General features: G+C 32.5%; 51 protein-coding genes and 2 rRNA genes (1 of these 53 only partly in view). 48 read left to right on the forward strand and 5 right to left on the reverse strand.

Translation table 4 applies throughout. The features are described from left to right. On the reverse strand, positions 1-364 hold the beginning of the coding sequence (gene nrdF, locus D2833_RS00230; protein WP_011113274.1) for a class 1b ribonucleoside-diphosphate reductase subunit beta. 656 nt of this gene lie to the left of the window's left edge; only the first 364 of its 1,020 coding nucleotides appear in the window; its start codon is at positions 362-364; the stop codon falls past the left edge of the window. A 545-nt stretch (positions 365-909) separates the two neighbouring features. On the opposite strand from nrdF, the gene D2833_RS00235 reads away from it, so the two are divergent. Continuing rightward, positions 910-1,779 carry a thymidylate synthase gene (locus D2833_RS00235; RefSeq protein WP_011113275.1) on the forward strand — a complete coding sequence of 290 codons (870 nt, stop codon included), beginning with the start codon at positions 910-912 and terminating at the stop codon, positions 1,777-1,779. Beyond that, the gene (locus tag D2833_RS04315) at positions 1,779-2,732 is read left to right on the forward strand and encodes a dihydrofolate reductase (RefSeq protein ID WP_027333162.1); all 954 of its coding nucleotides are present in this window, start codon (positions 1,779-1,781) and stop codon (positions 2,730-2,732) included. The genes D2833_RS00235 and D2833_RS04315 overlap by 1 nt, the downstream gene beginning before the upstream one ends. 790 nt (positions 2,733-3,522) lie before the next feature. On the opposite strand, the gene D2833_RS04040 is transcribed toward D2833_RS04315, so the two are convergent. Together D2833_RS04040 and D2833_RS00255 are read right to left on the reverse strand one after the other, a co-directional pair. Further along, positions 3,523-3,729: a hypothetical protein gene (locus D2833_RS04040; RefSeq protein ID WP_135811409.1), complete on the reverse strand. Its 207-nt coding sequence runs from the start codon at positions 3,727-3,729 to the stop codon at positions 3,523-3,525. Positions 3,730-4,351: 622 nt separating this feature from the next. Beyond that, a complete protein-coding gene (locus tag D2833_RS00255; RefSeq protein ID WP_117273913.1) occupies positions 4,352-5,233 on the reverse strand; it encodes a DUF5378 domain-containing protein in 882 nt (293 codons plus the stop codon). A gap of 252 nt (positions 5,234-5,485) precedes the next feature. Here D2833_RS00255 and rpsJ point away from each other — a divergent pair, with 252 nt between their 5' ends. The 26 genes from rpsJ (at position 5,486) to rrf (ending at position 22,737) form a co-directional block, all read left to right on the forward strand. After that, positions 5,486-5,851 carry a 30S ribosomal protein S10 gene (rpsJ, locus tag D2833_RS00260; protein WP_011113279.1) on the forward strand — a complete coding sequence of 122 codons (366 nt, stop codon included), beginning with the start codon at positions 5,486-5,488 and terminating at the stop codon, positions 5,849-5,851. Between the two features lie 31 nt (positions 5,852-5,882). Beyond that, entirely contained in the window at positions 5,883-6,593 is a 711-nt protein-coding gene (gene rplC, locus D2833_RS00265; protein WP_011113280.1) for a 50S ribosomal protein L3, read from the forward strand. 26 nt (positions 6,594-6,619) lie between these two features. Then, positions 6,620-7,249, forward strand: a complete 630-nt coding sequence (gene rplD / locus D2833_RS00270) for a 50S ribosomal protein L4 (RefSeq protein ID WP_011113281.1) — start codon at positions 6,620-6,622, stop codon at positions 7,247-7,249. 2 nt (positions 7,250-7,251) lie between these two features. After that, on the forward strand, positions 7,252-7,578 hold the full coding sequence (locus tag D2833_RS00275; RefSeq protein WP_027333164.1) for a 50S ribosomal protein L23: 327 nt from the start codon (positions 7,252-7,254) through the stop codon (positions 7,576-7,578). Between the two features lie 46 nt (positions 7,579-7,624). Beyond that, the gene (gene rplB, locus D2833_RS00280; RefSeq protein ID WP_011113283.1) at positions 7,625-8,476 is read left to right on the forward strand and encodes a 50S ribosomal protein L2; all 852 of its coding nucleotides are present in this window, start codon (positions 7,625-7,627) and stop codon (positions 8,474-8,476) included. A 20-nt stretch (positions 8,477-8,496) separates the two neighbouring features. Then, on the forward strand, positions 8,497-8,760 hold the full coding sequence (gene rpsS / locus D2833_RS00285) for a 30S ribosomal protein S19 (RefSeq protein WP_011113284.1): 264 nt from the start codon (positions 8,497-8,499) through the stop codon (positions 8,758-8,760). 10 nt (positions 8,761-8,770) lie between these two features. Next, positions 8,771-9,205, forward strand: coding sequence for a 50S ribosomal protein L22 (gene rplV, locus D2833_RS00290; protein WP_011113285.1), 435 nt, complete (start codon positions 8,771-8,773; stop codon positions 9,203-9,205). 2 nt (positions 9,206-9,207) lie between these two features. Beyond that, positions 9,208-9,999, forward strand: coding sequence for a 30S ribosomal protein S3 (rpsC, locus tag D2833_RS00295; RefSeq protein ID WP_011113286.1), 792 nt, complete (start codon positions 9,208-9,210; stop codon positions 9,997-9,999). 5 nt (positions 10,000-10,004) lie between these two features. After that, a complete protein-coding gene (gene rplP, locus D2833_RS00300) occupies positions 10,005-10,421 on the forward strand; it encodes a 50S ribosomal protein L16 (protein ID WP_011113287.1) in 417 nt (138 codons plus the stop codon). Beyond that, on the forward strand, positions 10,421-10,882 hold the full coding sequence (rpmC, locus tag D2833_RS00305) for a 50S ribosomal protein L29 (protein WP_011113288.1): 462 nt from the start codon (positions 10,421-10,423) through the stop codon (positions 10,880-10,882). Before rplP ends, rpmC begins: the two co-directional genes overlap by 1 nt. A 5-nt stretch (positions 10,883-10,887) precedes the next feature. Next, a complete protein-coding gene (gene rpsQ, locus D2833_RS00310) occupies positions 10,888-11,145 on the forward strand; it encodes a 30S ribosomal protein S17 (protein WP_011113289.1) in 258 nt (85 codons plus the stop codon). Positions 11,146-11,172: 27 nt separating this feature from the next. Beyond that, entirely contained in the window at positions 11,173-11,547 is a 375-nt protein-coding gene (gene rplN, locus D2833_RS00315) for a 50S ribosomal protein L14 (protein ID WP_011113290.1), read from the forward strand. 10 nt (positions 11,548-11,557) lie between these two features. Beyond that, positions 11,558-11,887 carry a 50S ribosomal protein L24 gene (gene rplX / locus D2833_RS00320; RefSeq protein WP_011113291.1) on the forward strand — a complete coding sequence of 110 codons (330 nt, stop codon included), beginning with the start codon at positions 11,558-11,560 and terminating at the stop codon, positions 11,885-11,887. Then, positions 11,887-12,444, forward strand: coding sequence for a 50S ribosomal protein L5 (rplE, locus tag D2833_RS00325; RefSeq protein ID WP_011113292.1), 558 nt, complete (start codon positions 11,887-11,889; stop codon positions 12,442-12,444). Before rplX ends, rplE begins: the two co-directional genes overlap by 1 nt. Continuing rightward, positions 12,437-12,622, forward strand: a complete 186-nt coding sequence (locus D2833_RS00330) for a type Z 30S ribosomal protein S14 (RefSeq protein WP_011113293.1) — start codon at positions 12,437-12,439, stop codon at positions 12,620-12,622. The genes rplE and D2833_RS00330 overlap by 8 nt, the downstream gene beginning before the upstream one ends. A gap of 23 nt (positions 12,623-12,645) precedes the next feature. Continuing rightward, the gene (rpsH, locus tag D2833_RS00335) at positions 12,646-13,047 is read left to right on the forward strand and encodes a 30S ribosomal protein S8 (RefSeq protein WP_011113294.1); all 402 of its coding nucleotides are present in this window, start codon (positions 12,646-12,648) and stop codon (positions 13,045-13,047) included. An 18-nt stretch (positions 13,048-13,065) separates the two neighbouring features. Continuing rightward, positions 13,066-13,617, forward strand: a complete 552-nt coding sequence (rplF, locus tag D2833_RS00340) for a 50S ribosomal protein L6 (protein WP_011113295.1) — start codon at positions 13,066-13,068, stop codon at positions 13,615-13,617. A 6-nt stretch (positions 13,618-13,623) separates the two neighbouring features. Next, positions 13,624-13,983, forward strand: coding sequence for a 50S ribosomal protein L18 (gene rplR / locus D2833_RS00345; protein ID WP_011113296.1), 360 nt, complete (start codon positions 13,624-13,626; stop codon positions 13,981-13,983). 13 nt (positions 13,984-13,996) lie between these two features. Beyond that, entirely contained in the window at positions 13,997-14,677 is a 681-nt protein-coding gene (gene rpsE / locus D2833_RS00350; RefSeq protein ID WP_011113297.1) for a 30S ribosomal protein S5, read from the forward strand. 15 nt (positions 14,678-14,692) lie between these two features. Beyond that, positions 14,693-15,136: a 50S ribosomal protein L15 gene (rplO, locus tag D2833_RS00355; RefSeq protein ID WP_011113298.1), complete on the forward strand. Its 444-nt coding sequence runs from the start codon at positions 14,693-14,695 to the stop codon at positions 15,134-15,136. 12 nt (positions 15,137-15,148) lie between these two features. Then, positions 15,149-16,645 carry a preprotein translocase subunit SecY gene (gene secY / locus D2833_RS00360; RefSeq protein ID WP_011113299.1) on the forward strand — a complete coding sequence of 499 codons (1,497 nt, stop codon included), beginning with the start codon at positions 15,149-15,151 and terminating at the stop codon, positions 16,643-16,645. After that, complete coding sequence (locus D2833_RS00365; RefSeq protein ID WP_011113300.1) at positions 16,639-17,283, forward strand: nucleoside monophosphate kinase; 645 nt, start codon at positions 16,639-16,641, stop codon at positions 17,281-17,283. The genes secY and D2833_RS00365 overlap by 7 nt, the downstream gene beginning before the upstream one ends. Positions 17,284-17,293: 10 nt before the next feature. Then, a complete protein-coding gene (gene map, locus D2833_RS00370; protein ID WP_027333165.1) occupies positions 17,294-18,046 on the forward strand; it encodes a type I methionyl aminopeptidase in 753 nt (250 codons plus the stop codon). Between the two features lie 180 nt (positions 18,047-18,226). Continuing rightward, positions 18,227-19,198 carry an L-lactate dehydrogenase gene (locus D2833_RS00375; protein ID WP_011113302.1) on the forward strand — a complete coding sequence of 324 codons (972 nt, stop codon included), beginning with the start codon at positions 18,227-18,229 and terminating at the stop codon, positions 19,196-19,198. 454 nt (positions 19,199-19,652) lie between these two features. Further along, positions 19,653-22,563 (forward strand): 23S ribosomal RNA (locus D2833_RS00380). Positions 22,564-22,632: 69 nt separating this feature from the next. Next, positions 22,633-22,737 (forward strand): 5S ribosomal RNA (gene rrf / locus D2833_RS00385). 397 nt (positions 22,738-23,134) lie between these two features. On the opposite strand, the gene D2833_RS00390 is transcribed toward rrf, so the two are convergent. Beyond that, positions 23,135-26,128 (reverse strand): hypothetical protein, encoded by a 2,994-nt coding sequence (locus D2833_RS00390; protein WP_231992462.1) that lies wholly within the window; start codon positions 26,126-26,128, stop codon positions 23,135-23,137. 92 nt (positions 26,129-26,220) lie between these two features. Between D2833_RS00390 and lysS the strand changes: the two genes are divergently transcribed. From lysS to D2833_RS00410, 4 genes are all read left to right on the forward strand, one after another. Next, complete coding sequence (gene lysS, locus D2833_RS00395) at positions 26,221-27,699, forward strand: lysine--tRNA ligase (RefSeq protein WP_011113304.1); 1,479 nt, start codon at positions 26,221-26,223, stop codon at positions 27,697-27,699. A 36-nt stretch (positions 27,700-27,735) separates the two neighbouring features. Further along, positions 27,736-28,866, forward strand: coding sequence for a DnaJ domain-containing protein (locus D2833_RS00400; RefSeq protein ID WP_011113305.1), 1,131 nt, complete (start codon positions 27,736-27,738; stop codon positions 28,864-28,866). 20 nt (positions 28,867-28,886) lie between these two features. Beyond that, positions 28,887-29,636: a DUF2470 domain-containing protein gene (locus tag D2833_RS00405; protein WP_011113306.1), complete on the forward strand. Its 750-nt coding sequence runs from the start codon at positions 28,887-28,889 to the stop codon at positions 29,634-29,636. Positions 29,637-29,794: 158 nt separating this feature from the next. Next, the gene (locus tag D2833_RS00410) at positions 29,795-30,853 is read left to right on the forward strand and encodes a ZIP family transporter (protein ID WP_011113307.1); all 1,059 of its coding nucleotides are present in this window, start codon (positions 29,795-29,797) and stop codon (positions 30,851-30,853) included. Here the strand turns inward: D2833_RS00410 and D2833_RS00415 are convergent. Further along, positions 30,830-31,645, reverse strand: a complete 816-nt coding sequence (locus D2833_RS00415; RefSeq protein ID WP_011113308.1) for a hypothetical protein — start codon at positions 31,643-31,645, stop codon at positions 30,830-30,832. The genes D2833_RS00410 and D2833_RS00415 overlap by 24 nt on opposite strands. Positions 31,646-31,731: 86 nt before the next feature. Here D2833_RS00415 and ptsP point away from each other — a divergent pair, with 86 nt between their 5' ends. From ptsP to D2833_RS00495, 16 genes are all read left to right on the forward strand, one after another. Further along, a complete protein-coding gene (ptsP, locus tag D2833_RS00420; protein WP_011113309.1) occupies positions 31,732-33,468 on the forward strand; it encodes a phosphoenolpyruvate--protein phosphotransferase in 1,737 nt (578 codons plus the stop codon). 80 nt (positions 33,469-33,548) lie between these two features. Continuing rightward, positions 33,549-34,094: a sigma-70 family RNA polymerase sigma factor gene (locus tag D2833_RS00425; protein ID WP_011113310.1), complete on the forward strand. Its 546-nt coding sequence runs from the start codon at positions 33,549-33,551 to the stop codon at positions 34,092-34,094. Positions 34,095-34,528: 434 nt separating this feature from the next. Continuing rightward, on the forward strand, positions 34,529-34,801 hold the full coding sequence (gene rpsO, locus D2833_RS00430; RefSeq protein WP_011113311.1) for a 30S ribosomal protein S15: 273 nt from the start codon (positions 34,529-34,531) through the stop codon (positions 34,799-34,801). A 30-nt stretch (positions 34,802-34,831) separates the two neighbouring features. Next, a complete protein-coding gene (locus D2833_RS00435; protein WP_011113312.1) occupies positions 34,832-36,613 on the forward strand; it encodes a ribonuclease J in 1,782 nt (593 codons plus the stop codon). Between the two features lie 19 nt (positions 36,614-36,632). Then, the gene (locus D2833_RS00440) at positions 36,633-38,588 is read left to right on the forward strand and encodes an FtsK/SpoIIIE domain-containing protein (RefSeq protein WP_011113313.1); all 1,956 of its coding nucleotides are present in this window, start codon (positions 36,633-36,635) and stop codon (positions 38,586-38,588) included. Positions 38,589-38,591: 3 nt separating this feature from the next. Further along, positions 38,592-38,921, forward strand: a complete 330-nt coding sequence (locus D2833_RS00445) for a thioredoxin family protein (RefSeq protein WP_011113314.1) — start codon at positions 38,592-38,594, stop codon at positions 38,919-38,921. Between the two features lie 8 nt (positions 38,922-38,929). Beyond that, positions 38,930-41,545, forward strand: coding sequence for a hypothetical protein (locus D2833_RS00450; RefSeq protein ID WP_011113315.1), 2,616 nt, complete (start codon positions 38,930-38,932; stop codon positions 41,543-41,545). Beyond that, positions 41,545-44,403 carry an excinuclease ABC subunit UvrA gene (gene uvrA, locus D2833_RS00455; RefSeq protein ID WP_011113316.1) on the forward strand — a complete coding sequence of 953 codons (2,859 nt, stop codon included), beginning with the start codon at positions 41,545-41,547 and terminating at the stop codon, positions 44,401-44,403. The genes D2833_RS00450 and uvrA overlap by 1 nt, the downstream gene beginning before the upstream one ends. A gap of 38 nt (positions 44,404-44,441) precedes the next feature. Further along, the gene (tsf, locus tag D2833_RS00460; RefSeq protein WP_011113317.1) at positions 44,442-45,329 is read left to right on the forward strand and encodes a translation elongation factor Ts; all 888 of its coding nucleotides are present in this window, start codon (positions 44,442-44,444) and stop codon (positions 45,327-45,329) included. Positions 45,330-45,352: 23 nt separating this feature from the next. Further along, positions 45,353-46,063 carry a UMP kinase gene (gene pyrH / locus D2833_RS00465; RefSeq protein WP_011113318.1) on the forward strand — a complete coding sequence of 237 codons (711 nt, stop codon included), beginning with the start codon at positions 45,353-45,355 and terminating at the stop codon, positions 46,061-46,063. Positions 46,064-46,075: 12 nt separating this feature from the next. Beyond that, positions 46,076-46,627: a ribosome recycling factor gene (gene frr, locus D2833_RS00470; RefSeq protein ID WP_011113319.1), complete on the forward strand. Its 552-nt coding sequence runs from the start codon at positions 46,076-46,078 to the stop codon at positions 46,625-46,627. Beyond that, positions 46,627-47,745, forward strand: coding sequence for a phosphatidate cytidylyltransferase (locus D2833_RS00475; RefSeq protein WP_011113320.1), 1,119 nt, complete (start codon positions 46,627-46,629; stop codon positions 47,743-47,745). The genes frr and D2833_RS00475 overlap by 1 nt, the downstream gene beginning before the upstream one ends. Before the next feature lie 4 nt (positions 47,746-47,749). Further along, positions 47,750-48,856 (forward strand): 1-deoxy-D-xylulose-5-phosphate reductoisomerase, encoded by a 1,107-nt coding sequence (locus D2833_RS00480; RefSeq protein ID WP_011113321.1) that lies wholly within the window; start codon positions 47,750-47,752, stop codon positions 48,854-48,856. A 2-nt stretch (positions 48,857-48,858) separates the two neighbouring features. Next, positions 48,859-49,674 (forward strand): site-2 protease family protein, encoded by an 816-nt coding sequence (locus D2833_RS00485; protein ID WP_011113322.1) that lies wholly within the window; start codon positions 48,859-48,861, stop codon positions 49,672-49,674. 22 nt (positions 49,675-49,696) lie between these two features. Then, on the forward strand, positions 49,697-54,181 hold the full coding sequence (locus tag D2833_RS00490) for a PolC-type DNA polymerase III (RefSeq protein ID WP_011113323.1): 4,485 nt from the start codon (positions 49,697-49,699) through the stop codon (positions 54,179-54,181). Between the two features lie 21 nt (positions 54,182-54,202). Further along, entirely contained in the window at positions 54,203-57,583 is a 3,381-nt protein-coding gene (locus tag D2833_RS00495; protein WP_117273917.1) for an AAA domain-containing protein, read from the forward strand. Positions 57,584-57,671: the final 88 nt, after the last annotated feature.

The raw sequence follows: 57,671 nt of genomic DNA on the forward strand, positions 1-57,671 counted from the left end.
CATGAACTCCCACCATGAAAGAGAAATTCGCATAAACAAACTGTTCATGGTCAGTTAGTGAGTTAGGGATTTGAGCAATATCACCTAGAGTACATTGAATTGTGTCCAAAAGTGTTAACCCTGTAAATGTTCTAGTTACTAATTGTTTTCATTCAGGAGTTAATTCATTTCAAGACTTCAAGTCATTTGAAACAGGTATTTTTTCTGGTAATCAGAAGTTTTGAGTAACTCTTGTTCAAACTTCTAAATCCTTTGGGTCATTAATTACGTTCCAATTGATTGAACGCATAACACCTTTTTGTCCGTTAGCAACATAGCCTAGAGGACTAAATGATTTGTCATAATATTTGTTGTTATTTGACATACAAAAGAACCTTTTCTAAATAATTTAAAACAAGTGTAGTCTAAAAAAGAAATATTATTTTTATAAAAATTAGGGCTTAATGTTTATAAAAATAATATTTGCCTAGTTGCGAATTGCTACTAAACCCCTTTTAGCCTCTTAACAATTGTAAAAGAAAAATAAGCCATAATAATACAAATTATATTTATATTTATATTTGTATTATTAAAGAATCTTGCCATTCTCCTTTATTTTAGTGACTTTACGTGCATAATAAAAGGATAAAAAAATTTGACATTTTAAAAAAACAACCCAAAAAAATTTTTCTAAACTCCTCACTAAAGCTATGTCAAAATTGTTAATTTGGATGAATTTTTCAGGTCGAAAATCTATAAAAAATCAGATAAGCTAAACCCAAAAAGTTCAAAACCCTTTATTTTAAAAGGTTTTGAACAAATATCTACTTACCTGAGCTTAATTTTTTCAGATCATTATTTTTAAGATAATTTTTTAATTATAACTATATTAATAGTTAACTAGTTGATTTTTTTTAAAAGGGGTAGGTTATGAAAACATATTTAGATTTGTTAGAAAAAGTTATGACCAAAGGTGAGGTTAAAAAAGATCGAACTAACACAGGTACGATCTCTTATTTTGGCACTCAAAGTCGATATGATTTACGTGAAGGATTTCCATTATTAACAACTAAGAAAATGGCTTGAAAAGCAATTTGCCATGAATTATTATGATTTCTTAAAGGTGATACGAATATCAAGTACTTGGTTGATCATAATGTGAACATTTGGAACGAATGACCTTATGAAGCTTTTAAGAAATCAAATGACTTTAAAGGAGAGAGCTTACAAGACTTCGTTGAGAAAATTAAAACTGATAACCAATTTGCTCAACAATACGGAAAACTAGGCCCTGTGTATGGAAAACAATGACGTGACTTTAATGGCGTTGATCAAATTGAGTGAGTTATCAACGAAATTAAAACTAACCCGTTTTCACGTCGTTTAATAGTAAGTGCGTGAAATCCTGGTGAAATAAAAGAGATGGCCCTACCACCTTGTCATAGTTTTTTCCAGTTCTTTGTTAATGAAAAATATGAAATTTCACTGCAACTATACCAAAGAAGTGGGGACCTATTCTTAGGCGTGCCTTTTAATATTGCTTCTTATAGTTTGTTACTTTTAATGGTTGCTCAAGTAACTGGGTTAAAACCTGCTGAATTTATCCATACAATTGGGGATACCCACATCTATTCAAACCACCTTGAACAAGTAAAAATTCAACTACAAAGAGAACCTAAAAAACTTCCTAAAGTAACCCTAAACCCTGATATTAAAAATATCTTTGATTTTAGATTCGAAGATATCAGTTTAGAAAACTATGAACACCATGACCCAATCAAAGGAAAGGTAGCTGTTTAATGATTAAATTGATAGTAGCAATGGATGAAGCCAATCTAATTGGTAAAAAAGATAAAATGCCATGACACATCAAAGAAGAGTTTGAGCATTTTAGAAAAACCACGATTGGCCATGCTTTATTATTTGGTAAAACAACTTTTTTAGGTTTACCTGGAAAATTAGAGAATCGTAAGCATTATGTTTTCAGCAGAAAAGATCAGATTTCAAATGCTGATGAAACAATTCGTAGCGAAAAAGAGTTACTAGAGTTATTTAAAGCATATAAGGATAGTCAAGATATCTTGTTTATAGCTGGAGGCAAATACATTTATGAACATTATTATCAGTATGCTGATGAACTCATTATTTCACGAATTAAAAACAAGTATGAAGGTGATGTTTATCTTAATCTAGATCTTTCTAATTATTTTTTAATGAATGTAGAAGAAAATAGCAAATTTACTGTAGAATTTTGATTAAAAAAATCTGATAACAATAAAACAAATGCCAACGTAATAAGTTGGGATGAATACTTTATGATGTTAGCTAACGTATCAGCTATGAGATCTAAAGATCCATCAACTCAAGTTGGCGCTTGTATTGTCAATAAGAAGAAATACGTGATTGGCTTAGGATACAACGGAATGCATAAAGGTCTTGATAATATCTTTCCATGAGATAGAACTAATCAAGATAGTGCTAAAACTAAATATCCTTATGTAGTTCACGCTGAAATCAACGCAATTCTTAATACAAGTACAGTTATTGAAGACTGCACACTTTATACCAACTTATTCCCTTGTTCAAATTGCGCTAAAACCATAGTGCAAAGTGGAATAGTTGAAGTTGTTTATGAAGATAATAAATATGAACATCTTCCAGATAATAAAATATCTACCCATATTCTAAAGAGTTCAAATATCAAACTTAGACAACATAAAACAAGACACAAGATTACTGAGAAAGATAAATAGTTATAAAAAAAATAATAATGCGCTCGCATTATTATTTTTTATTGACATTACTTAAGTTTAAAACGCCGATTAAGCAAATTATATTTTTGCTATTTTTCTTCAATTTTGCGCCATAAAATGATTTTTTTTTGAATTTTGATTTGTTTAAATAAGTCTTAGTTGTCCCTAATAAATGTACGTTCTTAAAGCTAATATCATTATTAAAGGTTGCACCGTATAAAACCATTCAAGGGATGTATTAGCTTAGCTTTAGTTCATTGATTTATCTTAGTTAGTAAACTTTTACATTCTTAGATGTTTTATTAAACTTTTAGCTCAAAGAGAAATGACTTATTTTTAAGTCAACTAGTAGACAATAACGATATCTACTATTACTTTAGAAGACTGAGGTAAAAACATAAATATCATCAACGAAAATTAGTGTTAATGATTTTAAAGGCAAAGAAATCTCTTATTTATTACAAGATAAAGCACGGAGAAAACCACTCAGATTTAAAATAAGAACAAAAAAACCTCAAAAGAACTTTTGAGGTTTTAAAGTAATGTTTTTGTCTTAAAAATAACTACTTATTTAGACGTTTTTGTTGTTCTTCGTATTTTTGAACAACTTTGTGTAGCTTTTCAAGGTTTGCCTTATCGATGATTTTCCTATCAAAATTGTAAGCACCTTTTTCATTAAGAATCTGAATTACTTCTTTAGCTTTTAAATACTCTTCTTGAGTTACTGAATAAACTTAATCAATTCATTCAAGGTGTTTAGGGTGAATTGATGTTTTATACGTAATGACGTTTATTTTATTGTGAAAACTTTTTGTTGGTTGTTAATATCGAATTCAGGCGCGTCGATAAAGTTAATATTTAAGTATTTAGCATACAATGCTAAATCTAATTTGATTTTATTAACTATTTCAGATTCAATTTCGCAATTTAAATCAGAAGAAAGATCATTTGTTCCGACAAATAGACCAAAGATATGATTTAAATGTTCTTTTTCCAAATTTAATTCTAGTAATCTGATAATAACCTAAAGCAGATTCAATGATTAAAATCAGTTTTTGTGTAGCTCTTTTAGTTCTTAAGAAGTTAATTGCTTCTTTCAAAACGGCTGAGCTTTCAACTTTTGGTAAAACGATATAATCAAATTTAACTTTTTTATCTAACAAATAAGTTAATTCATGAATGTAGTTATCAGAATTTAAACGGATGGCAACTTAACGTTTTGTAACTTATTTGTTAGCAAGAACTCAGCAAGCTGTTTTAAAGCTTCTTCTTTGTCTTTAGCTAAGACACTATCTTCCAGATCATAAATGAAACAAAAAGGATCAAGAGTTAAACTTTTTGTTAAGAATTTTTGACTGCTAGATGGAATAAATAGAAAAGTATTTGAATACTTCGTATTGATATGTTATTATTGTTATTTAGGTGTAATTTTTGTAAAAAGAAATTGATAAATCATTCTTAAATTTAGTTACACTATTTGATTATAATTCTAGATATTATTTTCTCTTGTTTTTGCGATCACTAGATCGATTTATTATTAAGGTATTTTATTAGAAAATAGACTAATAAAAAGGCAAAAAAACATGAAGTTTGAATCTCTCAACTTCACGTTTTTTTATCTATCTACTCTTATTTCTTCGCTTTAAGTAGTTATACTTAAGATTTTTTCACATGTATTTAAGATCGAATTTAGTTTGCTTCTTAGCTAATGATGGATAAATGATTCTTGCATTTAATTCTTGAACACCATATCTCATTGCTCAGATTAGGGTGATTGAAACCATCGTAATCACAACCCCAACAGGGATCACAGTTGGGAAAGGTACTCTTAAGATTTTTGATACAGATTGGTATTCACCACCAATGTATCAGTCAGCAATTAAGATTCCGTTTGCATTGTTGGTAATTTTGCGATCTAATTGGATAGAGCTTAATACATAACAAGCATATATCGCAATAAATAGGTATTGATTAAGAATATCTCTTGGAGTTCATTTAGTCGTTCAACATATTAGCATTAATGCTACAGTTGTTGTCATCACGTGAAGAATGAAATAAAGTTGGTCATTACCAATTCCAATGAAGATAAAACGGTAAGCTTCTAATTTACCAGTATATTGTTTGGCTAATCTAAATAATTCCCCATAAAGGTTAATTAACCCACCAAATAAAGCAATTGGTGCTGCAGATCTGATTATTAATTTATTTTTAGTTACCATCAATCCAAAACCAGCAAAGATCGCAAAGAACGGACAGATATCTAATAATAATAATCTTGAGTGTCTGATTGAGACCGCAAAAGGGCTATTATCATCAGCAGCATTCCAACCTGGAATCAAGAATTGGATCTGTCTACCAATTATCATGTAAAAGAACATGAAGCCACCGATGAAAAATCAAAATCAGTAATTGTTTTCAAATCGAATAAAGAATTTAGAGGTTGCAATGATCAGTAGTAATCAAAGCGAGACTATGATCATTAAAATCGTTCCTAATTGCATCTGTTACCTATATTAAGATCTATTTTATTGAATTTTTAAAGGGTTTAACTGGGAATCTAACCAGTTATTACCTAAATATTATATAAGATAAAAGCAAAAAACCAATTAAAGCAGCATATTCTTCTTTAAGAAATAATTAATCTGGTATAATTTACAAGTTGGCGTTTTGAAAAGATTGCTGATACACCAAAAACCGTTGTCAAGTATCAGGTAACTTTTTAAAAGCATTAATAATAAATAATAGGACAACACATGACAGAACAAAAAGCTAAATCTAGCAAAACATCAAGCGAAGAAGCAAAAAAGCAAAAAGAATTAACTGAGATCAAAATCAAGTTGAAATCATACGATAGCAGATTATTAGATCAATCTGTTAAAAAGATTTTTGAGATCGTTAAAGAAACTGGATCAAAATTTTGTGGTCCAATTCCATTACCAACTAAAAAGGAAGTTTTTACAATCATTCGTTCACCACACGTTGATAAGGCTTCAAGAGAACAATTCGAAAGAAGAACACACAAACGTTTAATCATTATTAAAAACTTAAAGAACGAAACAATTCAAAAACTTAAACGTTTTGTAATTCCTTCTGGTGTTGAATTACGCATTTACTTATAAAAACATAGATTAATAAGGAGATTTTCAATATATGAAAGGAATATTTGGAACAAAGGTTGGAATGACTCAAGTTTTCGAAGAAAACGGTCGTTTGATTCCTGTGACTTTAGTGAGAGTAGAACCTAATCAAGTGGTTAGTGTTAAAACCAAAGAAAAAGATGGTTATGACGCAGTTCAGTTAGGCTTTAACCAAACTGATGAAAAAAACTTAAACAAGCCGCAATTAGGTCATTTTAAAAAAGCTAATACTAACAACTACAAGTACTTAGAAGAAGTACGTGGAATGGTAGGTTACAAAATAGGTGACCTATTAAAAGTTGAAGAGCTATTCCAAGAAGGTCAAGTTGTCGATGTTCAAGCTAGAACCAAAGGTCGTGGTTTTACTGGAGCAATCAAACGTTGAAACTTTAAAATTGGTTCAAAAGGTCATGGTGCTGGATATCCTCACAGATTCCAAGGTTCAGTGCAAGCTGGTCGTGGAGGGTCTCAAGCTCAAAGAGTTATGAAGGGTAAGAAGATGTCAGGTCATTATGGTAATGAACTTGTTACAATTCAAAACTTGTCAATCGTTGGATTCTTACCAGAAGTAAGTTCAGTAATGATTTCAGGAGCTATCCCTGGAGCAAATAATTCTAAAGTAAGAATTACAACTTCTAAAAAGAATCCAAACACAGTTCTTACTTACAAATTAATTATTAATAAAAAGGCTAGCAAACCAGCTGGTGAACAAGCACAAGAATAATTGAAATTTAAGGAAATTTACAAATCATGTCTAAAATAAAATTATTCGATTTATCTGGAAAAGTTCAAGAAGAAATCGAACTAAATCAAAAACTGCTTGTTAGTGAAGTACATAAACAAGCAATCTTCGATGCAATTCTTGCTGAAAACCTATCACAAATTCAAGGGACTCACTCAACCCTTAAAAAAGGTGAAGTGAGCGGTGGTGGTAAGAAACCTTACCAACAAAAACACACAGGTCGTGCAAGACAAGGTTCGATTCGTAACCCTCATTACGTAGGTGGTGGTATCGCTTTTGGTCCTAAACCAAATCGTAATTACAAAATTAAGGTAAATAAAAAAGTAAGTTCATTAGCTTTCAAATCAGCAATTACTTCTAAAGTTAATAACAACGAATTCTTAGGATTAGTTGATTCGATTAAACAAGATAAACCAAGTACAAAAGCAATTGCTAAATTACTAAAAGAACTTAAGGTTAATAAAAAAGTATTAATCGTAGCTTTTGAAAAAAACGAAAACCTAGAAAAATCTAGTGCTAACTTACCTAACGTTTCATACAAACTATGAAACCAAGTATCAGTAAAAGACTTAATTGATGCTAACTGTGTCTTAGCGCAAAAAAGTGCAATTAATAACTGAGTTGAAAGGTTGAACTAATCATGCAAATTACTGACGTACTTATTAAACCAATACTTACTGAAAAAACTTATGGCATCATGATATCAGAACCAAGAAAGTACACTTTCTTAGTTAATGCCAAAGCCAATAAGAATTACATTAAGCAAGCTTTCAAAGCAATTTATGGAGTGACTCCAATAGCTGTTAATACAAAGATTAAAAAACCAGCTAGAGTTCGCACAGGAACACAAAACCCAGGTTATTCAAGACTGGAAAAGATTGCAATCATCACTGTTCCATTCGGAGTGGAAGTAGCAATCACTGGAGAAAAACCAGAACCAAAAGAAGAATCATCTTCTAAAAAATAATTAGATATCAGGCGCAAAGCAAAAGGAATATAAATAATAAGCAGTTATGCCGGTTAAGAAAATCGTAAATCGATCAAACAGTGGGATTCATCACAAGATCTCAATAGATTACAGCAAAGTGTTAACTACTAACACTCCGCAAAAATCTTTATTAGCTAAGAAAAAGAAAAATTCTGGTCGTAATAACCAAGGAAAAATCACAGTAAGACACCGTGGTGGCGGTTCAAAAAGAAAATATCGGATCATTGATTTCAAAAGAAATCTACATGATGACAAGATTGCCTTAGTTAAATCAATTGAGTATGATCCAAACAGAAGTGCGTTTATCTCATTAATCGCTTATGAAAATGGTTACCGATCATACATCCTAACTCCACAAGGAATTAAAGTAGGTGATAAGGTAGTTTCATCTTCTCAAGCAATCGATATTAAAGTAGGTAACTGTATGCCACTTGAATTCATCCCTGAAGGGACAATGGTTCACAATATCGAAATGACTCCTGGTAAAGGTGCTCAGATCGCTAGAAGTGCTGGAGCTTATGCTCAGATCTTAGGTAAAGATGATACAGGTAAATACATCAACCTAAAATTAGGTTCAAAAGAAGTTAGAAAATTCTTAAAGAACTGTCGTGCTGTTGTTGGGATTGCTTCAAACGTTGATCACAACTTAGTTCTATTAGGTAAAGCGGGGACAACTAGACACAAAGGGATTCGTCCAACTGTTCGTGGTTCTGCCATGAACCCTAATGACCACCCACACGGGGGTGGTGAAGGTCGCAGCCCGGTAGGTCGTGACGCTCCAAGAACACCATGAGGAAAAAGACACATGGGTGTTAAAACAAGAAATAATAAAAAATCATCTACGCAATTAATTATCCGTAGACGTAACTCTAAATAGGAAATTGGAAGGTCAAATAAATGTCAAGAAGTTCTAAGAAAGGTGCATTCGTAGAAGCTAGTTTATACAAAAAAGTATTAGACATGAATGCACAACAAAAAAAGAAAATAATCAAGACTTGATCTAGAAGAAGTACTATTTTTCCAGATTTTGTTGGTCACACTTTTGCTGTTCATAATGGTAAGAAATTCATTAACGTTTATGTAACTGAAGATATGATCGGTCACAAACTAGGTGAATTTTCTCCTACAAGAACATTTAAAGGACACAGTTCTAACAGATAGGAGATAAACAATGATCGCAATTGCAAGACAAAATAGAGTTAGAATCTCACCTCAAAAAGCACGATTAGTTTGTCAACTAATTAAGAACAAATCAGTAATAGAAGCACAAAATATCTTAGTTAATACTGATAAAAAAGGTGCTCGCATTATCTTAAAATTACTTAATTCAGTAATTGCTAATGCCACAAATAACCACGCAATGTTAGCTGAAAAACTTTATGTTTATGAAGTTGTTGCCAACCAAGGTCCAACTTTAAAACGTAACTTACCAAGAGCAAAAGGTTCAGCTGATATGATCAGAAAAAGATCAACTAATTTCGTGATCAAATTATCAGATGATAAAAACGAAAGAAAACACGAAGTAGAAGCAATCAAAACTAGACTTAAAAAACGTGTTCTTGGACAAAACAAGAGAAAACAATCAGTTAGCGGAGAAAAGAAATAAATATGGGTCAAAAAGTAAACTCTAACGGTTTAAGATTTGGAATTAATAAGAACTGACAATCTCGTTGGGTAGCTAAAACTAATCAACAAACTGGTGACTGAATTGTTCAGGACGAAAAGATTAGAAACTACTTATTCAAGAAGTTCCACAGCGCTTTCATTTCAAACGTTGATATCGAAAGAACACAAACTTCAATCCGTGTTTTCATCTACGCTTCTCAACCAGGGATTATCTTAGGTAAAGAAGCCGCCAACATCAAAGTTATCTTATTAGCAATTAACAAGATCGTTGGTCGTCATATCAAAGTTGATGTTGACGTTCTTGAAGTGGGTAACCCTTCATTAAGTGCTAAGATCGTGGCTAGAGAATTAGCTGATGCGATTGAAAATCGTACACCATTAAGAACAGCGATGCGTCAAGCACTTAAACGCGTATTAAAAGCTGGTGCTAAAGGGATTAAAGTTTTAGTTTCAGGTCGTTTAAACGGTGTGGAAATTGCTAGAGATAAGATGTACATTGAAGGTAATGTAACCTTATCAACCCTAAGAACTGATATCGACTACGCACTAGAAGAAGCACAAATGTCTTATGGTGTGATCGGTGTTAAAGTTTGAATTAACCGTGGGGAAATTTTTGGTAAAGATTTCTACAAAAAACAAGCACACATTGTTAAACCAAAAGGTAGTGAAGCTAACCATCAAAGAAGAAACTCAAATAAATCTAAAGATTACCGAGATAACAAAAACAAACAGTTTAACAAAAACCACCAAAATCAACAACCTGCTAAGGAGTAAATAAGATGTTACAACCTAAAAGAACTAAATATCGAAAACCTCATAACGTAAGTTATGAAGGTAAAGCTAAAGGTAATTCTTATGTTGCTTTTGGTGAATACGGGATCATGGCTACTAATGGTGCTTGAATTGATGCCCGCCAAATTGAAAGTGCGCGGATTGCAATTTCAAAACAACTTGGGAAAACTGGTAAGATGTGGATTAGAATCTTCCCACACATGTCAAAAACTAAAAAACCATTAGAAGTAAGAATGGGTTCAGGTAAAGGTAACCCTGAATTCTGAGTAGCTGTTGTTAAAGAAGGTACAGTGATGTTTGAAGTAGCAAACATTCCAGAAGCACAAATGAAAGAAGCTTTAACAAGAGCTGGTCACAAGCTTGGTGTTACCTGAAAGATCGTTGCTAGACAAGGGGCTCAATAATGAATAAAGAATTAAGAGCAAAAACTAACGAAGAGCTAATTCAATTAGTTACACAATTAAAAGGTCGTTTATTAGAATATCGTTTTAAATTAGCCCAAGGTGAGCTAGATAAAACTCATATTATTAAAGAAACTAGACAAACTTTAGCTAGAGTGCTAACAATCTTAACTGAAAGAGATGTTAAAGTTAATGTCAACGCAATGGTTTCATCTTTTGTTAAAGAACAAACTAAACAAAAAGAGATCCAAGAATCAGTTAAAAAGATCAAGCAACTAAGAGTTGCTAAATTAAAACAAAATAAAGAAAAACGCTTAGCAAACGCAGAAAAAGTTAAAGCTGCACCAAAACCAGAACAAAAAACTAAAAAAGTGAAGAAAGCACCTAAGAAAACTGAAACAGTTAAACCAACTACAAATAAGAACAAGAAAAATGTTAAAGCTAAAACTAAGAAAAAAGGATAATCTAAATGCGTAATTCAAGAAAAGTTTTAATGGGTGTGGTTGTAAGTGATAAAATGCAAAAAACCGCTACTGTAAAGGTTGAGTCAAAAAACAGACACCCTTTTTATCACAAGTTGGTAATTTCTCACAAGAAGTATCACGTTCACAACGAAGAAGGTGAAAATGCTGCTAAAGTTGGTGACAAAGTGTTGATTATGGAAACTCGCCCATTATCAGCAACTAAGCGTTGAAGAATTGCTAAGATTATAGAACGAGCTAAATAATTATTAAACAGGAGGATATTTGAACTCATGATTCAATTTATGACAAGACTTAACGTCGCTGATAATACCGGTGCACGTGAAGTTGGTGTAATTAAGGTATTAAACGGTTCTAAAAGAAGATATGCTTCTGTTGGTGATATTGTTGTTGTATCAGTAAAAGACGCAATCCCTTCAGGGACAGTAAAAAAAGGTCAAGTATTATTTGCTGTGATCGTAAGAACTAAAAAAGGTGCGCAAAGAAGAGATGGAACTCACCTAGCATTTGATGATAATGCTTGTGTAATTATTAAGAACCGTGAAGATTTTGCTCCAAGAGGAACACGGATCTTTGGACCAGTAGCGCGTGAGTTAAGAGATAAAGGATTTAACCGGATCGTTTCTTTAGCAAGCGAAGTGTTATAGGAGTAAAAGAATGCAACGTATTAAAAAAGGTGATAAGGTTGTTATCATAGCGGGTAAGCACAAACAAAAAACAGGGATCGTTTTACAAGTATTCGTTAAAGAACAACGCGCGATCGTTGAAGGAATAAATATGGTGAAACGCCATACCAAAGAAAATGCCCAAAATCAAAAAGGTGGGATCATTGAAAAAGAAGCACCAATCCACCTATCTAACCTTGCTTTATTAGATCATAAAGCTAAAGATGTAAGACCAGTTAAAGTTAAATATGGAACTGATCCAAAAACCAATAAAAAAGTGCGTTTATCTCGCAAAACAAATAATCTTGTAGGTGGTCAATAATGAATTTGAAAACTAAATATAAGACAAAAATCGTTCCATTATTACAAAAAGAATTTGGCTTTTCTTCAGTAATGCAAGTTCCTAAGATCGAAAAGATCGTGATCAACATGGGTGTTGGTGATGCTACTAAAGATGCAAAACTATTAGAACTAGCACAAGCTGAATTGCAAGCAATTAGTGGACAAAAACCAGTCATTACTAAAGCACACTCTTCAAACGCTTCTTTCAAAATTAGACAAGGTCAAGCAATTGGTTGTAAAGTAACTCTAAGAGGTGAGAAGATGTGAAACTTCTTAGAAAAACTAATTAACATTGCCCTACCACGCGTAAGAGACTTCAGAGGTTTATCAAACCGCGCATTTGATGCTAGAGGGAATTACACTCTAGGAATTAAAGAGCAGATCATCTTCCCAGAAATTATCTATGATAATGTGAAGAAAATTCGTGGATTCGACGTTACGTTAGTAATTTCATCTGATAATGCTAAATACAATCACCGTCTTTTATTAGAATTAGGAATGCCTTTAATTAAGACTAAGGAACACGCAAATGGCTAAAACATCATTAAAAATCAAACAAGCACGTCATGCTAAATTTAAAGTAAGAGCTTACACAAGATGCAAACGTTGTGGTCGTCCTCATGCTGTGTATCGTAAATTTGGTATCTGTCGTTTATGCTTTAGACACCTTGCTTACAACGGTAGCTTGCCAGGTGTTAAGAAATCATCATGATAATAAACAGGGGTTAATAATAAACTATGCATTTTGATCCAGTAGCAGATATCATAACTAAAATAAACAACGCCAATCGTGCTAAGATTGTTGAGTTACAAACTGAAGCTTCTAAACTAAAGGTTGCGATCTTAAACATCTTACTTAATGAAGGCTACATTCGCGGTTATGAGATCTATGACAATAAAGAAAAAACAAAATCAATTTTAAAGATCAAACTTAAGTTTGATGAAAACCGCGTTAGTTCACTAAACGGAATAAAACAAATTTCTAAACCTGGTTTAAGAATTTATGTTTCAGCAGAAAAATTACCGAAAGTTTTAAACGGTTTAGGAATCGCGATCGTTTCAACAAACGAAGGTTTAATGACTGATAAATTAGCAAGAGCCAAGAAGATCGGTGGCGAAGTGCTTGCTTATGTTTGATAGAAAGGGTTAATATAAGATATGTCAAGAATTGGTAATCGAGTTATCACAGTTCCTAGCAATGTTAGTGTTAACCAAACTAAAGAACTATTAACAGTTAAAGGCCCGTTAGGTCAATTAGATCTTAAGTTAAAAGAAGGCAGCAAAATTAAGGTTAACGTAGAAAACAACGAAATCAGACTAACCCGTGGTGATGAATTAAAGCAAACTAAGATGTTACATGGTACTTACAATGCGTTAATTAAAAACGCATTAGAAGGAGTAACTGTTGGTTTTAAAAAAGAATTACGCTTAGTAGGTGTGGGTTATCGTGCTAGCTTAAAGGATAATGTTTTAAATTTACAATTAGGTTACTCACACCCAATTAATTTAGATATTCCAAAAGATCTAAAAGTAACTGTTGATAAGAACACTGAGATCACTGTCAGTGGAATTGATAAGCAAAAAGTTGGTGAGTTTGCTATCCAGATCCGTAAGTGAAGAATGCCAGAACCATATAAAGGTAAAGGTGTGTTATACCTTAACGAACAAATTATTCGTAAAGCTGGTAAGACCGCAGAAGGGAAAAAATAATAACTTATGAAACAAGTTAATATGAACCGTAATGAAAGACGTCAGATGCGTCATAAGCGGGTGATTAAAAAAATTCGCAGAATTGACAATGATCGTCCAGTAATGATCGTGGTTAAATCAAACAGCCACATCTCAGCACAAGTGTGAGATTTTAACCAAAACAAGATAATTGCTTCAAGCTCTTCTGTTAGTTTAGATCTAGTTAACGGAAATAAAGAAAATGCGGCTGTTGTTGGTACTGATATTGCCAATAAGCTACTAAAAATGAAGATTGATGAGATCACCTTTGATCACGGTGGTTCAAAATACCATGGCCGAATTGCTGCACTTGCAGACGCTGCAAGAAAAGCTGGTTTAAAATTCTAGGATAATTTAAATTATGGAAGATATTAAACATAACAAAAAACCAAATACAAACAATAGCGCAGAAACTAAAAAAGCAAGTGGAGCTAACCCACAAGCTAACCATGCTAACCCTAACAACCGTTCAGCTAGTGTTAACAATAATAGTGTTAACAATAATAAGAAAAACAGTTCACGTAGTTCTGACGAACGTAATAAAAGAAAAAACGAAAAGCGCACTAAGAGTGAATTTGAAGAAAAGATCGTAAAGATCTCAAGAATTTCAAAAACGACTAAAGGTGGTCGTACAATGCGTTTTAGTGCTTTAGTTGTTGTGGGTGATCGTAAAGGTCGTGTTGGCTTTGGAATTGCTAAAGCACTCGAAGTTCCCAACGCAATTAAAAAAGCTTTAAAGATGGCTGAAAACAACGTGCAAAAGATCGCTATGAACAAACACGGGACATTATTCCACGATGTTTTAGGTCGTTCAGGTGCTGCTAAAGTATTAATTAAACCTGCACCTTCAGGTACAGGAATTATTGCTGGTGGGGCAATTCGTGCCGTGGTTGAATTAGCTGGATTTACTGATGTTTACACCAAAAACATGGGTAAAAACACCCCGATTAATATGGTGAGAGCAACAATGGATGGGATCACATCTCAATACACACCTAGACAAATCGCGAAATTAAGAAGCAAATCATTAAAAGAATTATAATAAAGGAGTTAATTAATGAAATTACATGAATTAAAAAGTGCTCCCAAATCAAGAAATCATAAAGCGAAAGTTGTTGGGCGTGGGCACGGTTCTGGTTTAGGTAAGACTTCTGGACGTGGACAAAAAGGTCAAAAAGCACGTAAGTCAGGACGAACTCGTCCTGGTTTTGAAGGTGGTCAAACCCCTTTATACCGCCGTTTACCAAAATTTGGTTTTCAAACAGTAGGTTTTAAAAAGCAAACCTTATCAGTTTCATTAGATATTATTGCTAAATTAAATGAAACAACAATCGATCGTGAATTATTAGTTAAGCACGGTATTATTAGTAGTAAAACTAACGAACCAATTAAAGTAATTGGTAATAAGATCGACAAAAAAATTCACTTAAAGATTAATAAAATATCTGAAGGTGCTAAAAAAGCAATTCAATCTGCTGGTGGTAGTATTGAACTAATTTAACAAACATAAAAGATGGCAAAAACTAACTCAAAAAATCTTTTAGGTCAAAAAATTATCAAGTTATTAAGAAACAGAGATTTCGTAATCTCTGTTTTTGTCACACTGTTCTTGATTTTGTTATTTAGAGTGATCAGTGTTATTCCTTTACCTGGAATTACGATCAGTCAAAACAAGAATAATCTGAACAATGGTGTGAGTGACTTTTTTGACCTATTTAATTTATTAGGTGGTGGTGGTTTAAGTCAATTGTCACTGTTTGCAGTGGGAATTTCACCATACATCTCGGCACAAATTATTATGCAGTTGTTATCAACTGACTTAATTCCCCCACTAAGTAAGTTAGCAAAATCGGGTGAATTGGGCCGAAGAAGAATCGAATTGATTACCCGCTTTGTAACCCTACCGTTTGCAGTAGTTCAAGCATTTGCCATTATTGCTTTAATCAATAACCAAAGAAACGGAGCAATCCGTTTTGAAAATGGTGGTATCTTACACCAAGCGTTTTATATCGTAACGATGACAGCTGGTACGTATATTGGGATCTTTATTGGGGATATTATCTCTAAAAAAGGTGTTGGTAATGGGATTACGTTATTGATTCTTTCAGGGATTCTAGCAAGATTACCAGATGGATTCATCGTTATGTACAGGGTTTTAGGTGGGGTGATTATTAGTACCAACCCGATCTTAACTTCAGCGATTAACTTCAGCTTGTATTTCTTAGCCTTCTTGGTCTTATTGTTAGCAATTTCTTTTGTCAACTCATCAACAAGAAGGATCCCGATCCAACAAACTGGTGAAGGGATGGTACTAGGTAATGAAAAATTACCGTACTTACCAATTAAACTAAATGCAGCTGGGGTAATTCCCGTCATCTTTGCTTCATCAATTATGTCAATTCCGATTACGATTGCTGAGTTCCAACCACAATCTGAAGCAAGATGATTTGTTGAAGATTACTTATCACTAAGAACTCCTGTAGGGATTAGCTTATATGTGATTTTAATCATCATCTTCACATTCTTTTATAGTTATATTCAGATCAACCCAGAACAACTTGCTGAGAATTTCAATAAGTCGCACAAATTTATTCCTGGGGTAAGACCAGGATTAGATACAGAAAAACACATCACTAAAGTGTTAATGCGTATTAACTTTATTGGTGCACCATTCTTAGCAATTGTGGCTGTAATTCCTTATATCATCTCGCTAGTACTTAACGTACCAACCACCTTATCGCTTGGTGGTACGGGGATCATCATCATGGTCTCTGCTAGTATGGAACTGTATCGTTCACTAAGATCAGCAGCAACAACAACATCATACCAACGGTTACGCAAAGATATTGCCAACCGAATTGAAGCTGAACTATCATTAAATGATTATATGAATAAACCAAATCTTGAACACGATCAATATGGTTTATTAGGCCAACATAAAAAAGTTGAACCAACTCAAGATAAAAAGAAAAATCCAAGTGATCCATTAGAGGTGAGCCAACTGTGATAAGATTAATTTTTCTAGGTGCACCTGGAACAGGTAAAGGGACGATCTCTTCTTATTTAAAAGAACAGCACGGTTTTTTCCACATTTCAAGCGGAGATCTATTTCGCTTTTATGCTAAAGAAGAAAAAACCGCTTTAGCTGAAGAGATCAAAAGTTATATTAATAACGGACTTTATGTCCCAGATGAGTTAACTAACCGTACGGTAGCTGATTTTTACCATAAAAATCAATCCCAAGATAAGATTATCTTTGATGGGTATCCAAGAACACTTAATCAATGTGAATACATTGATGAGATCATCAAATTTACTCACGTCATCTTATTACAACCAACCGATTGAGATATGATCATCAATCGACTAAGTTTACGTCGATCATGTCCACAATGTAAACGAATTTACAATATTAATTCGGTTGATTTTAAACCTAAAGTGGCTAATCTTTGTGATCTTTGTAAAGTTGAATTAATCCATCGAAAAGATGATGATCCTAGTGTGGTAAGCACTAGAATCAACGTTTATAACGAACAAACTAAACCAGTAATCGAATACTACAAGAAGAAAAACTTATTACACGTAGTTGATGCTAATAAGAGTTTTGAAGAGTTATACAAGCTTGTTTTAGAGATCGTTAACAAATAATAATAATTAGATGATTTACATAAAAAATCCTAACGAGATCCAAAAGATTAAGAATGCAGCCCAGATCTATAAGAAGATCGTTAAACAATTTAATTTTGATTACATCAAAAATAAATCGTTAAAAGAGATCGATCAGATGCTAAGAGATTTTGTTAGTCAACATCATGCTAATAGTTGTTATCATGGTTATCTAGGTTTTAAGGGTTATCATTGTTTATCTTTAAATCAAACGATCATCCATGGGTTAGCAAATGATGAGATCTTTACCAGTAAAGATAAACTGACGATCGATATTGGGATTGAGTTAGATAATTATTATTGTGATTCAGCATTTACAATCTTAGGTCCTGATGTTAATCCCCGGCAAAAATTATTAAGTGAAGTCACCCACAATTGTATCTTTGAGCTAGTAAAAAAGATCGTTCCCAACCAAACAACAACTAACGATCTTGGGATCTGAACAGAAGAGTATGCCAAAAAGTATGGCTATAGTGTAATTAAAGATTTTGGCGGACATGGTTGTGGGATCAAGATCCATGAAGATCCGATTATCCTTAATTATGGAACAAAAAAATCAGGTGAACTATTAACACCTAATATGGTGATCTGTATTGAACCGATGTTCTTTGAAAAAGATAATCGTTATTATATTGATCCCGATGATTCATGATCGGTCAAACCAGTTAATAAAAACCAATATGTTTGTCACTGAGAACATATGGTTTTAATTAAAGAAGATCAAGCAGAAATCCTAACACTCTAGGATTTTCTTTTTTTTATTTACCTAAACTAAAAAAAATAAAACACAGGATTTTTTTGAAAATCTTTATTTAAGATTGTTATCCAAAATCTCTTATAAATCCTTAATTATCCTATGTAAATAAATTATTTTACATAGAATAAAACTGTAACCTAAAAGAAAGTATAGGAGAAATCATAAGATATGAAAAAAATAGCTGTTATCGGATGTGGATTTGTCGGATCTACGTACATTCTTGACCTATTACAACAAGGAGTTCAAGCTGATTACTTACTTGTTGATAAAAACACTAATTTAGCTGATGGTCACGTAAGAGACCTACGCGACTCTAAATCATTAAAAAGTCATAACGGATCTACATTTAATGTTGGAACATACGACGATTTAAAAGATGCTGATGTTGTAGCGATTACTGCTTCAATTCCAACTGTACCAACTGCTGATGGTGAAGTGTTTACTGACCGTCTACAATTAATGACTGCCAACGTTAAGATTCTTAACGAAATTGCTTTAGAGCTAAAGCGTGTTGGCTTTAAGGGACTAAGTATTATTCCAACTAACCCATGTGACGTAATGGCTGGTGTTTATCAAAAAGTTACTGGTTTTGATCCACACAAGATTATTTCTACAGGTTGTCAACTTGAAACGATGAGAACCAGAAAGATGATCTCTGAAGCTTTAGGTGTTAATTCTGACTCTGTTGAAGGGTTCGTTGTTGGTGAACACGGTTCAGGTGCAATCGTTCCTTGATCAGTATTTAGAGTTGGTAACGTACCAATGAAGCAACTAATTGCTGAAGGTAAGATTAAAGAAGAATACGTTAAAGATATCTTCTCAAGAGTAGTTAAAGAAGCATTTGAAATTATTAAGTTTAAAAAAGCTACTTACTTTGGTATTGCTGAATCAATGTCATTAATTACTCGAGCATACATTTACAACTTAAATACGGTTTTAGGTGTAGGTGTTCAATTAGATGATAAGTATGTTGCTTCTGGCATTTACTTCACAGTTCCAGCAGTTGTTGGCAAGCACGGATGGAAGTTACACTCTAAATTACAATTAAGCCAAGAAGAACAAGCAGCTTTTGATAAGAGTGCACTTAACATTCAAAAAGTAACTAAAGATGCACTAGACTTAATTGGTTTTAAAAACTAGTTTCTAAATTCGACAATTGTTAAAGTTTTTAAATTCCTTGTTATCCTTTATATAAAAAATTTTTAATTCATCATTTTTTCCTTATTTAATTTAAGAATATTTTCTAGTTTTCAACATATCTCCGCATTTTATAGATATAGGCATGGTTAGGTTTCCATGCCTATATTTTTTAATTATTTAGAGATCAAACCAAACTGCTGAGTTTTATGAGTGGGACTGTTAGAAGAGAACTAATCGTTTAAGACCTAACAAAAAGTTGATTTAAATTAAAAAAGCAAAATAATTTATCCAGATTCTGAAAATTCTGGTAGAATTATATAGCGCAGTCGAAAAAACTGCTACATTGTTCTTTGAAAACTGAATACGACAAATCTTTCTAGTCCGAAATTTGATTAAAGTATCAAATCAAATTTCATATAATATAGATTCAATAAAAATAGCTAATGGATCAAATACATAAGTTACTAAGGGCTTATGGTGGATGCCTTGGCACTAGAAGGCGATGAAGGACGTGCAAACCTGCGAAATGCTACGGGGAGCTGGTTGGAAGCGATAATCCGTAGATGTCCGAATGGGGGAACCTGATTAATAGTGATATTAATTATTTAGATCTGAATACATAGGGTCTAAAAGCAATACGTTGTGAAGTGAAACATCTCAGTAGCAACAGGAAAAGAAATCGAAAGAGATTCCGTGTGTAGTGGCGAGCGAAAGCGGAACAGGCCAAACCAAGATTTATCTTGGGGTTATAGGACTGCAATGTGGACTTTGAACTGATAGGAGAAGTAGTTGAAAAGCTACGCGATAAAGGGTTATAGCCCCGTATCTTAAATTGGTTTAATACCTAGCAGGATCCTGAGTACATCGAGAAACGTTATCTTGATGGAAGTCGCCCAGACCATTGGGCAAGCCTAAATACTAACTAGTGACCGATAGCGTATAGTACCGTGAGGGAAAGGTGAAAAGAACCCAGGGATGGGAGTGAAATAGATTCTGAAGCCATATGCCTACAACGTGTCAGAGCACATTAATGTGTGATGGCGTGCGTTTTGAAGTATGAGCCGGCGAGTTATGATAGCAAGCAGGTTAACCTTTAGAAGGGAAGCCGAAGCGAAAGCGAGTTTGAATAGAGCGAATTAAAGTGTTTGTTATTATAGACCCGAAACGGGTTGAGCTAGTCATGGGCAGGTTGAAGTTAGAGTAACATCTAATGGAGGACCGAACCGACTTTCGTTGAAACGACAGCGGATGACCTGTGACTAGGGGTGAAATTCCAATCGAAATCCGTGATAGCTGGTTCTCGTCGAAATAGTTTTAAGACTAGCGTAAGATCATGATCAACTGGAGGTAGAGCTACTGAATGTATGATGGCGCCGCCTTGGTGTACTGAATACAATTAAACTCCGAATGCCAATTGATTTATTCTTGCAGTCAGACAGTGGGGGATAAGCTTCATTGTCACAAGGGGAAGAGCCCAGATCATTAAATAAGGTCCCTAAAATATGCTAAGTGGAAAAGGTTGTTAAAATACTTAAACAGCAAGGATGTTGGCTTAGAAGCAGCCATCGTTTAAAGAGTGCGTAACAGCTCACTTGTCGAGTGTTTTTGCGCCGAAGATGTAACGGGGCTAAGCATATTACCGAATTTATGGATTATTATTCGTAAGAATGATAGTGGTAGACGAGCGTTGTATATGGGATGAAGTCAAACCGTGAGGATTGGTGGACTGTATACAAGTGAGAATGCCGGTGTAAGTAACGCTTGAGAGTGAGAATCTCTCAAACCGATTGACTAAGGTTTCCTGGACGAGGGTCGTCCTTCCAGGGTTAGTCTGGACCTAAGGCGAGGCAGAAATGCGTAGTCGATGGAAGAACAGGTTAATATTCCTGTACAAACAAATAGCTGATGGAGTGACGGAGAAGGTTAATGCATCCCCATTATCGGATTTGGGGTTAAATAAGAAGTCTTAAGGGTTGGCAAATCCGCCTTTTTTAAGGACAACTTATGAATACGAGTGAACGCTTTGCAAGTAGCGAAGATGCATACATCACGCTTCCAAGAAAAGCTTCTAGGGTTAACTATTTGTTTCCAGTACCGAGAACGAACACACGTGGTCAAGGAGAAGATCCTAAGGTTAGCGAGTGAACTATAGCTAAGGAACTCTGCAAATTCATCCCGTAAGTTCGCAAGAAGGGATGCTCAATGTAACAGTTGAGCCGCAGTGAAGAACGAGGGGGGACTGTTTAACTAAAACACAGCTCTATGCTAAATCGCAAGATGATGTATATGGGGTGACACCTGCCCAGTGCTGGAAGGTTAAAGAAGGGTGTTAGAGCAATCAAAGCTCCCGACTGAAGCCCCAGTGAACGGCGGCCGTAACTATAACGGTCCTAAGGTAGCGAAATTCCTTGTCGGGTAAATTCCGTCCCGCTTGAATGGTGTAACCATCTCTTGACTGTCTCGGCTATAGACTCGGTGAAATCCAGGTACGGGTGAAGACACCCGTTAGGCGCAACGGGACGGAAAGACCCCATGAAGCTTTACTGTAACTTAATATTGGGCAGAGTTTAGACATATAGAGAATAGGTGGGAGACTTTGAAGCAACTTCGCTAGGAGTTGTGGAGTCACCAGTGGAATACCACCTTTGTTTAAATTCTTCTCTAACTAGTTGCTGTTATCCAGCAATAGGACAGTGTTAGGCGGGCAGTTTGACTGGGGCGGTCGCCTCCCAAAAGGTAACGGAGGCGTGCAAAGGTACCCTCAGCACGGTTGGAAATCGTGTTAAGAGTGTAATGGTATAAGGGTGCTTGACTGTGAGACTAACAGGTCGAACAGGTAAGAAATTAGGTCATAGTGATCCGGTGGTTCAGTATGGAATGGCCATCGCTCAACGGATAAAAGCTACTCTGGGGATAACAGGCTGATACTGCCCAAGAGTTCACATCGACGGCAGTGTTTGGCACCTCGATGTCGACTCATCTCATCCTCGAGCTGAAGCAGGTTCGAAGGGTTCGGCTGTTCGCCGATTAAAGAGATACGTGAGTTGGGTTCAAACCGTCGCGAGACAGGTTGGTCCCTATCTATTGTGCCCGCAGGAAGATTGAAAAGATTTACTCTTAGTACGAGAGGACCGGAGTGAAGACACCTCTTGTGCTCCAGTTGTAGTGCCAACTGCACCGCTGGGTAGCAACGTGTCGAACGGATAAACGCTGAAAGCATCTAAGTGTGAAACCGACTTTAAGAATAATCTTCCCTTCCAGCAATGGAGTAAGAATCGTTGTAGACTACGACGTTGATAGGCTAAAGGTGTAAGTGCCGCGAGGTATTTAGCTGATTAGTACTAATAATTCGAGGACTTAGATTTGATCAAAAACATTAGCTGTTTTTTTATCTAATATGATTTGTTGTATTTTGTTTTTCAAAGAGCAATGTGTGTGATATCGATATCGTGATGGAAACACCTGGTCCCATTCCGAACCCAGAAGTTAAGCATCATGGAGCCAAAGGTAGCGCAAGCAAGAATAGGAAAATATCACGCAAAGAAAACGACACCATTAATTTGGTGTCGTTTTTTTATTATTATTTCTGTACCTTTCTTTTGTTCTTCTTCATTAATTTAATAATTCCATAACCAACTCCACCAATTATCCCTAAAGAGATTAGTGAAACGCTTACAATAAAGATAATTAGATTTCTCTTATCGCTTAGATCAAAACTAATAGAAGAGGCTTCTTTAGTTTCAATTTTATCTTTTTGGTGATTATTAGAGGTAGCATTATCTTTTGTTGGAACTTGGTCATTTTGTTGATTGTTTCTTAAGATCTCTTCACGAGGGATATCACCATCATTTTCATCAAAAGAACTAGCAGAAGTATTAATTAGTTCAATCTCATTTGTTTTGTTGGCAAGATCAAAGTTATCTCACGAACGGACAGTTAAATTATATTTATTCAGTTCATTCTTAATCAGTTAGTAATTTTTGCTTTTGAGTTGATAACAGGCGTTAAGTTTCACAGATCAGGAGTTAATAGTTCTAAAGTAATCTTGTCGTCTGAAATAGTCACTTGATAATTTAAATTAAAGATGGTATTATTATCAAATTTACCGATGATTTTGAAGATATTGTTGTTTTCTTTTTCAAACACTAAATCAAAATTAGTGATCGGATTAAAAGCAGTTTTTTCGATCTTATCTAAAGAATATAAAGTGAAATTTAGTTGGTTAGCACGTTCGTTTACTTCAATTGAATTATTAAGAATTCTTAAACCGCTAGCAGCTAAAACTGGTTCGATAACCTTAATTAATTTCATTGAATCTTCTTTACGAATAGAAAATTCTTGATTGATTCTCAGATTAATAGTTTGGTCAGACAAAAGATTATTATCGTAATCAGTTAGTAACCTGATTTCAAAATCATTATTAACATAATTTAGTTTGATTATCGGAACAATTTCGTGATCAAAACTTACTCTAGATTTATTGACATCAATCACTTTATCAAAAGCTTTGAATTTTACTAAATAGAATTTAGCTTTAAAATTCTCGTCATTCTTAAGAAAATAAAGTCTATTGGGAATTAATTCCGGATTCATTTCGGTTCCAGGAATAGCAAAGTCATTACCGTTTAAAACTCTAATGATAGATCAAAACTCTCCAGTTACATCGTTAGGTACAAAATTGAGACTGTAACGATCTGCAAGTCTTGACATAATGGTTAGATCATGACCTGTTCATATGCCTTGATCGGGTGAGTAAACTCCGTCTTGGTTAATATAAATACTATTAGAATTTAGGTATATTGATTTATAAGAATCAATTAAGATATCACTAATATTAAGCGATCTTTCAACACCAATTTTATGATTGAAATCACTAGCATACAGAGGTTCGAATGTATTTACATTAAAATCATTTAGTTGAGCAATCGAATTTTTATATTTAATGTTCAAAAAATCATATCGATAGTTTAGATTTAATTTAACTGAAACATCATCTATTTTGAAAATAAGATGATCATTTTGAATGTTTAAAAAATTGCTGATTTTACCGTTGTTATCATCAATTTCTTGACTTACAAAACGCAAATTATCTAACTTTAATTGTAACCTATTTCTATTTGAATCTAATTGCGGAATTTGATTTCTTATTTCTTCTAAATTAATGTCGATCATCTTGATATCGTTGTTAGAAATTAAAATCCGATCAGAAATTTTATTAGATCCTACATAAATATCGGCAACCAGTTTGGTGGTTCGGTTAAAATCATCAAATAGTTGTGGAAGACTAATGATGAAATTGTATTGGTAATCATCTATTTCGTTTGTAGTTATCCCTAAGAAATAGAACAACTCTCTCTGGAAATTACTAACATAATTTCTACCCTTGCCGCCTATCAAGTTGTTGAAAAATTCTTTTGAAGTATTTCTTTCCAAACTTGTGATATCAGCATAATCTAAAGCCAAGTTTTTATATTTATTTTGTGTTGAATTTACCGTGTATTTTCTAATTTTTCTAATATGATCAATTAGTTTTATTAATCGATCGTTATATCAAAACCCAAACTGTAAATTAGAATCCACCTTAGAATAAATATAATTGTCTCTTAATTCGATCGCATCATTCACCAACTTAAGGTTATTTAGAAACAAATTAATTAAATTTCTATAACCATTAAATACAGTTTTATTAGTAATATTAAAGTTAAGAGTTTTGTAAGTAAAATTATCTGGAAGCACAAAATAATCGGCAAAAATGTTATATTTTGAACTAATTAATTTTGATCTTTGATCAATATTAATATTTAAAGTTTTTTGGGAATCTTTAAGATCATATAGCCGATCAAAATCTTGTGGTCTGGTTTGGATAATTCGATAACCAGATCCGTAATACCAGTTGTTTGTTGCATTAACTAAATCTCTGTCGTTGACAATCCGTCAGTTTCCAGAAGGTTGTTTCCAAAAGAATAGCCTTCTTTTGTTGTATTCAGTATAGTTACTTGCATCAGGAAAGATGTTCTTGTTAGGTTTAATCGTAAACCTTTCATAAGTAGCTGCATCAACAGGATGAATTTTTCATCTTAACAATTTGACGCTTGTAAGATTTTTTCTCTTTTCAAAATTTGTATTCAGATCAGATAGAGTAGGTTCTCACCCAGTGTATTTCTTTTCTCTAATCGTAAATTTATCGCTTGATATATCAACGTTAGTGAAAGCATAATATTGGTTATTTGCATTAGGGATAGGATCAAAAGCACCATTTAATGACCGATTTGCTTTGTATTTAACAAAACCATTGGTTAACTGAAGATCACTCAGAGGTAACTTTTTAACATCGTATTTGGGAATTTCTATTTGCTTAGTAACACGACTGTAATTATGAATAATCTCAACATAACTCTTAAAAGTTGGATTATATTTTCCAGCAAAATCATAATTAGCGCTATTACTATCAGAATAAGTTCAAAAATTATTAATTTCACCATATGCTGATCTAGATTTATCAGTTCTTTCGTCATTAGATCTTACAAATCATGAGTTATCTAAAATATCTTCAAACGAACGAGTATCGCGATCGATATTATATAGACGACTTTCAACATATTCAACCGAATCGATCTGATAAAGTTGACGGAACTCTTCCTTAAATTCATCAATCCAACTTTGTACCTCCTTAAAATACTTTTGAAATTGTTGATCAGCTAAATTAACGATCTGTTCTTTAATCGATTCAACAGTATTTTTGGATCGATCTGGATTTAAAGTAAAAGTTAGATTAACAGGTGAAGACCTTGTGGTTAAACTAACCGTGGAATTGTTGCTATTATGATTAACCAATTTGAATTCATTAACAGTGGCTTTATAACTAAAACCACCTTGAAAACTCGTTAATGGTAGTGTCAATGCACTTAGTAGTAAATAAGCTTTTTTCATTCTAATCAAGATATGTCAAAAGACTGGAAAAAGCAAAAAAATTAAGAAATTAATTTTTAATATAATAGAAAAGCCATTATTTAAAAATAATTATGTCTAAAAAACTTAACGATCAGGAACTAGTTCGTTTAGATAAACTAAACCGTTTAATTGAATCTAAACAAAACCCATACGAGGTTACAAAAGTTGCTAACACTCATAACACAAAAAGCTTAAAAGAAAAATACGACCAATTTTCTAAAGAACAGTTAGCAGAGATGCAACTGGATAAGCCAATTACTGTTAGTGGGCGTGTAATCTTGATTAGAAGAACATTTATTCTAATTCAAGATTTTCATTCAGAATTACAACTATATATAAATAAAAATAAACAACCTGATCTGTTTAAGTATTTCAATGACTATTTAGATTTAGGTGATGTCGTTTGTGCTACTGGTAAACCAATGAAAACCAATACTAATGAACTTTCATTAGATCTGGAATCATTAAAGATTATCAGTAAATCTTTAAGAGTACCACCTGAAAAATTCCACGGGATCGCTGATGAAGAAATCCGTTCACGAAAACGTTATTTAGACCTAGTTTATAATAAGGAATCAAAAGAAAGATTCGTTTATCGTTCAAAGATTATTGCAGCAATGCGCCAATACTTTAATGAAAACGGTTTTTTAGAAGTAGAAACACCATTTTTACATGCGCAGATCGGCGGAGCTGCTGCTAAGCCTTTTGTAACAAGATATAACGCACTTGATCGTGATTATTATTTAAGAATTGCTCCTGAATTACCTCTTAAAAAACTTATCGTTGGAAGTTTTGAAAAGATATATGAGATTGGTAAGTGTTTTAGAAACGAAGGGATGGATTCAACTCACAACCCTGAGTTTACTAGTGTTGAAACTTACGTAGCTTATGTTGATTATATCTACATGATGGAACTAACCGAGGCTATAATTAAGTATATTGCCAAAGCAATTGGTATTAGTCACACTAATATCAAGAATGAAACGATTGATTGGAATAAACCATTCAAACGAATTAAGATGACTGAATTAGTTAAACAAGAAACTGGAATCGATTTTACGCAAGTAAAAAAAATAGATCAAGCGTTAGATTTAGCTAAAAAACATAAGGTTCATGTTAAAGAGCATGAGAAGACAATTGGTCATATTATCAATTTATTTTTCGAAGAATTTTGCGAGAAAAAATTGGTTGAACCAACGTTTGTAACCCACCATCCAGTAGAGATCTCACCGTTATCAAAATTAGATTATTCAGATCCAAGATATACCGAAAGATTCGAGCTATTTGCGTTTGGTAAAGAATTAGCTAACGGGTTTAGTGAATTAAACGATCCAATCGATCAAAGACAACGATTTGAAAAGCAATTAGAAGAAAAACAAAAGGGTAATGATGAAGCTTCTGAAATGGATGAAGATTTCCTAGAAGCTCTAGAAAATGGCCTACCACCAACTGGTGGTTTGGGCATTGGCGTAGACCGTTTAGTGATGATGTTAACAGGGACAACATCAATCAGAGATATCTTGTTTTTCCCGCACGTACGTGAAGAATAACAATTAATTATAATAAATGTATAATCCGCAGGCTGTTTGAGGTGGTTAGTGAAAGAACAAAATTATTATGAAATATTAGGTGTCAGCACTAATGCTTCTTCAAGTGATATTAAAAAAGCGTTCAGAAAACTTGCAAAAAAATACCACCCTGATGTCAGTAGTGACCCCCAATCACTCGAACTGTTTCAAAAGATTAACGAAGCTTATGAAGTTTTAAGTGACGAGAAAACACGTAGGGACTACGATGAGTTCGAATTAGATCTTTATGACAGTGAGGATGATGTAGATGATTCAACTGAGTTTGTTGACACTAAAGATGTCTTTAGTAAGATTTTTACAAACATCAAAAACAATCAGCAGACAACTTCAAAAGCCAATAAACCACCTTTTGGTTCTCAAGCTAGCAACACACCACCTTCTAGTTCAAATAAAACTGCCACCAAAACAGACCCTAATACACCTAAAAATTTATACACAATCTTAGGGGCAAATAAAAAAACTTCTGTTGACGAATTAAAACGGCTGTACAGTATTTTGAAATTAAAATACTCAACTAATCCCAAGACAGAAGCTAACGAATGGTTAAAAAAAGAGATCAAATGTGCTTATACGGTTTTATCAAACCATGAAAGCAAGGTTAAATATGATAAAACCGGGATCTTTAGCTTTGAAGGTGTGAGCCACCTAGGTGGCGTTTTTTCACGTACTAGACACTTACAAGAATTAGAAAAACGTCAGAAAAAATCTAAAGCAACAAACCAATCAACAGGCACTCGTAAGGTTAATAATAAGAAGAGTTCAATCCACAACGTGCCTTATAGCAGCCCTAAGGATCGTTCTGCTTCTTTTACTAAATTTAGCACCCCACAAGCACAAAAAAAATCTGCTTGACAAGCTGCTAAATTCGACATTAATATTGAAGATTTCTATACCAATGTTAATGTTGCAGATGATGAACTACTTTCACTACGTGAAGAAGTATTAGAACAAAAGAAAAAAAAGGAAGAAAAACACAACCAAGATCCTAATGCTAAAAAACAAACAGCTTTAGCTAGATTTAAAGAAAATCACCCAATCTTAAGTTCGGTTATTACTGGTCTATTGATTTCAGTTATTTTAACGGTTATTCTCGTTGTTATTATCGCTAAAACTGGTATAACTAAGTAACACCGAAAGATAAAGAAAAAATGAACAAACAAGATATTATTGAACACGTAAATAACGATCATTTAGATACTTTAAATATCATCTATCGTCATTACGTAAAAAACCAAGCTGTCCAGACAATTAAGTTAATTGATCTGGATTTAGAAAAAATGATCGTTTTGGTTAATGACCAAAAGATCGAAATTCCTTTTGAAAGAAAAGTTAAAGATTTAAGTGAGATTAAGTACGTAATGATTGAGATGCATGAACGTGCTCAATATTTACTTAATCTTGATAGTGTTCAAGAAGAATATAATCAGTTTTTTAAAAGTAACTTTAGAAGTATTCATTTAGCAACTAGAAATAAAGATAACGAATTAACATGTAGTACAACAGTGTTGTACCGTAAAAACAACCAATTATATGTTTATTTAGCAAAAGTTGCTCAGCATTATCAAAACATCAGTTTTAACAATCAAAACTTAGGGGTTTTATTGATTGAAGATAGCGCTGTAGACAGATCTGAATATTTAAGAAAAACAGCGCAATATGTAGCAGATTTTGAACAAGTTAATGATCAAAATTTAGTGAATGAATTGTTAGATAATTTAGCAAAAAATCCAGTGGAAACTAGAGTGGCTAATATGCTTAAAAAGTTTGCTGGATTTGTACTATTTGAAGTCAAGTTAAAAAAGGGTCGTGTGAACTTGGGATTTGGTAAAGCATATGATGTTGTCGATCATAAGTTAGTACCAATCAATATGACAGAAGAACATAAGATGGTTGATTAGTTAACCACGTTAAGATGAACAAAATATCCCAAATTTGGGATATTTTTTATGTTTTATGGGGCTATCTTTAAAAAGCAAGCTATTTTTTTATTTAAAACTTTTATAAATAAGGACAAAAATTGTGTATAATTTTGGTAATAGGATTCATAGATAATTAAATGAACAATATCTTTATTACGCCACAAGCAGTGGGCGATAACACGAACCTTGCGATATTTATTAACTTATTAATTTATGTTGCTTTTTTATTAACAGTTCCAACACTGCTAATCTTTTGTTTAATGTTTATTAAACCCAAGTTAAAACAAAACCAAATGTTTAATCTTTATGCATTTTCATCCGCATTATTATTAAGTATTGGAACATTAGGTCTATTGTTTGAAGCAACAGATGGGGCAACTTGGTTTGTCAACAACACCTTAAGTAGTTACACCGAGGTTAATCAAACCTTAATTAAGATTGCCATCATTGTTGGTGGGGCAATCTTAGGTCTGACACTAGTAATCTCATTCAGATTTTTGTACATCCACTTTACCAAACAAGATCATTGTAACCACACCCATGATCATTCTTTACACATCATGAACGAGGGTGAAGATGTACAACACAAGATGAAAGAACACAAACCTAATGTTAAAGCAGCTTGATTAGTAATCATCTTGTTATTATCACATCGAGCGATCGATGGTTTTATCCTAGGGGGAACAGTTTCTTTATTAACCCTGAATCCAACTAAAATTAACCTTGGTTTTATTATTACCTTTAATCTCCATATTCTTGTTGAGGTTGTAATTATTCATTACCGTCAGATCCAGTATGGTGAAAAAAGATTTAAAGCTGCACTTCACAACTTCTACACGACATTATTAATTATCCCAATAATGATAGTGGGAGCTTATTTAAACCGTTTCTTAAGAAACGTAGGTTGGATCATTCCATTAGTTAATGCTAGTGGTGGGGTAATCATCACCTTCTTAGCAGTTATTGAGTTAGTACCTGAATTTATTCATAACCGTTCGATGAAAACCGCAGACTGATATAAGATGTTAATCTCGTTTGCTTTTGGTTTGGTTTTTGCAATCTTAATCTTGTCAGTACACAACCTGTCTCATACTGAACATGATCACGGGGGTATGATGGATCATGATCATGACCACGGGCCAATAGCCCATTTGATTAGTCAAACAAAGAACTTACTGCTTTACAAATTTAAATAACTCTTTATATTTCTTATTTAGTTTGTAAAAACTTAACGGGTTGAACCCATTTGTTTTGAAAAAAGAGCTTTTGCGATTGATCTCAAAAGTAACACCTCTTTTTACGATCCGTTTAACAAACTCTAAGTTGTGTTCGAAATAATACCAAAGATATTCTTGATGATTATGTGCAATCATCTTGTTTAAGAAAGCAATATTTTGATCTTCTAGTTCAACTTTGTATCTTCTTAATTTGGGATCAAATAATTCTGGTTCATTAATTGAACTCACAAATTTAAGATATTGGTAAGCACGATCTTGATCTAGGTGTTGAAACAACAGATCAAAGTAAGCTAATTCACCATGAGGTGAAAGACTTAAAGGGATGATATCCTTCTTATAAAAAACCGTGTTAACAAAATCAAGGTTTTCGCAAATAAGATTTTTAAATTTAACAGGTTTGTAAAGTTTTTGATAACGCTTTAGGTTTCAAAAATATAGTTTTTGTTCACCTAGGTTTTGCTTTAAGACACTAATCAACTGTTCATCAAGTTCGTTTCTGACATCAAAAATATAATAAAAATCGGTTTCAATTAAATTTTCCTTAAAAAGGTAATTTAATCCGTTTGCAAAGTTATCAAACTTTTGCTTATGAACTATTGTTGGATCTAAATTGTTTTTTTCAACAATCTCATTGGTTAGATCAACTGATTGATCTAATAAAACGATTAATTTTTCGTTTTTTAAATAATCTAATGTCCGTTGTAAATTGTTGGCACAATTTCTTAAATACAAAACCGTTGTCAGTGTCATTTATATTCGTTCATTTTCGATTATTTTAGCTTAAAATATAATAAAAAAATATAATACTAATATTAGTTTAATAAGACATTTTAATTATGAAAAAATACGAAGGTATTGGTGCTTCAAATGGAGTAGCGATAGCTAAAGCTTACGTGCTTAAAGCTCCGGTTTTTAATTTTGACAACAATAAGATTAAACCAACTGAAGTAGAAGAAACAATCACTAAAATTAAGCAAGCTTTTGATAAAAGCTCTGAACAATTAAGAGAGTTAAGAACGATCGCACTAAAAAACTTAGGTGAAGAGATTGCGGTCGTTTTTGATGGTCACATTAACATCGTTAATGATCCCATGTTGTTTGATCAGATCTCACAAGAAGTTAAGGACCATTTAGCAAACGCGCCAACAGCGGTTTCTAAAATTTATGATCAAACCAAAGCGATGTTTGAAGGGATTGAAGATGCTTATCTTAAAGAAAGAGCTTCTGATATTGGTGATGTTAAAAAACGGATCTTATCTAACTTATTAAATGTTGCGTTGCCAGATCTATTAGCAATTAACCACGAAGTGATTATTATTGCTGATGATCTGACACCATCTGAAACTTCGTTATTAAATAAACAATACGTTAAAGGGTTTGCTACTAATATTGGTGGGAGAACTTCACACTCAGCGATTATGGCTAGAACACTAGAAATTCCTGCTGTATTGAGTTTAAAAACAATTACTGAAACACTTAAACACGATCAATTGATCTGTATTGATGGAAGTAAAGGTGTTGTTTATAGTGATCTAAGTGAAGCTGATATTACCACTCTTAAACAAGATCAACAAAGATATAACGAAAGTCAAGCTAAACTTAAGAAATACTTACCACCTAAAGCTGTAACACTAGATGGTCATGAAACGATCGTAGCAGTTAATATTGGTAAACCAATCGACCTATTAAAAGGTAATGATTATGGTGCTAAGGGTGTGGGGTTATTTAGAACTGAATTCTTATATATGGATTCAGCTAACTGACCGGATGAAGAAACTCAATTTAATGCTTACAAGCAAGCATTAGATTATGCGAATAATGAAACAGTAATTATTAGAACATTGGATATTGGTGGGGATAAGAAATTAAATTATTACCAATTCCCAGAAGAGATGAACCCATTCTTAGGGTTTAGAGCGATCCGTTTTACCAACCAAAATCCAGATATTTTTAAAGCACAATTAAGAGCATTACTACGTGCTGCTAAATTTGGTAGTTTAGGAATCATGTTCCCAATGATTGCTAATCTAGAAGAGTTATTCAAAGCCAAAGAGATTCTAGAAGAAGCTAAAAAAGAATTAGATCAACGTAAGGTTGAATATGGCAAGCCATTAGTGGGAATTATGATCGAAATTCCATCAGCTGCAGTGATGAGTGATGTTTTGGCTAAATATGTTGATTTCTTCTCAATCGGAACGAATGATATGATCCAATATTCGTTTGCCGTTGACCGAATGTCTAAAGATGTAAACTATCTATACCAACCACTTAATCCAGCTTTATTAAGAATTGTGAAGATGACAATCGATGGTGGGTTAAAGCACAATGTGTGAACTGGAATGTGTGGTGAGATGGCGGGTGAACCATTAGCAATTCCAATCCTATTAGGAATGGGCTTGAAAGAGTTTTCAATGTCGGCTTCTTCAATGCTTAAAGCAAAAGAATTGATAAACAACTTAAAATATTCTGATTGTAAAGAATTAGTTAACCGAGTAATTAATTTGGAAAGTCAAGAAGAAGTTGTCAAAAAAGTTAAGGAATTTTTAGCTAAAAATAACCTAAGTGTTGCTTAACAAAAAGTCGCTAAAAAATAGAGAGCAATAATCTTCAGTTTTAATCATAATTATCTTGTGAAAGTTAGCAACAAGAAATTATGATTAATTTATTAGATATAAACAAAGTCATCGACAAATACTACTGATATGCATTTAAAATAGCTAGTAAAGTGTTTTACAACTACTATTCTTCTTTACCTTTTGAATCTGCTGATCTACATCAGATCTCTGCACTAGCGATCATGGATGGGTACAACCGATTTGATTCCAAGAAGAATAATAATTTTGATGGTTACATAAAAAAGTATGTTTCTTTATATATTATCAGCACGTTTAAAAAAGAAACTACCAATAAAAGAAAACTGTTAAATAACAGTTCAGAAAAAGACAATACCACTCCAATCTGTCACAAAACTCCAGAGTACTATCTCAAACTAGATGAGTTTAGAACTGAGATTAAAAAAGTCTTAAGAAAGTTCAGGCCAAATCAACGTAAGATCATTATGGAGTTTTTACAAGGTAGTCGGATCTGTGATATCGTAAAAGAGCTTAAGACTAACAAACATAAAGTTAGTTATGTGATTACGAAATTTAAAAATGAAATCATTAAAAATGATTTAATAAAGAACAGTTTAAATTATTAATAATCTCGATTAAAATAAAAATGATCTATGAAAAGCTAGCGATGATTAGTTTGATTGGCTAATTGGTAATAAAATTACTAGTGATCAGTAGTTATTATCTAGTTTTTAGCAAGTAACAAATTTACTAAAAACGGTTTTTGTGCAATTGTTAGTAAATTATTTAAGCAATTATTGAACCCATTAGTAAATAATAAAAGCCACTTAGTGCAGTTTAACCAACTTATTTAAGGTCAATAGTAGATTATCTTGATTGGTCATCGAATCCGGGGTCTTTGATCATCTAGGATCGTTAAAATATCAGTAAAAGTAGGGGTGTGTTCCCTATTTTTACTTTCTAAGTTAATTTTAGTTACCTAGATTAACTTTGAAATCTAATTGTATGGTATAATTTTAATGATGTTCTCAATATCACACTAATTTTTTCGGAGTAATAAATGGCATTATCAAAAGATAAAAAGACTGAAATCATCAAGAAATTCCAAAAAAATGACGCAGATGTTGGCAGTGTTTTTGTTCAAGTAGCTGTTTTAACAGAAGAAATTAAGTTATTAACAGAACACCTACTTAAAAACAAAAAAGACTTCATTTCAAAGCGCGGTCTTTATACGAAAGTTTCAAAACGCAAGAATCTGTTAAATTATTTAAAACAAAACGATTTGAACGCTTATAGAAACTTGATTTCAGAACTAGAATTAAGACATTCTTAATTTGCTAATAAAGAAATAAAGCACACAAATTTGTGTGCCTTTTTTGTTTTTATTGATATATTCATATTAATTATTAACAATATGGCTAAAATTAATTTTTTCACGCTAGGCGGACAGGACGAACAGGGAAAGAACTGTTCTGTTCTAGAAGTCAATGATGATATCTATTTATTTAATGCAGGGAGTTTGGTACCAATCAACAGTCTATTAGGTGTTGAACAACTAATCCCTGATTATTCATATATCGTCAATCATAAAAAGAAGGTTAAAGGTTTATTTATCGGTTATCCTTCACAATCAAACTTAGGTTCATTACTTTATTTATTAAAATCATTAAAACCCCAAACATTAACTGTTTATACTTCATTAATCGGTAAAACGATTATTGAAAGTATTATGGACAAACAACGCAACTTTGAGCCATATAAAAAACATGTCAATATCGTTGTTCTAAACCCATTAAAAGAGTTTAAGATCAATGACAGTGTTAGTGTCATTCCGTTTAGGGTATTTTCATCAATCCCTTATAGTTATGGTTTTTGTTTATCAACTCAAGATGGGATGATCGTTTATATCGATGATTTCATCTTGGTTAATGATAAGAACAAGACATTCAGTTCAGATCTAATGGATCTGAGAATGTTAATTACTAATAAAAAGGTTCTATTATTAATTGTTGGTGCTGGACAAGTGGGTAAACATATTAGTAATACCAGTCCCAACCACCGCTCAAAGCAAGCAATTGAAAAGTTCATGAACGATTGCAAAGGGCGAAGTATTATTGCTTGTTATGACGATAATGTTTATGCGATGTTTACGGCAGCTACGATTGCTAGAAAACAACAAAGACCATTTATCGTTTATAGTCAAGCATCAATTAACTTATTTAATACGATTATTAAGAAGAATATGTTTAATTCTCGAGATTTGCAAACGATGCCAATCAGCGAGATGAACAACGTTAAAGATGCGATTATTGTCGTAGCTAACACTCCGCACAATTTATACAACCAGTTAGCAAAGATTGCTACTGGTGAAGATAAACGCTTAAAACTAGATTCAGAAGATCGTTTTATCTTATTAACCCCTAAGATTGCAGGGTTTGAGAGTTATGAAGCTAAGATCTTAGATGAGATTGCGCGTTGTGATGTGATCTATAAGCGGCTTAATTCTGAAGTTTTACCAATTAAAGCTTCAAATGAAGATCATAAGTTTTTAGTTAACTTACTAAGACCACAATATGCAGTACCAATCCAAGGTCTATATAAAGAGTTTGTTAAATACCTTGAAGTGGTTAACCAAACTGGTAATTTCAAAGAGCACCAAAAACCAATCTTACTTTATAATGGTGAGATCTTAAGTTTTGTTAATGGGAAATTAACAAATAAACATGAAGAATTACATTTAAATTCAAAGTGTATTGATACTGCTGGAGTTCAAGATGTTAAATCGATGATCTTATCTGAGCGATTCCAAATGGGTTGTAATGGTGTTGTTGTTTTAGCGATGTATTTCTCAACCAAAAAGATGGAATTCTTAGATGCAATCGATATCCAAACTTATGGTGTTAGTGATGAAGCAGTTAAATTAAACGAAGCGATCCAAAAATGTAAAACTCAAATTAAAACGATGCAAATTACGTTCATCACAGATATCAAAGATCGAATCGAAAAGAATATGAAAAAACGGATTACGATGAACGATTACACCCAATTCAAAAAGACGATAAGAAAATTGGTAGGTAAGATCTTTGAAAAGAGCTTATTTAAGAATGCAGCGGTAATAACTAGTGTTGTTGAATTAGAAAACTAAGGATAGAATATTTAACAATATGAATCGTGAATTAAGAGATAAAAAAACCAACCCTAAAGTGATGATGGCTGATAGAAACTACATCATTAGGTTAACGATCGTTGTTTTTTTAGGAATCGTGTTGTTCTTAAGCTTTCTAAGAGCACCATATTTTGGTGAGTTTTTAGATGGTTTAATCTTTGATTTAATGTTCTTTGGCACAGCCAAATACATCTTTTATCTTGCGAGTTTTATTGTTTTAATTATCTTAGCTTTTCCCCATCCAATCGTTTATAAGATCCACAGATCAAAGATGTTTTGGTTATTTATCTTGTTGGTAGATCTATTTATCTTATTAATCTTTGGTTTGGTTCATTATTCGCTTTATTTAACTAATATTAGCCAGATCACCTTACCCACTTATGTGAACGAGTTTTTTACTAAATGAACTAGCTCATTATGAATTAATGGGAAGTGGTTGTGACAAAACAACGCTCCATTATTAATCTCTGGTGGGTTAATTAATAGTTTGTTTATTGCGGTTAATGCGTTCTTCCCCGCACTAATTGCGGTTGAACTAGCTTTAATCGTTTTAACGATCATCATCTTATTTATTGGTATCTATTACAACATTAAAGGGTTTGTTAAATTAAAAAACAAATTCATTAAGGTTTTAGGTGGGGTGATTAATAAAAACTTCACGCCATTTTATGAACGGTGAAAAACAAATAATAACAGCGCACTAGTTGTTAGTAATAACGTTGAAGAAAATAAGGAAACTTTTGTTAAAGAAAAACAGATTGATGATCTGTATTATGGAAATCAAAACTTACAAACGAATCAACCAAGTTTTTCTAAATTAACTCGACATCATCAAGAAAAAGAAAAACTTCCTGAGATCAGACAAAAATCAGTTAACGAACGTAAGCTGAACGAATCATTACTAGAAGTGATTGTTGACAAACTTGAACAGTTGTTCAAGAAAGAAAACTTTGAGGTTGAACTAATTGAGAAGAAATGTGGTCCAACTGAAGTTTATTTAGCTTATGAATTCAGCGATCGCAAACAGATTAAAAGAATTAAAAATCTTGATAAACAGTTTGTTGATATCTTTGAAAGTAATATTGTTAGTATTAACCAAAAAGGTAATATCGTTTATTTTTACACCAAAGCTTTTAATGAAAGTAAGATCTCATTAGCTGATGTGATGATCAAACCTGATGAAACAACAAAGAACCAACTAAATTGTGCAATCGGAATTGATCAAGATTTCAACCCGATTAATTTTGATCTAAAAAAAGAAAAAAGCTTTTTATTCATTGGTGGGTTAGGTTCAGGTAAACTAGCTTGTACAGTTTCATCTTTAATCTCATTAGCTATCAGTAAACCAACAACTGATTTACAGTTAGCAATCATCGATCTACCAGATTCTAAACTATCTAAGTTAGATGTTTTAGGCCATCTTGTTCACCCTCCAATTAATTCGATTGAAGAAGCAAATCGGTTCTTTGAAAAGATCATGACCGAGATGAAATATCGCAACAAGATTTTAGACGAAAATAATGTTGAAACGATCGATGAATATAATAATAAAAATCCGAATCAGAAGATTAAGGATTTTGTGATTTGTATCAACGATCTAAATGATCTTTTAGACTATGATTTTTCAAATATATTTAAAATTATTTCGTATATTTATAAGGTGGCTAATAAGATCAATGTTTATCTAATTCTGGTCGCTAACTCAATTACCAAAGCCTTGATTGATGATGATCTACTAACCTATTATGGTAAGATCATCAATCTTAAAGTGGACACACCAGAAGAGTCAGATCTTCTAGTTAATAATAAAGAGTTATACAAACTTCATAAAAATGGCGATTTTTACATCGTTGATCTCAAATCAAGAAACACCCTAGTTCGTGGGTTATCTTGTTTTGTTGAAGATTATGTATTAGAAGATTTAAGAAGACATTATAGTATCAAAGAGTATTAATCTATGAAAAGCATTAGTTTAAAAGAATTAGAACAAGTAATTCAAACCAGTAAGAAACCAATTTTTGTGAAGTTTAGTTGAGCTGATTGTGGTGTGTGCAAGATGAATGCACCGATCATTGAGAATGCAGCTAACCAACGTAAAGATCAATATGATTGGTATGAAATTGATGTGGATAAAGAACAGATCTGAGCTGAAGATCAACCTAACCACCAATGAGCAATTAAGATCGTACCAGTGTATATGATCTTTAAGAACAAACAAAAAGTTTTTGAACACGTTAATTTCTTAGCACAAGATAAATTAAATACTGAACTAGATAAGCACATATAGGTAACTAGATGGACTTAATGAATGGATTTTTTAGTTTCGAACACGAACCGGTTTTTTTTGAAATCCATTACCTTTTTTATTACACCTGAACAAAAGATGGCTTAAAAAAGCTAGAAGAGATTAGTCAAATTAGCTTTCATCATTATGATAAGATTCAGATCGATCAAGAGAAAGCTAATTCGTGGTATCAGCTTTTTTTAATCCTTAATAAAACGAACAAACCGATCGCTGGACAAGTGTATTTAGATAACCTAAAATACTTGTCTAATACGACTGCTTTTTCTAAGAAAAAAGCAAAACTTTTAGTTGTTAACGTGCAACAAGAAGATTATGATAAATTTTTGGATAGCAACAAAAATATTATCACAACCTTGTTTAATAATTTTTATAACGGGTTATTGATCAAAGATGTTAAGGATCAGTTTGTTAACAAGTGAAGATCAAAATTTAGTTTTCACAAGAAAGTTTTAGCAGCTAGATTGTTTGATGCTTTTCTTGAAAAACATAACAAGTTTTTAGAGTTACAAAAAAGCATCAAACTTTACAACGATCAGTTTTATAATGCAAAAGATATTAACTTAAGTCACTTTAATTTATTAAAGCGTAATTATGATGAATTGGTTGATTCATTAACCGATTACGATGAAGATTTTAAAACGATCAATGAAAAGAACGTTGCTTTAATTAATGCGCAAAAAACTTCAGAGAAGATCTCACATATCTATTTTCTTGAAGATCAGATTAAGAATTTAAAGCAACGGATTGTTAATTTAAAAATTAACAAAAAATATGGACCTTATTCCGTTGAACAGTTAGCTGAGATTAAAAGGGTTACCAACGAAGTTAAACAATTAGTAATCCAGAATAAAAAACAAAAGCGTGATCTGAAAATGATCTTAAGAAGCTACATTAAGGGGTTAAAAAAACAATGTTCGTTTAACCAGTCTAGGGCTTTTATTGAGTCTAATTATGCTGATAAGATCTATTATCTATCTGAGTGGTTTAAAGCTAACGAACTGGTTAAAGTAATTAAAAAAATCCGTTGGATCACACACCTTGATCTTGATAACCTTAATCAGTTTATTAATCAATCAAAGAAATTAATTAATAAACGAACTGAACATATCCACGATTTTGAAAAAACAATTAAGTTAAAAGAAAAACGCCAACTTGGTTTTTTATATTCAGATCTAAGGTATAAATTTAAGAAGATTGCCAAAATCTCTTTACATAAAAGTGATCAAGATATCAACAATCTAATTGTTGATTTGGTCGAAAAAAACAAATTAAATTATGGTCGTTATCTTAATGAGTTATTCCAAAAACGGTTATACTTATCACGACTAAAACTTAACTTTAAAGAATCAATTAAACTATACCGTTTACACCTAAATGGTTATGATTTCTATAAGTTGTTTAACAACAAATATCAAGCTAAAGTTTATAGTGATGATAGCAAAAAACTGTTTAATAAAAACGTTTTAGATAAGATCTATCAGCTCTCAATCAATAGTTACCAACGCTTGTATCATTATTATCTCAACTTATCTAAAACCTCGCGTAACGAGATCCAAGCAATCATCTTTTATATTAATGCCTTTAGTTTCAAATTAACCTTGGCTTTTATGGATTCATATAAAATGAACCCATTGGTTAGCTTTTATAGTAACCTAATGAATATTCATTGGGCAACAAGATTAATTTGAAACCAAACCAAACGGTTTATTGATGAGATCGAGATTGAAACTGATAGTTTAACCAACTTCCCTAAGATTAATTTTGATGTTAAGAATTACAGCAAAACCCTAAAAGCTAAGTTTGGAATGCAATATAAAAAATACTTAGATAATAATAGAAAAATTAATGCCAAAATTAATGCCCGATATGATGAATATATCGTGCAACACTCAACTGATGTTAAGCAAAAACTTAATACGAATGCTTATCTAAAATTCAATTCAGAATCATATAAAAAAGAGATTGAAGCTAAGATCGTTGATATTAAAGAACTAATCAGACTTAATAAAGCTAGACAAGAACAATATAAACTTGATTACTTATCAAATAACGTCATCAACGATCAACGGTTTACTTTTGATCGGTTTAACAAGTTAAAAACAATGATCAAAACGTTGTATCGTAACCTTAAACTAGTTAATAAGATCTTATATAAAAAAAAGTTGTTAAAAACAAAGAACGCGATTGATATCAGAACAATTAGTTCTAAACTAAATTATTATTTAGCAATTATCAATCGCTGGGAATATCTTTATGATCTTTTTATTGATTGGAAACCAATCAAATATCGATCTAAGAAATTAAAAAAAATCTTAACTGAGTTATATCTATACCGTTCATATAAAGATGTAGGGATCAATGAAGAGATCAATTATAGTTATCTTTCATTCTTATCTAGTTCAGATGCGATTACGGTGTATCTCTTATCTAAATTTGCTAAAGCACCAAAACTCCTATTTGTTGAGAACTTTAACTTAAATAATAAACATGAATATAATGTCTTTAAGGGATTATTATTAAAATATCAAAACCAATCACAAACAGCGATCGTTCTTAATGATTCTGATCAGAAACTAATGAACGATTTAGGGATTAGGAAATTCTAATGAAGAAGATAAAAAAAGATTCAGCCAACTACATTAGTATCGTTGGTGCTAGACAAAACAACCTAAAAAATATTAGTTTAGATATTCCCAAAAACCAGTTAGTAGTAATCACTGGTTTATCAGGTAGTGGAAAATCTTCTTTGGCATTCAAAACGATCTATGCTGAAGGTCAAAGAAGATATCTAGAATCATTATCACCTTATGCACGTCAGTTCTTGGGGAATAATGATAAGCCAGATGTTGATTCAATTGAAGGTTTATCACCTTCAATTTCGATCGATCAAAAATCAACATCTCACAATCCTAGATCAACTGTGGGAACAGTGACTGAAGTCTATGACTTCTTAAGATTGTTATGATCTAGGGTTGGGGATGCTTATTGTATTAATGGACACGGGATGATTAAAACGACCACGATCAAACAGATTATTGATCATGTTCTAGAGTTAGAAGATGATAGTAAGTTGCAGATCTTAGCCCCAGTTATTAAATTACAAAAAGGGACGTTTAAAAACGAGTTTGAGAAGTTTTACAAACAAGGTTTTATGCGTGTTTTGGTTGATGGTGTTGTTTATAGTTTAGATGACAAGATCGAATTAGATAAGAACCAAAAGCACGATATTAGTATCGTAATTGATCGTTTAATCCTTAATAAAGATAATCAAACTAAGTTAAGAATAACCGATGCGATTGAAACCGCATTAACTGTTAGTAATGGGTTGATTCAGATCATTTCTAATGATCAAGCTAAATACGAGTTTTCACTTAATCACTCATGTGATCAATGTGGTTTTTTCATCCCCGAATTAGAACCAAGATTATTTTCTTTTAACAGTCCAATTGGGGCTTGTGACTATTGTAAGGGACTTGGTTTTACTTATGAACCTGATGTTGATAAGATTATTCCCAACAAAGATCTAACGATCAATGAGGGAGCGATCGATTATTTTAAGAATCGAATCAACACCTCTTCTCAGGACTGACAACGTTTTTATTCGATTATCCGTCATTATCAGATCGATCTTAACACCCCAATTAAAAACTTATCTAAGAAAGAGATTAATTATCTCTTAGAAGGTTCAGATGAACCGATTGAGATCGTAATTGAATCTGCAAACCGCAATGGGATTAGTTCACGACTTGATTATGTTGAAGGGATTGCTAAATTAATCCAAAGACGTCATTTAGAAACTAAGAGTTCAGCAGCTAGAGATAATTATTCAAAATACACTTCTGAGCAGAAGTGTAAAACCTGTGATGGGAAAAAGTTATCACCAGCTGCACTTAGTGTCAAGATTGGTGGACTTGATATTATCGAATTTACCAATCTTAATGTGAATAAAGCCCTAGATTTTATCTTGGGCTTAGAGTTTAATGAAGAAAAAACTAAGATTGCTAAATTCGTTTTAAAAGAGATTTTAGATCGGTTATATTTCTTGGTTAATGTTGGTTTAGAATACTTAACGTTATCAAGAAATGCTTCGACCCTTTCAGGGGGAGAATCCCAACGAATTAGATTAGCAACCCAAATTGGTTCAAGATTATCTGGGGTCTTATATGTTTTAGATGAACCCTCAATTGGTTTGCACCAAAAAGATAATGATAAGTTGATCAAGACTTTATTATCAATGCGTGATCTAGGTAATAGTTTAATCGTTGTTGAACATGATGAAGAAACGATGATGTCAGCTGACTATCTAATCGATATTGGTCCTGGTGCTGGGACTTATGGTGGTAAGGTGGTAGCAGCTGGTACTGTTGAAGAGGTGATGAAAAACCCTGCTTCACTTACTGGTCAGTACTTATCTAAAAAACTAGAGATCGAACAACCCAAAAAACTCCACCCAGGGAACGGACAAAAGATCGTTCTTAAGGGTGCAAGTGCAAACAACTTAAAGAACATTAATGTTGAATTCCCACTTAATAAGTTGGTTGTTGTAACTGGAGTTTCTGGTAGTGGAAAATCAACATTAATTAACCAAACTTTAGTTAATGGGATTGAAAAAGCCTTATTTAATAAGCATGTTGAAGTGGGTAAATATAAATCACTTATTGGGATTAACAATATTGATAAGGTAATTAAAGTTTCCCAAGACCCAATCGGACGAACCCCAAGATCAAACCCTGCAACTTATGTTAGTGTTTTTGATGATATCCGCGAGGTGTTTGCTAACGTTTTTGAAGCAAAAGCTCGCGGATATACAAAATCAAGGTTCTCATTTAACGTTTCTGGTGGGAGATGTGATGATTGTCAAGGCGATGGGGTTAAGTGTATTGAAATGCACTTTCTACCTGATGTTTATGTTAAATGTTCTAGCTGTAACGGTAAGAAATATAATGAAGCCACACTTGAGATCAAATATAAGAATAAATCGATCTACGATGTTTTAGAGATGTCTTGTGAAGAAGCGCTTGAATTCTTTAAGGTGATCCCTGCAATTAATCGCAAGTTGCAATTAATGTGTGATGTTGGTTTAGGTTATATGAAATTATCAACGAATGCCACAGAACTATCTGGTGGTGAAGCCCAAAGAATCAAATTAGCCAAATACTTACAAAGAAAAGCAACCGGAAATACGATCTATGTTTTAGATGAACCAACAACAGGACTTCACGCTCATGATATTAAGAAATTATTATCTGTATTAAACAGGCTGGTTGATAATGGTGATTCAGTGATCGTGATTGAACATAATCTTGAATTAATCAAGGTGGCTGATCACATTATTGATTTGGGTCCAAATGGTGGGGATGATGGTGGTTATTTAATCTGTGCTGGAACACCACAAGAATTAGTTAAAAATTACACAGATAGTTCTTATACAGCACGGTATTTAGCAAAGATTATGAAAAGCTAACCGAGATAAAAAGTTAATAAAAATGATATAATATATTATTGAAAAATATGGCATCAATTACAGAATTAATTAAACAACTAAGAGCTAGTACTCAAGCTGGCTTTATGGATTGTAAAAAAGCTTTAGAAGCTACAAATAACGACATTGATCAAGCGATTAAGTGATTAAGAGAAAACGGGATTGCAAAAGCAGCTAAAAAAGTTGATAACGTTGCATCTGAAGGGGTGATTAAACTTAAGTTAGCTGATCAAAAAGCAACGATTTTAGAGATCAACTCTCAAACTGACTTCGTAACAAAAAACGACCAATTTGTCGCTTTTTCTAACGAATTAGTTGATCTAGTTCACAAGCATGAAACTACTGATGTAGCTAAGATCGAACAATTAAAATTAGCTAGTGGTTCAACAGTAGCTGAAACCCAAATTCATTTAACCGCAATTATCGGTGAAAAGATCTCATTAAGAAGAGTTGCTTTTGTTAAAGAAGAAGCTAACAGTTCACTAGCAACTTATCTTCACTCTAACAGCCGCATTGGAGTTATTGTTAAGACTTCAAAAACTGATGATAAAGAATTCTTAAAACATTTAGCTATGCACATTGCTGCATCTAACCCTAAGTTCGTATCACAAAAAGATGTATCAGCTGATTTCATCGCTAAAGAAAGAGAGATCGCTGCTGCTCAAGCTCAATCAGAAAACAAACCAAAAGAATTTATTGACCGAATTGTTGATGGTCGAATCAACAAAGTGCTTGAAGAAGTTTGTTTAGTTAACCAAAAATTTTTAGTTAACCAAGAACAAACTGTTCAACAAGCTGCTCAAGCTAAAAAAGTAGAAATCTTAAGCTTTATTAGATACGAAGTTGGTGAAGGAATTGAAAAACAAGTATCTAACTTCGCTGATGAAGTAAAAGCTCAGATGAAATAAAGTAGATTTTAAGGTTAATCGAGATGCAAAAGCCAAATATCATCATTAAAATTAGTGGTGCTTCATTACAAGATAAGAATAGTAATGATTGCTATTCTTATCAAAGGATTAATAGTTTGGCTGACCAACTAAAAAGCTTAGCAAAAAAGTATAATATCGGATTAATAGTTGGTGGGGGAAATATCTTCAGAGGTAAGTTAGCCAAAGATTTTGGTGTTGAAATCAATAAGGCTGATTACATCGGGATGTTAGCAACCGTAATTAATTCAACACTTTTAGAATCGAAATTACAATCATTAGGATTAAAAACTAAAGTTTTATCAGCCCTAGAAGTAAAGGGCTTAACTAATGAAATTAACCCAAAAAGCTTGGCTGAAGTCTTTAGTGACTGTCAGATTGCTTTTTTTTCTGGTGGGACGGGAAACTCACATTTTACAACAGACACAGCAACTGTTTTAAGAGCAATCCAGATCAATGCGCAATTAGTCTTAATTGGTAAGGATGGTGTTGATGGGGTGTATACAGATGATCCCAAGAAGAATAAGAAAGCTAAATTTATCGAACAGATAACTTACCAACAAGCACTAAATGACCAACTACGGGTTATGGATTTGACCGCATTTAGTTTGGCAAAGGATCATAATCTAAAGCTGTTAATTTTTAATATTGAAGCTGAACAATCAATTATTAAAACAATTGAAAACAAAAACAAACACACTAAAATAACTAACTAATAGATAAACGTTATGGAATTTAAAACATATTCGGATTTTTTTGATAAAAATGCTAATTCAATTATTAATTGATTTGAAGGTGAATTAGCTAAGGTTAGATCAGGAAGAGCTAACCTTAAGATCTTAGACAACGTTCGCGCAGAGTATTATGGTGAACAAACACCATTAATTGAGATGGCAAGTTTATCAATTCCTGAACCTAGAGAGATCTTGATCAAGCCATATGAAAAATCATCAGTGAATCTGATTCAAGCAGCTTTATTAAAAGCTAACTTAAACCTAACCCCAGTAGTTGATGGGGATAAGATCCGTATTAAGTTACCTTTATTAACTGAAGAAAACCGTAAAGAAAACGTTAAAAAAGTTAAAGCTGTAGGTGAGAAAGCTAAACAAGAAGTTCGTTTTATCCGTCGTGATACTTTAAACAAAATTAAGTCAGATAAGATTGCTGATAAAGATTTAAATAAGTATTTTGAAGAACAAGTTGATAAGATTACCAAAAAATACATCGATCAGATCGATAGTATTTTAGCTAAGAAAGAAAAAGACTTATTAAGCCTATAATGCGGATAGGAACACAATTAAAAGATAAACAACCAACTAAGAATGGTAGATTAGTATCAACTATTGTCATAGTTGGTGTTTATCTTTTATTGTTTATTTTTAATTCTTTATCAGATTTTTTTAACAATTGGTCACCACTAAGACCGATTGTAAATCAAGATCAGTTGGTTGACACCCTAGTTAATGCCAGCGTTCGGACCCTATTTAGTGCGATCGTGTTATTGATCATCTCGACCGTTTTTTTCTTGGGTTTAAAAGAGATTGCTAATTTGTTTTTCCAACAAAACAAATGAACTTTTGTTCTACTTAACTCAGCTTATTTTTTAGTTAGCAATCTAGTTAATATCGTTCTAATCCAATTTAGTATTGTTAAACCTGAACTAACCCTAATTGTTTATCACGATAAATTCTCTAACAATATGATATTCTTGATTATTGTTGGGATAATCTTATTACTTAATTTAATAATTAATCCGATCTTTTTAAAGCTTAATCAGCGTTTAAATAAGATCAACCTACTTCACTTATTTAGCTTATCAATTATCTTTAGCTTAGGGTTTTATGGGATTAATTACGTACTATTAAATAAAGGTTGGACAACGTTCTTATATTTAATTGGGATCATTGTGATGATCGATTCGTTTGCTTATATTTATGGTAAACGGTTTGGTAAGATCAAGATGGTTCCAGAGATCAGCCCAAATAAGACTTGGGCTGGAGCAATCTATGGGATTATTACCACGATCTTTTTAATGGTTGTTGTTAGTATTCTTTATGCGATCCCAATTATTATCGGGATGGTAACAAAAAGTAATCAACCCCTTGAAGTAATTGACCCACATAATTTATTAGTCAATATTTATTACATCACCTTTTATCAAGAAACAAATAATTTCATTATCTTCTGGTGGGTATTTTGTGGGTTTGCAATCTTAGTTTTAGCCACAATTGCAATCTTAGGTGATCTGTATTTTTCTTATGTTAAAAGACAATATCAGATCAAGGATTATTCAAATGTTTTAAGAGGACATGGTGGGATCTTAGATCGTTTTGATGGTTTTTGTTTTGTTTTTATTGCCTTTATTGTTTATCAGATCATTATTAGTTCAGTAAGATAATTTTATGAAGATTTTAGTGCTTGGAGCAACTGGATCAATTGGCAAGCAAGCAATTGATGTGATCTGCCAACTAAAGTACCAATTAGTTGGTTTTTCTTATTATCAAAACCACAATGAAGCCAATAATATTCTTAAACAATTAAATCCCAACTATGTTTTATGTCATAGTGATCCCAAATACAATAAGAATGTTAAGAGTGATTTAATTGAGCTAATTGATAAAAGTAAGCCTAAAGTTATTATTAATGCAATTAATGGTTATCATGGAATTGAAGCTTCATTAATTGCGCTTAGTAAGAAAAAAGATCTCTTGTTAGCTAATAAAGAATCGTTAGTGATTGCTGGATCACAACTAGAAGCAATTAGAAAAGATACGAAAACAACGATCTATCCGATCGATTCAGAGCACAGTGCACTGTATGATTTATTAAAAGATAAGAAAAAAAATCAGATTAAACAATTAATGATCACAGCATCTGGAGCGGGATATTTTAATAAAGATATAAGTGAGCTTAGAAAGCTCACTTATAATGATCTCTTAAATCATCCTAATTGGAAGATGGGTGCAGAGATCTCGATTAATTCAGCTACGTTCGTAAACAAAGTTTATGAGATTGTTGAAGCTTATCATCTTTTTAAAATAAAAGATATTATCCCCGTGGTGGAAAGAAGTTCGACAATCCATGCTGGGGTGATCTATCAAGATAATTCGATTCATTTTCATGCGACGACCAACGACATGCGTTGAGCGATCCAGTCAGCACTAACCAAATTTGATAATAGAACTAACGTTGTTCAATCGTTAGATCTTTATCAAAAAACGATTCAATTTGAAAAAATTGATTTTGAACAATATCCGATATTTAAAATCGCTTATGATATATTAAAAAATCCCTACACGACAAGAGGAGCTGTACTGACTTGTATTAATGAACATGTCGTTAAGTTGTTTCAAAAGCAAAAGATCAATTTTTTACAGATTACTGAACTGATTAGTAATTTTTATTGAAACTATCAACATAAAAAAATTGATAACATCTGGCAAATAAACGATTTAATATTTAAAATTAAAGCAGCGATCTCAAGCAAATATGCTTATTTAGATAAATAACGATGAATCCTTCTTATTATACTAACCTAACCCTATTGATCCTAATTTTAGTCTTTTCGATCATAACGACCTTAACCGTACACGAGTTTGGTCATTATATTTTTGCGCGGATTTACAAGGTACACGTGAAGGAGTTTTCAATCGGGATTGGCCCAACGTTGTTTTCTTTTTATTGACATAAAAAGAAAATGATCGTTAGTTTTCGGGCGATTTTGGCTGGGGCGTTTGTGATGCTTGAAAGTACCAAGTTACGCCAGATTTATATTGATGACCCCAATGCCAAGACCTATAATTTTTATCTGATGCCAAAACCCAAAAATACCCATGCACTAGAAGAAGTTGGGTATTGAAAGCAGATCTTAATTATGATCGGAGGGATCTTTGCCAACTTTCTTTGTTTTGGAATCTTTCTAGGAATCTATGCAGCGATCTATTCTAATGCAGTATTAGATCTATCAAAATTTTTTAGAGATATCTTCATAAATTTAGGTAAAGGATTTGTTTTATATGAGGCTTGAAAACCTAAAGATATGGGCGAAATCATCCCTGGTGGTGGAGCTGGGATGAGATTTGGTTCTCGGTCTGCTTCAGTTCAACAACTACTAATTACTTTAATCTCAATTAATGGGGCTACAGCAATCTTTAACTTCATTCCGGTTGCCCCATTAGATGGTTCTAAGATCGTTCAATATACATATGAAAAGATCACTAGAAAACAGATCAATGAGAAGTTGTGAACATGAACGACAATTATTGGTGTCGTTTTAGTTTTATGGGTCTCATTAGGCAGTGTCATTAATACAATAATCATCGGTTAGCTTAATAAAAAAGAGGAATAGAATGAATAAGAAAGAATTAAAAAGTTTTTTTGACAATCTTAATAATAAATTAGCTATTCCCAACCCGTTATTAACTTTTCTTAAAAAAAGTACTGTTAGAACGATCAAAAAGATTGGGGATAATAAAAAAACCCTTGATCTTAGTTTTATTCTTAACCAACCATTAACCGTTGATTTATATCAAACCTACCTTGATTATGTAGCTAACTTTAATAATAAAAGTAAGGATCCTTACTTTCAGTTTAACTTTATCTTAGATAGTTCATTATGAACTAGTGAATTAATTCAAAGCGCGATCCAAGAGATCTATAAGAGTGATAAAAACCAGGGTTTTTATGCTGAAGCTATAGAATTGGTTAACGAGAAGTTTTATCAGATCGTTTTTAGTAATAAAGAGTTACAACACCAATCTGATCAGCAATTAGAATGATTAGTTACTCAATTAGAAAACCTAGGGTTTTATCAGATTAATTTAGCAACAAAGCTAGATTTAAATTTAGTAGCTATTAATCGTAATAAAGCTGATGAAGAACCAAAAAAACCTAAAGCTAGAAGAGTTGTTAAAGAAGATGGTTTTAGTTTAGAAGAATGTTTAGAAAAAAATAAAATCCTTGATACAAGTGTAATTACTCCAATCAAGGATTTTGATCCAAATCAACCCACTTCTTTAACAACTTTATGAGCTAAAATCTATCATTTAGATTACCGTAAAAACGGTACTAATAAAGCATTAAGATTAGGTTTAGCTGATAAAAATAGCGCTGTTACGATCTTTAGCTGGATTACGAGATCTAAACATTTAACTAGTGAATATTTAGATAATTTTAAAGTGGGTAACTGAATTAAAATCCAGTTACGTGTTACTTCTAGTAAGGATGATAAAAAATATACTGAGATCTTAAGGATCGATCATGCTGAATTGCCAGAATGATTAAAACCTACTCCTGAAGAGTTTACTAATCGTCATGAATTCTTTTTTCACACCAAAATGAGTGTCCATGATGGGCTTAATGATGTTGATGATTTGAAAAAATTCTGTGAAGAGAACAAATTAAAAGATATCGCGATCACTGATAGTGGGGTTGTTCAAGCTTTTGCTGATTTAGCTTCATGGAAAGAAAAAACTAATAGTGAAACTAAAGTCCACTATGGTTTAGAGGTTGATCTTTTTGATGATCGTAACTTTATTGTTAAAAACAATAAAGATTTGAAATTAGATCAATTAAGTTTTGTTATTTTTGATATTGAAACAACCGGGCTTAATGCTTACTATGAACAGATCATAGAAATTGCAGCTGTTAGGGTTAAGGCTGAACTTAATGTAACAAACCATCAACTTGAATTTGTTCAAATAGGTAAATTTGAGAAACTAATTAAGAACAAAAAACCGCTATCAAAATTTACGACACAATTAACAGGACTTAAAGATAGTGATCTAAAAGATGCCCAAGATGAAAAGACGGTACTAGAAGAGTTTGTTAACTTTATTCAAAAAGATGATGTTTTAGTTGCACATAACGGAATTGATTTTGACTTTATTTGGATTAATACCAAATTAGATAAATACAAATTAAAACCACTTGATAATCCAATGTTAGATAGTTTAAGATTGGCCTATCAACTTTATCAATTCAAACGTTATACATTAGAAAACCTTTCACTTAAACTTGGTTATGAATATGACAAAACATTGGCACACCGAGCTAATTATGATACTGAACTTTTAGCTAAGTGTTTGATGATCATGTTATCACAAGTTTATGCTAAAAACTGAAGATCGTTATTAGATTTAAATGATCAAGAAAAATTATTAAATGATCTTAGTGAAAAATCATTAAAAAAAGCGGCAAATCTTAGGATAAATGATGAAGATAATCTAGATCAGATCACTCAATCAAATGAGAATTTATTTAACCGTATTCGGTTAAGAAAAGCACTTGTGTATGCTAAAAATGCTCAAGGTTTAAAAGCACTTTATAAACTAGTAAGTTTAGCATCAACAAAACAGTTTTATGGTTCACAAAAGTTATTTTGGTCTGATCTTGAAAAATACCAAAACGATCTTTTAATCTCTTCTCACCCAATTAATGGGCATATCGTTCATGCTGCTAAGTATGATACGAATGAAAATCTAAGAAAACTAATTAAAAAACATAGCTTTGTTTTAGTTCCTTTACCTTCATTATTTAAGCAAGATCTTTACAAAAAAAATATTGAACTAACTCATGTTCATGATTTAATTAATCGAATTATATCAATCTGTGAACAAGAAAAGATCTTATATACTTTCAGTTCAGCTGCACACTACCTAAAACAAGAACAAAAACAATTCTATGATTGTTTAATAACAGCAGAAATCACCGGTAAAAAGTTACATCATTTCTATGATCGTGATCTATCAACAAACCAAAATGTTCCCGATCTACACATTCGTAAAAATAACGAAGTTTATCATGATTTTAGTTTTATCCAGGATCAAGAGATCTTAGCAAAACTAATCTATCGTAATGGTGAAAAGATTGCTAACTTATTTAATGATGAAGGTCTATTACCATTTCCTAAAAAATTACACCCACCTAAGATTGAAGGATCAGATGATAAACTCATTGAATTAGTCTGAAATAAAGCTAAGGAATTATTTGGGGATGAGATTAATCCTATCATCAAATCAAGAATTGAATACGAACTAAACGCAATTATTAAAAATGGCTATGGGATTATTTATTGATTAGCTCATCTACTAGTTAAAAAATCTAATGATGATGGTTATTTAGTAGGTTCACGTGGTTCTGTTGGTTCATCGATTGTGGCATTACTAGCAGGAATCTCAGAGGTTAATCCGTTACAACCATATTATTATTGCAAGAAATGTAAAAAAACTAAGTTTGTCGACAATGTTGACGATGGTCATGATTTAGTTAACAAACCATGTGAGCTCTTAGATTGTGATGGTGAGATGAGAGGTGAAGGACATAATATCCCATTTGCTTCATTCATGGGGTTCAAGGGTGAAAAAACTCCTGATATTGATCTTAACTTTTCAAGTTTTTATCAAGCTAAAGCTCACGATTATGTACGTGAACTGTTTGGTGAATCCCACACCACTAGATGTGGAACGATCTCAACGATGCAAGATAAAACAGCATACAAGATTGCCAAAGATTATCTTGAAATAACTATTGGTGAAGAAGAATCTGAACGTTTAGCTGGATGATATGCTTCTGAGATGAGCGAGATCAAAAGAACAACCGGACAACACCCTGGTGGGATCTTAGTTTTCCCCAAAGATAAAGAAATCGAAGATTTCTGTCCGGTTAACTATCCAGCCGATGATAAATCATCAAAATGAAAAACATCACACTTTAAATTTGAATACTTACATGACACTTTATTAAAGTTAGATATCTTATCTCAAGAAGACCCAACGATCTTAAAGTATCTTTATGAGATTACAAATGTAAAACCTGAAGAGATTCCCAATAACGATCCCAAGGTTTTATCACTATTTAATTTAGACCATTGTCTTGAAAACGTTAATAACAACCCAATCTTAAAAGATTCAACTGGAGCACTAGGGATCCCTGAGTTTGGTACAAAAATTACCCGGGAGATCTTAAAGATTGCCAAACCAGCATCAGTAGCTGATCTAATCCGGGTATCTGGATTAAGCCATGGTACTGATGTTTGAACCAATAATGCGGCTGATCTAATCGTTGATAAGCATTATAAACTTAATGAAGTAATTGCTTGTCGTGATGATATTATGACCTATCTTAGTTCGTTAGGAATTGAGAACCAGATCGCATTTAATATTATGGAAGATGTAAGAAAGGGTAAGAAACTTAAACCTGAGTATGAAAAGATCATGCAAGAATTTAATGTCTCACAAGATTACATTGATTCATGTAATAAAATTAAATACATGTTCCCAAAAGCTCACGCCACTGCGTATGTTTTAATGGCATGAAAAATTGCTTGATTTAAGGTTCATTATCCTGAAGCATTTTATGCAGCCATCTTTTCATTTAAAGTTAAAGAACATGATATAGAAACCTGTATTAATGGTGGGATTAGAGCTATTACCAAACGTTATAACGAGATTAAATCATTAATTAATAAGACTAAGTTTGCTAAAAACAAAAGTGAATTAACACTAAATAAAAAAGATGAAGATCTAATGCCAACATATGAACTTTATCTAGAGATGTTAGAACGTAATATTAAACTTGAACAAGTTAGTCTTGAACATTCTGATGCCTTACATTTTGTTGTTAAAAACAACAAGATCTACCCACCATTTAATACGATTAACGGTTTGGGTGATGAAATTGCCAAATTAATCGTTAAAAAACGTAACGAAGAAGGGTTTAAATCTCAAGCAGATTTAAAGACAAAATGTAAGTTGAATAAGAATATTTGAAACTACTTTATCACCTATCAAGTCTTTGGCGACTTGAAAGAAGATGAAAAAATTCGCTTATACTAAAATATATTAAGTACAAAATTTATGGCTAACGATTGAACTTGACTAAGAACCCGGTTAATTAATAATAAGACCAAATCTAACACCTTTTGAATCCGTACTAGAGGAAGCTCTGTAATGGATATAGGTGTGTTATTAAAGTTAACTTCAAATATCTATGATCTATCAATCAAAGGGATCTTATCTTACCTTAATAGTAATGATACTTTAGAGTTGGATTTAAGAAAATTACGTGAATTAAGTGATCTTGAAGCCTTCAATCTTTTTGGAATTGAAACTGCTAAGGAACTTTATAAAGAATATACTGATCAGTTTAGCAAGATTTTTAAAAAATTAGTCAAGGAAGAACGTGTAACTGGGGATACTTCTTTATTTATTGGTTTACCAATAATTGAAGGTTGTAACCAATGAGGGGATAGTTATCGCGCGCCACTTTTATATGTTGAGGTCGTTTTATATCCGGTTAATCAGTACCAAAAAATCGTTTTTAAAATCAATCGTTCAGAGTTTTGGATTAATACGACAATTTTAGCTGTAGAAGCAAGTAAACGGGGAATTTTATTTGAAAATAAATACGACAGTTCAAAATTAGATTTTGAACAAGCGCTAGAAATCTTTAGAACATTCGATATTGGGTTTAAAAAACCATCAACAAATGAATTAATCAACTTTAAAGAAATGACCAAAAAAGCATTTCTTGAAAATTGAGAGCAGAATGGCGGTATCAACAACATTGTTAACAATGTGGTGCTGGGCAACTTTGATATTAAAGGTGATAAATTATTAAAAGACTTTACAGAAATTTTAGATAAAGACCCTGATACGGTTGATGAAGTCTTTAATAATAAAAAAGACTTATTGTTCAATTACGAAAAGTTTGCTAACGAATATTCTCTAAGTGATATTTATCTAACTTCACACTTAGATTTTTTTCAACAACTGGCTGTTAAACACGCGCTTGAAGGAGATGTGGTAATCGAAGGGCCACCAGGGACTGGTAAGTCTGAGACAATCCTTAACATCTTAATCAACATTGCACTTAAAGGTAAAACTGCTTTATTCGTAAGTGAAAAAACTACAGCAACTGAAGTAGTATACAACCGTCTAGGTAAATTCAAATACCTAGCACTATACATCCCAAGTCTAAACAAAGAACCGGGGAAATTTTATCGTCAATTCTCAGATTATGAGAATTATTTTAGTGAAAACTACTACGATCAAGTCCATAAAACACCAAATGCGAAATTTGATCCTGATTACTTAAAACGATATTTAGAACAATCTTATATCATCCATAAGATCTACAACTACGAAATCAATTCAGGTGAGAACGTATATTCATTTTTAAACTTGATTCTTAATTACAAACCGATGGATGTAGATCATATTAATATTGATGATTACACTCGGTTTGATGAATGATTAAAGATTTATACAAACCAAGATTGGATGACTAAACACCAAGAGTATATTGCTTTATTTAATGAAATTGATACGAAATGAAAAGCAAGCACTTTTGCGACTTTTTTAAAAATCCATCAAAAAGATCCCAACGATATTAAGACATTATTATATGCAATTCATTTATATGCTAAAAAAGGAATTGTTAAAGATGAATATCGTGTTTCGTTCTTTTTCAGACCACATGAAAAAGTGATCGAATCAGCTAAACTAGTTACTGAACAGATTAACAAGTTTATTGAATTAGAGCAATACAAATCTGAGACTAAAAAGCGTACAATCTTAAAAAACTTAGAGATTGATATCAAGCGATATCACAAACAATACTTTAATTCATGATTTGTGCAAAACCATTCTGGTGCTTTCTTAAGTAAGTTAAATAGTGCACAGAGTACATTAGATAATCTAACTGATAATTATAGTTCAGATGTCGATGTTTATATCCAATCGTGTAAGCGCAATCTAAAAGCAGAGATCATTAAAAATTTTTACGAACTTTATCGCCATGATAAAAGAGGTTTATTAGATGTTTGTCGTCAGGGGCGCAACAAATCATTTAAAAATATCGCATGATGGTTTAAGCTTAATCGAGAGATCATTAAAAAGATGTTTAAGATCCACATTATGTCTTTTGAAACCGCATCAATCTTATTGGAAAATAAAAAAGATCTTTATGATTATGTAATTGTGGATGAAGCTAGCCAAGTATTTTTAGAGCGCGCGATTCCAGCGCTTTATCGTGCTAAAAAATACATTATTGCTGGTGATACTAAACAGTTACAACCTTCTAGTTTTTTCTCATCACGATCTGACTATGATGATGTAGCTTTAGATAAGCTTGCTGATGAAGAAATATTAGAAGTAGAAGAATCTGTAAACGCAGTGAGTTTGATTCATTATCTTAAAGAACGTAGCCGAATTAACGTTGTATTAAGATATCATTATCGTTCTAACTTTGGAGATCTAATTGCGTTTACTAACGATCATGTTTATGATAATGAATTAATCTTCATGAACAAAGCGATCAAACAAAAAGAATCGTTTATTGTTCATGATATAATTGATGGTAAATGAAAGGATCGCAAAAATATTCCCGAAGCTCAAGCAATCGTTTCAAGAATTCAACGGTTAACCAAGACAGCAGATTATCAAAAGAGTTTAGGAATTGTTGCATTTAATCGTAGTCAGGCTGATCTGATTGAATTAATGTTAGACAAACTTAATGATCCGTTAGTTAACGAATGACGAGAACGAAATAACGATAATGGTGAATACATCGGATTGTTTGTTAAGTCCGTAGAAAACGTTCAAGGAGATGAACGTGACATTATTATCTTCTCAGTTGCTTATGATAAGAGTGTTGTAAGTTATGGTCCGATTAGTAGTACTACGAATGGTGTTAATCGTTTAAATGTAGCAATCACTCGAGCCAAAGACCGAATTGAACTGTTTAAAACTAACAAGGCGTCAGAATACAATGGATGAGGATCATCTTCAGCCGGAACACGTTTATTTGTTGAATACTTAAGTTATTGTGAGAACGTTGCTAATCATAGCGACTATACAACCTATGATCGTCAAACCACTGAGATTGAAGAAAAACTTAAAGATAAATCTTTAATCTTTGACGATGTAAAGAACACTCTTGAAAAAGCATTCGGACAATATTTTACTATTAAACGTAACGTAGATAATGGTTCGTATAACTTCGACTTTGTTATCTACCATGAAGAGGTTCCTTTTTTAGTAATTGATCTTGACATTAAACCATTTAAGGGAATGGCTGATTTTAATGAAAGTTTTATTTATCGCAACATCTTCTTGAAAAACCGTGGATGAAAACATTTCATTATCTGATCTACAGAATGAAAATTAAACAAACGCAAAGTGTTATTAGCTATCAAAGATATTTTGGATAAGAGAATCCAAATGAATCAAAAATAAGTTAAAAAACATTTTTAACTATCTAATTACTCTCTTAATGTAACAGATGTATAAATGTTAATGCATAACAACTAAATTAAGCAAGGAG

The sequence above is a fragment of the Mycoplasmoides gallisepticum genome (assembly GCF_900476085.1).
Taxonomy (GTDB): Bacteria; Bacillota_I; Bacilli_A; order Mycoplasmatales; family Mycoplasmoidaceae; genus Mycoplasmoides; species Mycoplasmoides gallisepticum.